The 57,671-nt window shown below is 64.0% G+C and carries 33 protein-coding genes and 1 pseudogene (2 of these 34 only partly in view); 9 read left to right on the plus strand and 25 right to left on the minus strand.

Annotated features, from left to right (window positions below; genetic code table 11):
- Both ACUIAF_RS04350 and ACUIAF_RS04355 read right to left on the minus strand, forming a co-directional pair.
- Positions 1-4,005, minus strand: the 5' portion of a protein-coding gene (locus tag ACUIAF_RS04350; RefSeq protein WP_445337825.1) for a UvrD-helicase domain-containing protein. The gene continues 36 nt to the left of window position 1, outside the view; the window shows 4,005 of its 4,041 coding nt (coding positions 1-4,005); its start codon is at positions 4,003-4,005; its stop codon lies beyond the left edge, outside the window.
- Positions 4,002-8,585, minus strand: coding sequence for a PD-(D/E)XK nuclease family protein (locus tag ACUIAF_RS04355; RefSeq protein WP_445337827.1), 4,584 nt, complete (start codon positions 8,583-8,585; stop codon positions 4,002-4,004). The genes ACUIAF_RS04350 and ACUIAF_RS04355 overlap by 4 nt, the downstream gene beginning before the upstream one ends.
- Positions 8,586-8,739: 154 nt before the next feature.
- On the opposite strand from ACUIAF_RS04355, the gene ACUIAF_RS04360 reads away from it, so the two are divergent.
- The 5 genes from ACUIAF_RS04360 (at position 8,740) to ACUIAF_RS04380 (ending at position 21,104) form a co-directional block, all read left to right on the plus strand.
- A complete protein-coding gene (locus tag ACUIAF_RS04360) occupies positions 8,740-10,296 on the plus strand; it encodes a serine/threonine-protein kinase (RefSeq protein ID WP_445337829.1) in 1,557 nt (518 codons plus the stop codon).
- A 184-nt stretch (positions 10,297-10,480) separates the two neighbouring features.
- Positions 10,481-15,907 carry an Ig-like domain-containing protein gene (locus ACUIAF_RS04365; RefSeq protein WP_445337831.1) on the plus strand — a complete coding sequence of 1,809 codons (5,427 nt, stop codon included), beginning with the start codon at positions 10,481-10,483 and terminating at the stop codon, positions 15,905-15,907.
- 2 nt (positions 15,908-15,909) lie between these two features.
- Entirely contained in the window at positions 15,910-17,442 is a 1,533-nt protein-coding gene (locus ACUIAF_RS04370; RefSeq protein ID WP_445337832.1) for an AAA family ATPase, read from the plus strand.
- 3 nt (positions 17,443-17,445) lie between these two features.
- Positions 17,446-18,693 carry a DUF58 domain-containing protein gene (locus tag ACUIAF_RS04375; protein ID WP_445337834.1) on the plus strand — a complete coding sequence of 416 codons (1,248 nt, stop codon included), beginning with the start codon at positions 17,446-17,448 and terminating at the stop codon, positions 18,691-18,693.
- Positions 18,690-21,104 carry a DUF3488 and transglutaminase-like domain-containing protein gene (locus ACUIAF_RS04380; protein ID WP_445337836.1) on the plus strand — a complete coding sequence of 805 codons (2,415 nt, stop codon included), beginning with the start codon at positions 18,690-18,692 and terminating at the stop codon, positions 21,102-21,104. The genes ACUIAF_RS04375 and ACUIAF_RS04380 overlap by 4 nt, the downstream gene beginning before the upstream one ends.
- Before the next feature lie 365 nt (positions 21,105-21,469).
- On the opposite strand, the gene ACUIAF_RS04385 is transcribed toward ACUIAF_RS04380, so the two are convergent.
- From ACUIAF_RS04385 to ACUIAF_RS04400, 4 genes are all read right to left on the minus strand, one after another.
- Positions 21,470-25,630, minus strand: a complete 4,161-nt coding sequence (locus ACUIAF_RS04385) for a DNA-directed RNA polymerase subunit beta' (RefSeq protein WP_015021441.1) — start codon at positions 25,628-25,630, stop codon at positions 21,470-21,472.
- A gap of 88 nt (positions 25,631-25,718) precedes the next feature.
- Positions 25,719-29,285, minus strand: coding sequence for a DNA-directed RNA polymerase subunit beta (gene rpoB, locus ACUIAF_RS04390; RefSeq protein WP_015021440.1), 3,567 nt, complete (start codon positions 29,283-29,285; stop codon positions 25,719-25,721).
- A gap of 194 nt (positions 29,286-29,479) precedes the next feature.
- A complete protein-coding gene (locus ACUIAF_RS04395) occupies positions 29,480-30,142 on the minus strand; it encodes a hypothetical protein (protein WP_445337838.1) in 663 nt (220 codons plus the stop codon).
- A 30-nt stretch (positions 30,143-30,172) separates the two neighbouring features.
- On the minus strand, positions 30,173-31,198 hold the full coding sequence (locus ACUIAF_RS04400) for an A/G-specific adenine glycosylase (RefSeq protein ID WP_445337840.1): 1,026 nt from the start codon (positions 31,196-31,198) through the stop codon (positions 30,173-30,175).
- Positions 31,199-31,288: 90 nt separating this feature from the next.
- On the opposite strand from ACUIAF_RS04400, the gene ACUIAF_RS04405 reads away from it, so the two are divergent.
- A complete protein-coding gene (locus ACUIAF_RS04405) occupies positions 31,289-31,942 on the plus strand; it encodes a tRNA (cytidine(34)-2'-O)-methyltransferase (protein ID WP_445337841.1) in 654 nt (217 codons plus the stop codon).
- A 15-nt stretch (positions 31,943-31,957) separates the two neighbouring features.
- On the opposite strand, the gene ACUIAF_RS04410 is transcribed toward ACUIAF_RS04405, so the two are convergent.
- The 19 genes from ACUIAF_RS04410 to ACUIAF_RS04500 form a co-directional block, all read right to left on the minus strand.
- The gene (locus ACUIAF_RS04410; RefSeq protein ID WP_445337843.1) at positions 31,958-33,322 is read right to left on the minus strand and encodes a PFL family protein; all 1,365 of its coding nucleotides are present in this window, start codon (positions 33,320-33,322) and stop codon (positions 31,958-31,960) included.
- A gap of 10 nt (positions 33,323-33,332) precedes the next feature.
- On the minus strand, positions 33,333-33,605 hold the full coding sequence (locus ACUIAF_RS04415) for an ACT domain-containing protein (protein ID WP_015021435.1): 273 nt from the start codon (positions 33,603-33,605) through the stop codon (positions 33,333-33,335).
- A gap of 115 nt (positions 33,606-33,720) precedes the next feature.
- Positions 33,721-34,983, minus strand: a complete 1,263-nt coding sequence (gene galK, locus ACUIAF_RS04420) for a galactokinase (RefSeq protein ID WP_445337845.1) — start codon at positions 34,981-34,983, stop codon at positions 33,721-33,723.
- Complete coding sequence (gene galT / locus ACUIAF_RS04425) at positions 34,980-36,263, minus strand: galactose-1-phosphate uridylyltransferase (protein ID WP_015021433.1); 1,284 nt, start codon at positions 36,261-36,263, stop codon at positions 34,980-34,982. Before galT ends, galK begins: the two co-directional genes overlap by 4 nt.
- 82 nt (positions 36,264-36,345) lie before the next feature.
- Positions 36,346-37,227 carry a DeoR/GlpR family DNA-binding transcription regulator gene (locus ACUIAF_RS04430; RefSeq protein WP_332461012.1) on the minus strand — a complete coding sequence of 294 codons (882 nt, stop codon included), beginning with the start codon at positions 37,225-37,227 and terminating at the stop codon, positions 36,346-36,348.
- 220 nt (positions 37,228-37,447) lie between these two features.
- Entirely contained in the window at positions 37,448-38,191 is a 744-nt protein-coding gene (locus tag ACUIAF_RS04435) for a polyprenol monophosphomannose synthase (protein ID WP_445337848.1), read from the minus strand.
- 8 nt (positions 38,192-38,199) lie between these two features.
- Positions 38,200-39,561 (minus strand): NADH:flavin oxidoreductase/NADH oxidase, encoded by a 1,362-nt coding sequence (locus ACUIAF_RS04440; RefSeq protein ID WP_445337850.1) that lies wholly within the window; start codon positions 39,559-39,561, stop codon positions 38,200-38,202.
- A gap of 148 nt (positions 39,562-39,709) precedes the next feature.
- Positions 39,710-41,935: a transglycosylase domain-containing protein gene (locus ACUIAF_RS04445; protein ID WP_110416872.1), complete on the minus strand. Its 2,226-nt coding sequence runs from the start codon at positions 41,933-41,935 to the stop codon at positions 39,710-39,712.
- 41 nt (positions 41,936-41,976) lie between these two features.
- Entirely contained in the window at positions 41,977-42,696 is a 720-nt protein-coding gene (locus tag ACUIAF_RS04450) for a Crp/Fnr family transcriptional regulator (RefSeq protein WP_015021428.1), read from the minus strand.
- A gap of 124 nt (positions 42,697-42,820) precedes the next feature.
- On the minus strand, positions 42,821-44,068 hold the full coding sequence (locus tag ACUIAF_RS04455) for a lipoate--protein ligase family protein (RefSeq protein ID WP_445337852.1): 1,248 nt from the start codon (positions 44,066-44,068) through the stop codon (positions 42,821-42,823).
- Positions 44,050-44,973, minus strand: coding sequence for an NINE protein (locus ACUIAF_RS04460; RefSeq protein WP_445337853.1), 924 nt, complete (start codon positions 44,971-44,973; stop codon positions 44,050-44,052). The genes ACUIAF_RS04455 and ACUIAF_RS04460 overlap by 19 nt, the downstream gene beginning before the upstream one ends.
- Positions 44,974-45,003: 30 nt before the next feature.
- Positions 45,004-46,047: a 3-isopropylmalate dehydrogenase gene (locus ACUIAF_RS04465; RefSeq protein ID WP_110416870.1), complete on the minus strand. Its 1,044-nt coding sequence runs from the start codon at positions 46,045-46,047 to the stop codon at positions 45,004-45,006.
- A gap of 66 nt (positions 46,048-46,113) precedes the next feature.
- Positions 46,114-48,537 (minus strand): S9 family peptidase, encoded by a 2,424-nt coding sequence (locus ACUIAF_RS04470; RefSeq protein WP_445337855.1) that lies wholly within the window; start codon positions 48,535-48,537, stop codon positions 46,114-46,116.
- Positions 48,538-48,544: 7 nt separating this feature from the next.
- Positions 48,545-49,735: an App1 family protein gene (locus ACUIAF_RS04475; protein WP_015021423.1), complete on the minus strand. Its 1,191-nt coding sequence runs from the start codon at positions 49,733-49,735 to the stop codon at positions 48,545-48,547.
- Between the two features lie 10 nt (positions 49,736-49,745).
- Complete coding sequence (gene gcvH, locus ACUIAF_RS04480; protein WP_045935082.1) at positions 49,746-50,159, minus strand: glycine cleavage system protein GcvH; 414 nt, start codon at positions 50,157-50,159, stop codon at positions 49,746-49,748.
- 39 nt (positions 50,160-50,198) lie between these two features.
- Positions 50,199-51,797, minus strand: a complete 1,599-nt coding sequence (locus tag ACUIAF_RS04485; RefSeq protein ID WP_445337857.1) for a L,D-transpeptidase family protein — start codon at positions 51,795-51,797, stop codon at positions 50,199-50,201.
- Between the two features lie 87 nt (positions 51,798-51,884).
- Positions 51,885-52,922: an NAD(+) diphosphatase gene (gene nudC / locus ACUIAF_RS04490; RefSeq protein ID WP_445337858.1), complete on the minus strand. Its 1,038-nt coding sequence runs from the start codon at positions 52,920-52,922 to the stop codon at positions 51,885-51,887.
- Complete coding sequence (locus ACUIAF_RS04495; RefSeq protein ID WP_110417112.1) at positions 52,919-53,776, minus strand: alpha/beta fold hydrolase; 858 nt, start codon at positions 53,774-53,776, stop codon at positions 52,919-52,921. Before ACUIAF_RS04495 ends, nudC begins: the two co-directional genes overlap by 4 nt.
- 23 nt (positions 53,777-53,799) lie before the next feature.
- Positions 53,800-54,429 carry an NUDIX hydrolase family protein gene (locus tag ACUIAF_RS04500; protein WP_033511568.1) on the minus strand — a complete coding sequence of 210 codons (630 nt, stop codon included), beginning with the start codon at positions 54,427-54,429 and terminating at the stop codon, positions 53,800-53,802.
- Between the two features lie 171 nt (positions 54,430-54,600).
- On the opposite strand from ACUIAF_RS04500, the gene trxA reads away from it, so the two are divergent.
- From trxA to ACUIAF_RS04515, 3 genes and pseudogenes are all read left to right on the plus strand, one after another.
- Positions 54,601-54,945, plus strand: a complete 345-nt coding sequence (trxA, locus tag ACUIAF_RS04505) for a thioredoxin (protein ID WP_015021417.1) — start codon at positions 54,601-54,603, stop codon at positions 54,943-54,945.
- Positions 54,946-55,094: 149 nt separating this feature from the next.
- Positions 55,095-56,102 carry a G5 domain-containing protein gene (locus ACUIAF_RS04510; RefSeq protein WP_015021416.1) on the plus strand — a complete coding sequence of 336 codons (1,008 nt, stop codon included), beginning with the start codon at positions 55,095-55,097 and terminating at the stop codon, positions 56,100-56,102.
- 666 nt (positions 56,103-56,768) lie between these two features.
- A pseudogene (locus tag ACUIAF_RS04515) lies at positions 56,769-57,671 on the plus strand (RCC1 domain-containing protein); its annotated part runs 492 nt beyond the window's last position; the annotation flags it as partial.

The following is a 57,671-nucleotide window of genomic DNA, read 5'->3' on the forward strand; positions in this document are numbered from 1 at the left end:
CAGCGATGCGAGAATTTCTTCTTCAGTCCTGGCACGGGCCCTGATGAGTCGATCCTGGGGCCGGTCTTCGCTTACATAATAAAGGCAGGCGTCGATGGTCGACAGGCCGATACCCTCCAAGCGTGACAGGAGCAGTCGGTAGAAGTCCAGCTGGACCAGACGGCGGTTGGTCGAATCCTCTCCACGGGGTCGGGATCCGGTCTTCCAGTCCACGATGGTGTAGTGCAAATCCGGGCGATCCGGGTCAAGCCCGCCTGCGAAGACCGCATCCAGCTTGCCCTTGACTATGCGCCCGGCCAGCACCGCCACGATGGGCCGTTCCACCCAGACGGGGGTGCGCTGGGCCCACTCGGACTCAGCCAGCCGTTGCTCCCAGGTCAGCAGACGGGCCTGCACGGGATCGGCCTGGGAATCCATGGACTCCCGCTCACGGTCAAGCCCGGCCAGCATGCGGGCCCGCTCAGCCATGGCCCCGGGGCCCAGCGGACCATCGAGCAGATTCGGTGCTTCCGCCTGATCGGGCAGATCCACCAGTCCTTGAGGGGCGGAGATTTCAGGCAGGATGAAGCGCCTGGCCCAGTCATGGAAGCGGGTGCCCGCCTCGGCCTGCGGGGAGGCTACCTGTGGTATGGGTCTGACCAGCCCCTGCCAGTAATCCCTCTCCATCTTGGGATCACCCCCTGCCGAACCGGCCTGGATGGCGGTGACGCTGCTGGCCCCGTGCCCCAGGATCCGACGGCCGGTGCGCCGCAACAGATCCAAGTCCGTGAGCAGCTGGTCGTTGGCGACCCCCAGACGGCCCGTGCTGACCTGCAGGACGCGGACCGCATTGGCGTAAAGTCCGTCATCGCCCTCCTCATCAATTACGGGGTCACCTGGTTTCCCGGCACGCACCCAGGAGGCCGAGCGATTCAGGGCTTCACGGGTCCGCGCACTCAGAACCGGGGGCCAGAGCGCCTGGTCACGCTCACCGTCTCGGGCGGCGACCTGATCCACCTCTTCCAGGGCCTGATCGACAACGGCCTGACGGTAGGACTGGGCGTTCTCGCCGACAAAAAGCCCCAAGGGCGGCGTTGGTTCGCCCTCCTGTGCATCCTCTGCCTGCTCCAGCTTGACCGCCTCGGGTTCTTCCTGGAAGAGCTCCACCAGTTCGGTCCAGAAGTTAGAGGCCTTATCCGGATCCGGAGCCGACGTGTTCAGGGCCGCAGACTCCGCCTGGGAATCCTGGCTGAAGGTCAGCAGCAGGTCATGCCGGGCCCTGGTAGCCGCCACATAGATCAGCCGTCGCTCGTCGTCCAGCAGCCGACGACCGTACTGTTCGCGCTGAGAGGGGGCGATGGCATCGGCCCGGACCGGCTGGGCCTGGTCGTCCAGCCCGCTCTCCCGAGACAGGCCCGTGGCCTCCTCCTCCAGGCTTGCCATATCCATCCGACCCAGCAGATCCTCAGGGTCAGCTCCCAGGGGGGCGTCGTGGGGAAAGCGGGGCAGGATCATGGCATCAGCCCGCACGGGCACCGGCACGGACTCCGGATCGACCAGCCAGGTACGGGCCGTGCAGTTGTACTGGTAGACCGGGCCATCCGGGGATTGGACCACCGGCTGGTCCAAGGCGGGCTTGACCGTGAGCCGGTCACCCTGGCTGCTGGGGAAGGCTCCCCGTTTCAGCCCGACCACCGCCACGGCATCCCACTCCAGACCCTTGGCCTGGTGGACGGTCATCAGGGCCACGTCAGCCTGTCGGTCGTCCCCGTCAGTGGGCATTTCGGGACTCTGATCCAGTGAGGACAGCCAGGAGACGAACCCGCGCAGACTGGGCCCAATGCCCTGGGGCAACTCGGACAGGTAGACATCCACCTGGTCCAGCAGGGCCTGAATGCCTGCCTTGGCCTGGCTGGGCTCCAAAGGACGTTCAGGATCGGCCAGGGAACGGGCCAGCACCAGGTCCACATCCAGGTTCAGGGCACGGATGGCGGCGATGACCACCTGGCGCAGGGGGGCAGAGGACTCGGCCTGGACCTGGCAGATGACCCGGGCGGCCTCGGCGGCCAGGACCCGTCCCCTGGCGGATAGGCCGGAGCTCTTCAAGAGGTCTGGTAGGTCGTCGCGCAGAAGCAGGTCCACCAGGAAGACATCGTTGGGAACCTGGTCACGGTAACGGTGCAAATCCTCACGACGGCGGCGCGGATCAGAGTCGGACTCGACCAGGCCCGCCCGGACCAGGGCCCGGTACTGGCTGTCCTCATTGACCTTGGCCGCCAGGGAGGCCAGAGCGCTCAGGTCGGCCGCGTCCATGCCGAACCGGGCCGAGGCCAGCAGACGCATCAGGGAATCGCTGTCGGTGTGGTCGCAGACTAGAGAGAGCAGAGCCCGCAGATCCATGACCTCGGGCCGGTCAAAGAGGGAGGAGTAGCCGACGACCTGGCAGCTCAGCCCTGCAGCCTCCATGGCCTCTCGGTACCTGGGCAGAGCCGCCTTGGAACGGAAGAGAACAGCCACGTGCGGCGCATCGCCTTGATTGCCATAGAGCTCGCGCGCCCTGAGGGCGAATCTGACCACGCCATCGATCTCCTGGCCACCGGTGGCGTAGCCCAAGAGGCCCACGGTACCCGGGTCGGCGTCCTCACGTGGACGGAGTTTGGCCACATCCACCTCGCGCAGTTCTGCTTCGGACCGGCTCTCCTGGCCCCGATGGCGTAGGGGGACGGTCAACTGGTTGGCGGCCTTGAGCACCCAGCCGGAGTTGCGGAAGGTGCGCGACAGGGTCAGCGGATCCTGGTCCTGCGAGCGCCCAAAGGCGGTCACTCCAGACAGAGGACCGCCGCCGAAGTCGGGTCGGTCGGCCAACATGCCGAACTGGGCCTGGAAGGTGCGGAAGGCCCCGGGACTGGCCCCGCGCCAGGCATAGATGGACTGGAAGGGGTCGCCCACGGCGGTCACGGCCGACCTGCCAGGAGCCTGATCCTCGCTCCCCTGATCCTCCTGCCGATTGTGCGGATGGAAGATAGCCGCCAGAAGCAGGGCCTGGGTGGTGGAGGTATCCTGGTATTCGTCCAGAAAAACGTGGCTGTAGCGGCGTCGCAGCTGGGCGCTGATGGAGGGGAAACGCTCGACCAGCTGGAAGGCGGCCAGGGTGAAGTCGCCGAACTCGGCCATGTTGGCCCGGCGCTTGGCACGCTGGTAGTCCTGGACCAGGGTCAGCAGCTTTTCCCGCGTCAGAACCGCCCGTCGCATGGCATCCACCCGGTAGATGCGAATGCTCCGTCGCGTGTCTTGGAAGTCCTTGATTTTGCCCTGATAGTGCTCGTCGGTCTCCTTCTTGCTTCGCTTGGGCGGCGTCTGGCTGACTCGGGGCTCGGTGGCCGGCACAGGCTGGTCACCGATGAGCTGGTCCGCACGATCCACAAAGACGCGGTCCCAAGCGCGAATCCGATCCACAGCCTGGTCGAAATCAGGGCAGTCACTGCTGATCATGGAGGTGGTCACCGCCCCGGTCAGCCCCAGGACGCGGTTGACAGTGGTCGAGAAGGTCGCGGAGCCCAAGTCGCCGGAGTCGCCATCCTGTGCCGAGGCACCAGCAGGAAAGATCAGATCCAGATGGTCGGCGACCACCTGTGAGGCCAACTGGTAGGCCCCTGCCGAACTGAGGGGACGGGTGTCCTGATCCATGCCCACCAGCAGGCCGTACTGGCGCACGATGGACTGGAAGAAGGCGTCATAGGTGGAAACAGTCGGCTTGAGGAAGTTGCGTTCGGGGTCCACGCCCGAGGTACCTCTGCCCTGGTCGCGTCGGATGACCGCCGACCCCACCCTGGACTGGAGCTCGGAGGCGGCCTTGCGGGTGAAAGTCAGCCCCAGAATCTGCTCTGAGGGCACTCCCCGACGGATCAGGGCGATGATCCGGCTGGTCATGGTCATGGTCTTGCCCGAGCCGGCTCCGGCCACCACCAGAAGATCCTCATTGACATCCGCATCGACAATGGCGGACTGTTCGGCAGTCTGCTTCATTCCTGATCCTCCAGTAGATTGGGCGCCACCAGTTGCCATGCCTGACATTCCTGGCCACTGCCTGCCCGATGGCAACGGGCAGGGTCGAAGACCGCGTCATCCCGGCCAGCCGCCAGCTTGACCCCGGCAGCGAAGAAGACCCGGGCTATCATGGTCAGCCCCCATACGGCCTGGGAGGAGACTCTGGCCGCTTGGACCATGCTCCACAGATCCGCATCCACCCCAGGCGGCACCTGATCAGGCAGATCCGCAGGCTCGGCCTTGGACTTGAGCGGAGCGGGCATGCCGGTTCTGGGCTGGGCGATGGTCACCAGTCTGCTGCGCTCGAACAGTGGCGGCTGGTAGGCCATCTCCTCCCGGCGCAGCCCCGTATGAGCATCCTTGGGCGGGGCCTGCAGCTGCAGGAGTAGTGACTGGCTCAGCTTCATCCCCTCTGTCCTCTCCAAATCGGGGGCCTGGGGCAGACTCCATGCCGCCCCCACCTCCGGGCTGCTGCCGGACGTGGGCGGGAAGGCCAGGCCCAGCTGATAGCAGACCAGCTGCAGGTCGTTGAAGAGCTGCCCCTGGGTATAGGGGACTCTGCCGGTCTTGTAGTCCACCAGCCGCAGACGGATGCCCTCGGGCAGGGACCTGACCTCCAGACGGTCGATGCGACCGGTCAGCCTGACCGTCGTCCTGGCATCCAGGGCTGCGGGGAAACCGTCGACCAGGCCGGACATCAGGGCGAAGAGCCCATCAGTATCCAAGGGCCTGTCTGGGAAGGTGGCCCGCCAAAGGGGGACCAGGTCCTCCACGGACAGGCTGACATCGAAGGAGCGCTCGCTCTGCACACCCAGCAGGTCACCGACCGGGACCGGGTTCCTGCCCTCCAGGCCGTATTCGGAATCCGAGGAGCGGACGAAATAAGAGGCCAGGTTGTCCAGGATGGACTCCACCCGGCTGCTGCGGCCGCGCTGATCATAGAGCTCGTCCGGGTCCCGCAGGCGCTGTTCCTGGGGGGCCAGCTCCTTGTAGATATCAAGGAGCGCATCACGAACCTGCTGCTGACGGGCGTCCGGATCGCCCTTGCCTGGACGGTCCAGACCCTGGGCTGTGCCCTCGCTGGCGACCTTGTGAATCAGCGAGCCGAACTCCGTGGGCACCCTGGAGGGAGATGGGCCGGAGAACTGATCTCCCAGAGCCCATTCCAGGGGGCAGTTCCAGATGGCATCAACCGCTGAGGGCGAGAGAAGGACCACCTGGCGGTCGGATCGTTGTCCATGGCGATGATCATGGCGTTGGTCACGATCTTGGGGGCGACCCGCCTGCGTGGCTTGCCTGGCGGAAGTATGTAATGAACGAGGGGCACGGCCTCTTCCGGTGATCGATGCGACACCTCCGGCAGCGGTCACGGCCCTTGACCCGGCGACCTGTTCACGCGAAACCACGTCATCCGGGGCATGCTGGTCCGAGGCCGGCTCAACTGCGGACTGCTCGTCTGGGACATGTTGATCCAATGCCGGCTCATCTGCACCCTCTTGGTCATAGAGGAAGGGCCAATGCCTGGGATCGGCAGAATCCTGGCCCTGGTCGGCCAGCAGCCGCAGGGTTTGCACAGCATCGTCCACTCGGTCACGGTCGACCTGGTCCTGCGGGAGCAAGGCCTGTATACCCAGGATGGACCGGGCGGCCGCCGTCAGGCCCCTGGCAGATACCTCCAGCCCTCCGTAGCGCTCACTACCGCCCGAGCCAGCGCCGACCGTACTGAAGGCGGCCTGGCTCATATCGGCAATGCGTGGATAGCGTTCGGGCAGGTAGCCGTAGAGAAAGTCCGAAGGAACCAGGTCATCGTTCCAGACCGCGCTGATGCGCACCTGGGTCCGGGCCCGGGTCAGCGCCTCCAGAAAACCCTTCTTCTCAGCGTAGAGGATGGAACGCAGTGCTGGATCGTGGCTGAGCGTGTCCGCCAGGGGGTCACCGATGCGGTCGTGCAGGACCAGGTCAGCCAGCTCCTCTGCTCCGAACATGGTGTCTCGGGGAATCAGATTGGGCCAGACCCCGTCCTGGACGGCGGGCAGCCAGACCAGGGGCCAGTCGGTGGCCAGGGCGGCAGCGCCAGCGGGCGTGGTCAGCGTGACGGCATGCTCAATGGGCCCGATCCGTGCCAGGGAGTCGGCCTCGATCTGCATGGTGCGCACCTGGTCCATGAAGGCCTCGACCGTTGGGAAGCGACGAGAACCAGCCGCGTACTGGAAGAGCCGCATGAGCGCGTCCAGACGGTCGTTGACCTCCTCCCCCTCCTGGGTGGCCATCAGAGCCTTCTGCTGCCAGTCGTCGGCCAGGTTCAGACTCCGCCAGGCCTCCCAGAGCACATATTGGGGCTGATGGTCCTCCAGTGCGCTGATGCGGGTGGCGGTCAGGCGCAGAACCTGCAGGGCCTTGTCCAGGACTTGAACGTCAGGATCCTCCCGGCGACCCCCCGCGATGGCGGTCATGGCCTCCAGGACGATCCCCGAGGATCGCCCATCCGGGTCCAGAACCAATAGTGTCTCCAAGGCCTGAACAGACAGAATGGCTGGACGTTGCGCATCCCGGTCCCCCAGATCCACCGGCTGATCGGGGGCCGAGGCAGTGAAGAAGGAATCAGACCCGTCCCCTGGCTTGGAGGAATCGTGCCTGGTCAGCAGGGAGTCGTCGACGCTGATGCCGGATGAACGGTCCCGCTTGGCCCGCCGCTCGGCCAGATCCTCGACCCAGGTCTGCCAGGCCTGTCCCAGGAGCGGCAGGTCGTCCAAGGAGCCGGATGAGTCCGGCTCGCTCCCCTGCTGGCCGGACAGGGGAGCCAATGCGGCCATGGTCTCCATGATGGATTCCAGCCGTTCCATCCTGACGGGACGCTCTGCACGAGCGGCAGTGGCGGGAACCCGGAAGAGGGGGCTGGCCATCAGCGTGCGCAGGCGCGAACGGATCCAGGCGGCCACCTGGACCGAATCATCCGGATCGCTTCCGGCGTTGTCGGAATCCAGTACCGATTGGGCCAGCTCGACCAGGGCGAAAAGACCCTGGATGGCAGGCTCCTGGCTGAGAGGACGGGTCACCGAGGAGAAGCGCACCGGCACGCCCTGAACGCGCAACTTGCGGCCCAATGCGCGCAGTGTCATGTTGTCGTGGGCGATGACGGCCATGTCGTTCCAGTCACGTTCTTCGGCCAGGAACTCATGCTTGATCTGCCAAACCAGGTCGTCGTCCTCCTGGTCGGGGGTGTGGAAGAGCCTGGTCTGCACACTGCCGTCGCGGATCAGGCTGTCGCCGGCGGCCAAGGGGGCCACCGGTCCGGCACCGGGCCAGGCGGGCAGCTTGCCGGGTCTGTCGGGCAGAGGGGTGTCATTCTCCTCAATCCCGGTGATGCCCAGGCTGACCCTGGCAGCCAGCAGATCGGCGTAGGAACCCGGAACCGCCGTATCGGGACCCTGACCGTCCTCAATGTGCTCTGTGGGTGCTTCCGGAACCACCATCCTCCGAGGTTTCAGGGTCACTTCGGCAGCGCCCAGACAGGCGAAGTCCGGGGCAAGAAGGGGGGCCGCAGCGTCTGGCACGGGCTTGGACAGGGCCGTCAGGCGATTGACCAGAAATTCCGGGTAGGAACCGCGGAAGGACTGTACCGACTGGTCCGGATTGCCCACCAGAAGAAGTCGGCAACCGGCCCGGTTCAAACCCTGCAGCAGGTCCATACCGGCCAGGGTGATGTCCTGCCAGTCGTCCAAAACCAGCAGGTCGGGCAGATCCTCATCAGCCAGCCCGTCCAGGCTGCGTGAGGCTTCGACCATGAGCATGGAGGGGTCCAGACGGAATTCGTCCGGGTAGCTCTTGGTGATGCTCTGGCGGTATTCATCCTCCAGGGCGAAGGCCAGCCGCCACTGCAGGCCCAGCCGGTCGCGGCGGTCGGGGTCCATGGGCTGGACGGCCAGGGCATCCAGAAGCCGGTCCCGGTCCCCTTTGTCCAGGCCCAATTCCGTCATGCGGGCGAACATGTCCCGCAGCTGGGCGATGAACCTGTCGGCGACCCCTACGACCCGTCCCTGACCGTCGCCGACCAGGACGGACGACCAGCCCGCCCCGTTTCGGAAGTAACGTTCCAGGAGTCGGCAAACCGTGCAGTCGTCCCCGGCCTGGACATGCTGCAGGTGGACAGTCATGACCTGCCTGAGCAGGGCGTCCTCCTCGGCGCCGTTGAGCAGTCTGGGCAGGAGCGGATCGTGGCCTCCCTGGGCCAGTCGGGACCGCGTCAGCAGACGGAAGGCCAGGGCCTGCAGGGTCCCCACAGGTCGGGTGCGGTCGGACCTGCCCCGCCTTAGAATGACCTGGCGGCTGACCTGGTCGGCTGCGGTACGACCGGATACAGCCATACTGGCGCCGTCACCGAACCGCTCCATGCCTGCCAGCAGGGCCCGGGTGGCCAGCCTGGTCTTGCCGCTGCGGGGAGGACCAGCCACCACCAGGGCCCGGGAGGGCCGACCCTCCGCGTTCTGGAGCCGATCGCCGATAAGGGCGAGGACCGGTTCCATGGCCTCTTGCGAATCCACCGGTGGCTGCTTGCTCATAGTTACAAGAATAGGGTCCGGCATGGTCCATCTGCAGGCCACGGAACTCGCTGGTCGGTGACCGTCCACAAGAGGTTCAATGGATGCCTGATCGGCAACGACGTGCTGTTATCGTGGATAGAAGTTCTCAGGCAGTCCCAGGAGGTGATGTCCCTTGCAGCAGAATGGTCCCCAGGCCCAGCGCCCGGGTACGGTTCCAACCATGGACCAGGCCCCGGCGCTGCCCGGGCTGCGGCTCATGCGCCCCCTGGATCTTGGAGGCACAGCCGCCGTCTACCTGTATGAGCAGGAGGGGCTCAACCGACCTGTGGCAGTCAAGGTGGCACTCCAAGGCAGCATGGACCGACAGACCCATCAGCTCTTTCTGCGGGAGGCCAAGAACCTGGCCAGGCTTTCCACCCACCCCTGCATCCTGAGCATCCACCAGGCCCTTGTCAGCGATGACGGACGGGATTGCCTGGTACTCGAATACGCCCCGGGCGGCAGCTGCAAGACCATCATGCTCAAGGGGGGCATGGACCAGGAAGGCGTGCTGGACCTGGGAGTGCGCATGGCCTCGGCCCTCTGCTGCGCCCATGAACGCGGAATCCTGCACCGGGACGTCAAACCCAGCAACTTTCTCATCACGGACCAGGGCCTGCCCGTCCTGGCCGACTTCGGCATCTCCTCGGGCATCTATGGAAGCGAACGGGCCGGCGGACTTTCCATACCCTGGGCGGCCCCAGAGGTCCTGGCAAACCGCTCGGGAGGATCCGAGGCCAGCGACATCTACTCCCTGGGTGCCTCGCTCTTCGGCATGCTGGCCGGCCGCTCCCCCTACGAGTACACCTATCAGGCCCGGAATGAGGATCACCTGGTCCAGCTGATTCTGACAGCGGAAACCCCGGTTCTGCACATGGGCGAAGCTTCTCCTATGCTGTCCGCCGCCCTGGGGAAAGCCATGGCCCATGACCGGGATGATCGCTACTACTCGGCGCTGGAGTTCGGTCGCGCACTTCAGGAGGTCCAGCAGGAGCTCTACGGCCATGCAACGCCCTTCATCGGCGAGGGAATCGACCCCTATCCGAAGGCATATGCGGGCCCACATGCCCGTATCGCAGTCATCGCAGGCCGGGAAGAATGCAAGGAGTCCGGCCGCCCCTGGACCGGGGCACGGGCCAGCTCCCAACCGCGTCTGCGCCCAGACAGTGAGGCGGTCACTGACCATGAAGGCAGCCAGGCCAGGCATTTCCCCGGCGGCAGCCGCCGTTTGATCCTTCTAGGACTGATCCTCGCCATCGTCCTGGTCCTGGCCCTGGCCTGGGCCCTGGTTGTCGGCCTGCCGAACGGTTCCGAACGAGGCTCACGGCCGACCACGGGTTCCTCCCAGGTCCAATCCCAACAGGTGCAGTCCCCGGACCCGACGGATTCGAGCGACCCCCAGGCTTTGCAGGAGGGTCCGGTTCCCTCGCCCACCCAGGGCCAAGGCCACTACCAGGGCACCGCGGCCGTGTTCACCTGGGTCAATCCCGATCCCAAACCGGCAGACAGCTACGTTTGGCATCCCCTGGACCAGGGCGGCACCGGAGATCGTGGCCGCAGCGTGCAGACCCGACAGCCGACCGCCCGCATCGACAGTCCGCAGGGAGGCCAGACCTGCATCAGCGTCACCCTGGTGCGGGCCGACCGGAGCATGTCCCAGGAGCCCACCATTATCTGCGCTGTTCAGTGAACACTCGGTGGAGGCATTTTCACATTCGACCACCCCGACTTTCACAGACCGCCAAGACCTGGCGAACCAGCTAAAATCGGTCGTCAGAGAGAGCATCGACGGCGGTCCGGACTCATTAAGAGACAAAGGCATAGGTCAGGCATCATGGCCTGTGCTGCAGGACAGGAAAGGAACCCAGGGGATTATGGACTTGCAGGGACTGTTCCTGCGGATGCGCCAGGCCGGGCCGCGTCTCCGGCATACTCTGGCCGTCCGCACCAAGAGCCCTGCCGCCATCCTGGCCGTCACGCTGACGGCGCTGGTCCTGCTCATCCTGGGCGCCCTGTTCATGCATGGGGTGGACCGCCGTGCTGTTCAGGTGGACGACGGCAGCATCTGGATCAGCTCTCAGAACGAGCGCAAAGTGGCCCGGTTCAAGCCCGACATCGGCGAGGCTGACGTGGCCCTGTCGACGGGCACCGACCACTTCGACCTGGCTCAGAGTGGATACGCGGTCATCCTGGGCCGTGAGGGAGGCATGGCGCCCATAGCGGCATCCACCGCCACCCTGGGGGACACCACCCGGTCGGATGCCAGTATCCAGCGAATGGTCAACGGACCCACCCTGGTCCTCTTCCAGGCACGGACCGGCAAGATCTGGGTGGGTCAGGCGACTTCTCCGGCAGATATGGACCCGCAACGCCGAGACCCTGTACTGGCCCTGGGCTCCGGGGCCGCGGTCACTGTGGACGCCTCCGGAGCTGTTTACGCCTACCGGCCCTCGGACGGGGTCGTGCTGAGGATCGACGGACCGGACTCCCGGGCCCACCGTGAGCTGGACTCCCTGACGGGCCACGCTCCCGTCCGAGCCACAGCATTCAGCGTCATTGGCGGAAGACCCGTCCTCCTGGCGGGCGATCGGCTTTACTGGCCCCAAGGATCCACCCGGATACCACACCGGGGAGACCTGCAGCTCCAGTCCACTCCAGTGGATATGGACCGCCAGGGACCCTGGGTGGGCCTGACCGATCAGGAAAGCGTCCACATTGTCAATCTGGATCATCCACAGAATCAGGTTGAGAACATACACACCGGCGGCAGCGGCCAACCCGCCCAGCCGGTCTCCTCGGGCGGGTGCCTTTGGACGGCCTGGGCCTCCTCGGGACGGAATTTTCTGCGGCTATGCGCGACGGGGACGGCCGTGCCCCAGGTCCGGTCACCCCAGCCCCGTCCCACCACTCTGGAGACCATCAGCCCCACCTCGAACCTGGTCTTCCGGGCCAACCACCGGAGGGTAATCCTCAACGACGTGCTGACTGGCGACGTTTGGAACCCCCAATCCTCCACCAAGGTGATCCGGCCGCAGTGGCGGACCATGGAGGTCAAACACACAGATAAAACCGATCAACGCCAGGACTCGGCCGACAATCGCCAGCGGTTCACGGCCACCTGTCGATCAGGATCCCAGCCCATCCAGGCCGAGGACGACAGTCTGGGCATTCGGGCCGGTTCCAGGGCCCTACTGGACCCTCTGCGCAACGATCGCCAGACCGACTGCTCGGTTCTGCGAATCGAGGATGCGCGCAGCTCACAGGGGAATCTGCGCCTGACTCCGGTCATGAACGGCCGCTACCTGCAGGTGGATGCCAGCGACGCACCTGCCGGCCGGGCCCGAATCAACTACTCCATCACCGATGGACGGGGACAGGTCTCCTCGGCTGGCATCGACCTCAACATCGCCCCGGCCAAGATGGACCGAGGCGACCAGGCACCGGTCCAGAGCGATACGCCTCCCGAATATGAGGTGGAGCAGGGCGCTACGACCACCGTCAACGCCTTGGCCGGCTTCGAAGATCCCGACGGGGACCCGCTGACCCTGGTCGGCGCCGAACCGGTCAACTCCGATCGGATATCCTTGTCCACCAGGGCTGACGGGCAGCTGACCATGAGCGCTGGGTCGGCCACCTCCGGTCGGCTGGCTGTCAAAGTCACCGTTTCGGACGGAGTCATGAGCGGTCAGGGACTCATATACTTCACCGTCAGACCCGTCAACACCCTGGCCCCTCTGGTCGATCCGGTCATTCGCCAGGCCACCCCCGGCCGAGAGGTCAGCGTGGACCTGAGCAGGAGTGTACACGCCAATGCCGCTCAACCCCTTCGCCTGGTCCGGGTCGACAAGACTGACGGAATCCAGGTGGAGGTCAACTCCGAGAGTCTTTCCTTCACCGCCACCGCCGCCAACCCGGGCACCTATTATGTGCCCTACCAGGTGGCCCAGGGTGACCAGGAGGCCCAGGGGCTGGTCAGACTGGAGGCACAACGCGATCAGGGTGGATCCGCGCCGCCGGTTCCCGTCAACGACGTGGCCCTGCTGGGGGCCGACCAGACCGCCATCGTCGATCCGCTCGACAACGACCTGGATCCCATGGGCGGAGTGCTGGCCCTGACCGATGTACACGTGGATCCGGAATCAGGCATCAAGGTCGGCATCGTGGACCACCGCAGGGTCTACCTGTCAGCCAGAAAAATCCCCACACACCCGCTGAGCATTGCCTACACGGTCGCCAACGCCGAGGGCAGCGCTCAGGGGACCATCGTCCTGCAGCCCCCCTCCTTGAGGAGGGCAGCCTCGGCGCCCAAGGCCCCGAATCTGACCGTGGGGGTCCGCTCATCGGGCCTGGTCACGGTTGCGGTCATGGACAAGGTCACCAACGCTGACGGAACCAGCGTCGCCTTGGACCAGCAGCTGGCTACGGATCAACGGACTTTTGCGGGCCTGGCCTTCGTATCCGGGGACACAGTCAGGTATCAGGCCAGCGAGCGCACCGGGGACTTCCCGGCCACCTATACGGTCAGGGACGATCTGGGCAACGCAGCCTCAGGCACGATCACCTTCCGGGTGCATGTCTCCGACCCCGCGAGCAAACCAGCACCCACCCCCAAGGACCTGCGGGCCCAGGTGGCTGCCGGGACCAAGGTGCGCATCCCTGTCCCGCTGACCGGCATCGACCCGGACGGAGACTGCGACACCCTGTCCGGCTTGGGCAACCAGGCGCCCAGACTGGGCAGGATTGTCAAAGCCGGGGCCGACTACCTGATCTATGAGGCCTATCCCGACTCGCACGGCACCGACGAGTTCACCTACGCCGTGGAGGACTGGGTGGGGCAGCGTGCCCAGGCGCGCGTCCGCATCGGTGTCTTTCCCGACTCGTCGGTGACCGGGGTCTTCGCCAGGGACGACAAGGTCAGGCTGCGCCCTGGGACCGTGGCCGATGTGCCGGTTTTGCTCAACGACATCGCTGGGGATGACGACCCCCTGAGTCTGGACCCCCACCTGGAGCGCCAGGGCCTGGACCAGGCTAGCGTGGAGGACGGCATGATCCGGCTGACTGCCCCCTCACAGCCAGGAACCTCCTATCTGGTCTATCAGGCGCGCAACCGGGCAGGTCTGAGTGACCAGGCCACCCTGACCGTGGTTTCTGACCCCCAGGCCCCCATCCAGCCACCCATAGCCCAGGATTACCAGGTGGCTCCCGAGGACACGGTGGACAAGCGCAGCGTGGAAGTCAATCTGGCCGACTCCATCAACAATCCATCCGGCACCCTCGATGACCTGCGCCTTGGGATTCACCCCGGGGCAAGGGCCCACGCCAGGACCGTAGGCGAGGCCGGCTCCACCAAGCTGGTCATCGACCTGACCGACCAGGCCAGAGCCGTACCCTACACCGTCACCAACACCCGGTTCAAGATCACTTCAATGGCCTTTGTGAAGGTCCCTGCCTATGGGGTATTTCCCCCTGTCCTGAGACCTCGGGCTCCGGCCCTTAAAGTGCGGGCTGGGCAGAGCATCACCATCGACATCGCCGATCAGGTCAGGGTGGGTGCGGGCAAGACCGCACGGATCGCCTCGCGCCAGTCCGTATCGGCCACCAAGTCCGACGGATCCGACCCCTATGTGGACGAGCACACCCTGAAGTTCACCGCCGCCAAGGACTATGCTGGGCCAGCCTCACTGACCTTTGCCGTCCGTGACGGGGATCCAGGCGGCCAGGCCATCGTCAACGAGTCTGTGCTGACCTTGCCCATCACCGTGGTAGGCGGCAGAGCATCCCCGCCGGTCCTTTCGGCACCGGTCATCGATTTGGTGGCCGGAGAGCCGGCACAGACCATCTCCCTATCCGCTATGACCCGTTGGCCCCAGGGAAGCGACCCGGCCGACAGCACCTTCTCCTCCGGGAACCCTGAAGGGCCAATCCATGCCAAACTGAGTCCTCAGGGCCAGCTGAACGTGGCCGCCGACAAGACCGCGATACCCGGCACCAAGGCCACCCTACCGGTCAACATCACCAGTCCATCCGGCGATGTGCATACGGTCCTGGCCTTCCGCATAGTCGCCACCACCCGACCGCTGGCTTCGGTCCCCTCACGTCAGGTGGGGCTCAAGGCAGGACAGAGTCTGGAGCTGGATCTGTTCGACGGTGCCCTCAACCCCTTCCCCGACACCCCGCTGCGCCTGGTCGGCCTGGTCAGCGACGACACCTCACGATTGACAGCCACCAACCTGGGCGACGGAAAAATCGCCATCAGGGCCGATCGCGACATCGGCGCCTCCACCAACACCATTCTGGCCACGGTCGAAGATGGCAGCCGTGATCCGGGACGCCGGGTCAGTGCCACCATCACCGTGGGCATCATCGACCGCCCACAGGCCCCCAGAATGCTGGCGGGTGCCGCCCAGGCAGGTGACGGAACGGTTCTCCTGGCCTGGGAGCCGGGTGCAGTCAACGGCAGTCCGGTGGACGAGTACCGGGTCTCCTACACATCGTCAGCGGGCTCGGGACAACGCTCCTGCGGCAATGCCGTCACCTGCCGGATCGACGGGCTGGCCAACGGCCATGACTACTCCTTCACCGTCCAAGCCCACAACCAAGTCGGCTGGTCCCCCGCATCCTCGCCGGCGGCAGCCAGACCGGACGTACTCCCCGGAAGCGTGCAGGCTTTGACCGTGGACGGCGGCACCAAGGAAACCCTGACCGTCACCTGGCGCCCACCAGAGAATCATGGCTCACCCATCCAGAGCTATACGGTCCACGGCGAGGGTTCCGGATGCGGTTCGTCACGATGGCGGTCGGCCACCGCCACCAAGGCGGTCTTCGATGTGGGCCATGACGAAGCAGGAGGCGCCTGCACAGTGAGCGTGACCCCAGCCAATATGGCCGGATCAGGACCTGTGGCCTCAGCCTCTGGATCTACCTGGTCGCATCCGGATCCGCCTGTATTCCAGACTCTGGAGTACCTGGGCAAGGACCAGGTCAAGCTGGTTTTGAACCCCGGATCCGAACACGGCCGGCCCTGCGCAGACATCCGGGTGAGCATCGATGGCCTCGACCCCGACGAGGCCTCCTGGACCCTGGCCTGCAACCAGCCGGAGTTGAGTCGGATCATCACCCTGCCCGCCGGATCAGCCAAGCCGGGCGCCACGCTGAACTTCCGGGCTGTCGCCAGCATCCGTGGCGTGGGTTCCGAAGGCGATTCGCCCGCCGCCACCAAGGAGCTGACCCTGCCCAAGGAGGACGACAAGCCAAGCGACAAGAACCCGTCTGGGGATCCCTCAGCAGACAAGGATGAATGACCATGGATGAACGAAACGCACAGGAGCCCATCCAGCAGGACGGCACCATCCCGAATGACGCGACCAGGAGGGGTACCCCCAAGGCCGCGCGCGAGGCGAGCGGCGAAAGCCGACGAATCCCTGCCGACCGATTGGACGTACTGAAGCGACAGCGCCAGGCCCTCATGGCAGGTTTGGGCCAGCAGGAATCCACTCCGGCAGTGAACGACGACCGGACCCGGCCCGGTCGTATCCCCGCGGCTGCCGAACAAGGAAGAACTCAGGAATCGGGGACGGAATCCCTCCCATCGGACCGCACCATGGCGGAAGACGGGACCATCCCCGTCCGCCAACCGGTCCATGACCTGTTCCCACAATCCTCTTCATCTTCTGCCAGACCTGACCTCGTCGATGTCACCGATCAGTCCCGTCACCCCCAGCCGGAACGAACCTCGGCCCCCAGATACGAAGTCCGGACCGGAGAACCTGCAGATGCGAAAAAGACCAGACGGAACCGGCGGTCTTCCACCGAAGCAGAAGAACAGGCAGCAGGGGCCAGGCAGCAGAGACGATCGAGCCAGACCACAGGCAGCAGCCAGGCCGCCATGGATGTGTCGACCTTCGCCAACCTCTTCCGCTCCATCGTCGACAATGTCGGCCAGGCAGTGCTGGGCAAGGAGGAAACCATTGCCCTCTGCGTCACCGCCCTGATTGCAGGGGGCCATGTGCTCCTGGAGGACAATCCGGGCACCGGCAAGACCCAGCTGTCGCGGGCACTGGCAGCCTCCATTGCCGTGGACTGCAAGCGAATCCAGTTCACCCCCGACCTGCTGCCCTCCGATCTGCTGGGCGTGACCTTCTACGACCAGTCTCAAGGACGATTCACCTTCCGACCCGGACCGGTCTTCGCCTCCCTGGTTCTGGCTGACGAGATCAACAGGGCCTCCCCCAAGACCCAATCAGCCCTCTTGGAGGTCATGGAGGAGGGCCGGATAACCGTGGATGGCCGCACCTACCGCCTTCCCCGGCCATTCATGGTCATGGCCACCCAGAATCCCATCGAGCAGCTGGGCACCTATGCCCTGCCCGAGGCTCAGATGGACCGCTTTCTGATCCGCACCTCACTTGGGGCACCGGGACACGATGCCAGCATGCGCATCCTTCGAGAGGCTAATATCCATGACAGGGCCGGCCTGGTCGACCCGGTGGTCGACGCCACCCAGGTGGAGGCCATGGCCACCTGCGCATCCAAAGTCTTCTGCGATTCCTCCATCATGGAATATGTCATCCACATCATCGAAGCCACACGGCACAGCCCTGCCATCCGGGTCGGCTCCTCCATCAGAGGCGGACTGGCTCTAGTGCGCTGCTCCAGGATTCGGGCCTGCGCCCAAGGCCGCGACTACGTGATTCCCGACGATGTCAAGGACCTGGTCGACCCCATCCTGGCCCACCGGCTGATTCTGACCGCCCAGAGCAGGCTGGCGGACATGGATGAACACCAGGCGCTGGCCGAAGCACTGGCCAAGGTCCCCGTCCCCACAGGGGAGCAGTGAGCCATGACCGCCTTCGCCAGACGACCTGCCCAGGAAGCAAGACCGGCCTCTTCGACAGGAGCCAGACAGGACCTGCGAGCCCAGGCCGCTGACCTTTGGCAGTCGGTCACTGCCCTGGGCTGGGCTATGGCCTTGGCGGCGCTCATTTGTGCACTGGCCTTCGTCCCGACTGGATGGCGTGAACTGCTTGCGGGCGTTCTGCTGGGCGCAGGCATGCTGCTGCTGGGGCTCCTGATGAGCCTGGGCAACCTGTCCTGTAGCGCTGAAACTCGTCTGGACCAGGGACATCTGGAGGTAGGCGGTCAGGCTGAACTGGTCCTGGTTCTGACCAATCCGGGCAGCCACCCCACCCGTCACGGCCGAATCGGCCTGGCTCTATGCCAAGGAACCGTCATGGCGCCATTGCCGGCCCTGGCTCCCGGCCAGAGTCACCAGATCCGTTTGAAACTGGAAGCCCGATCTCGTGGCGTGATTGACCTGGGCCCGGTGACCATGGAGGCCGGGGATCCGCTGGGACTCATCCGCCGTCGCCGGATTCTGGCTGATGCCCGAAAACTCTATATCCATCCCCGCACGGTTTCCCTGCCGCACCTTGAAGCCGGACTTGAACGCGACCTGGAGGGGGATCCTGGTCCCGGCATTGTAGACGACGACCTGGAATTCCATGCTCTGCGCCCCTATGCTCCGGGCGATGATATGAAGCGGGTCCACTGGTTGTCCACTGCCCGGGCCGGCACCCTGATGGTCCGCCAGTATGAGCCCACCCTGCGCACCAGGACTGAACTGATCCTGGACGGCCAGGCCGCCTCCTACCGGAACGCAGATGAGTTTGAACTGGCAGTTGAAATCTATGCCTCCTTGGGCTGCCGATGCCTGCTTGATGGCCGTCGGCTGCGAGCGCTGGCCCCGGAACCCGACAATTCCGGTGCCCATGGAACCACCCTGCCCACGGAGGATCCGCGTAGCTTTCTGGACACCTGCAGTGCCATCCACCCACGCCAAGACGACTACGATTTACTTGACCGGACTGATGCTTGCGAACAGATCAGTCTGACCATTCTGGTAACCGGTTCGCTGGGCGACCGCCAACCCTCAGCGCTGATGGGCGAATCGGCTCAGAGCGCCTCCCCGGTCATGCTGCTGGCTGCCGACCTGGATGCTCATCCAAGCCTGCAGACCCAGCCAGGCCTGGTCAACGCCGTTTTGGGTAGTATTCGGGACCTCCCCTTCCTCTTGGAAAACCAGCCATGAGCACATCATCCGCATCATGGATGGAGCAGGTCCAGAGGGAGCCGATTCGTCTGATCGGCAGGGCAGGCCTGCAATCCACTGTCGGCCCGACAAGGCGCCGCTCCCCCGTCATTCTGGTCGCCGAACTGGCCGCACTCAATCTGCTGGCCGGACTGCAGCTGTTGCCGGTCTACGGCAGTCTGCCCTTCTGGCTGACAGTGGGAGCCACAGCCTGCCTGGCCGGACTGCTAATCGCCATGCTCCCCCACCGTGGTATTGCAACAGCTTTCCTGCAGCCTCTGCTGCTGATTGCGGCTCAATTCCTGCTGGGTCCCATCTTTGCTCTGAACGGGACCACCCTGGCACACCTCCTGCCCACCTGGGCAACCCTGACACAAGGGTGGTCCGCTACCTTCGGCGCTTTCAAGACCCTGGCAGCCATCGACCCGCCCCTTGGCCAGGAAGCCGGCGGACTGATGGCCCTGTGGACGCTGATGCTCTGGACCTGCTATCTGGCGGTGCTGCTGGCCCGCCATGGCCTGGGCCGCAATCCGGGACGGCCGGCACACCCAGTGGCCGTCCTGGCAGCCACCCTGCCCATCCTGGCCACCATGGCTGTGTCAGCAGCCCTAGGGACCAGCAGAGGCCTCTATCCGGCATTGACGGGCGGCATCCTCTGGCTGCTCCTGCTTATTTGGAGCGCAAGTGGACTGGGGCTGCTGCGTCTGCAAGGACTCGCATCCACTCTTCTGACCCTGGTCCTGGCGGCCGGAATGATTTTCTCCGCTGTCATCCTGCCCGCCCCGACCCGGCTGGTCATCCGCGACCATTATCAGCCCACAATGGACCCCTACCAGTTCACCAGCCCCTTGAGTGATTACCGTGCCTATATCAAACGGCACCGCGACGATACCCTGGTCACGGTACGCAACCTGCCCGCCGGCACGCCGGTCCGGATGGCAGTCATGGACCGCTATGACGGCAAGGTCTGGAATCTGTCCGACTCCTCAGGCGCCGGAGCCGCCGACTATCGGCGCATCGGCGCCCAGATCCGCACAGAGAGGCAGCAGGAGAAGACCAAAGACGGCAAACAAACCGGACAGCCTTTTACCGCAACCTTTCTGATTCGGGAGGGATTCGACCACGCCTGGCTACCCTCCGCTGGACAGGTCGATGGAATCGATACGAATCCGGGTCTGCAACGGAATGACCTCTACTTCAACAAGGCTACGGACACTGCTTTGACCGATCAGCCCCTACAGGCAGGAGCCAGCTATACGGTGCACGGCGTGGCCGAAGACCGACCCCCAACCCGTCGCATCGCGGACAGCGATCCGGGAGATGCGCAGGTGCCTCCCCTGTCGGATGCCCCCGAGAGCCTGCCCAAGGCGGCTGCCTCCATGACCTCCATGCAGGCGCGCGGCGGCACCAGAGCACTGGCCATCGAGGAACGGCTGCACAAGGAGGGATGGTTCTCCCATGGTCTGGCCGGCGACTATCCCTCGCCCTCCGGCCATGGCGACTATCGAATCAATCAGCTCCTGCAGGGCCAGGCCATGGTGGGCGACAGCGAGCAATACGCCTCGGCCATGGCCCTACTGGCCAGGCAGATGGGTCTGCCATCCCGGGTGGTCCTGGGATTCCTGCCCAAGAACCATGACGGTTCCATCAGTCGGTCACGAACCAGGACCGAGTCGGATGGGAGTACCCGAATCGACTTCACGGGACGTGATGCCCAGGCCTGGGTGGAGGTCAATCTGAAGGGACTCGGATGGATCCCCTTCTACCCCACACCACCGGAGACCAGGACCCCGGACAGGTCCCTTGACTCCACTCCGCCCGATCCACGCACTCTCGTCCGCCAGCCACCGCCTCCGCTGGTCGATCCTCCCCGCGACGACCGGATCACCCAGGGTCGAACCACAGTCGGCGGGCAGGAAGCATCCCGGCGGTCTTCACCCTCATTCTGGAAACAGCACGGACCCCTGATAGCCAAAACAGCACTCTGGACCATGCCGATCTGGCTGCCGGCTCTCCTGATTCTGCTCCTGCTAGCCGTCAAAGCCTGGCTGCGCAGACGGGCACGGTCGACAGGTGACCCGAAGACACGCATCCGCGCCGGCTGGCGACAGATCGGTGACCTGAGCAGGCAGACTGGCCTGTCCCTGGACGGCACCCGTAGCGAACAGGCGAATCTGATCGCCCGGACCCTGCTGACCGACCCTCCAGGGTCCCCGTCGGCCGGACTGCGCGGGGATCTGGAACGACTGCGCAGTATGGCCGATCAGGCCTCTTTCGACCGGCGCCCCTCCGATGAGCAGGAAGCCGAAGACTGCTGGCTGTTGGTGGACAAGCTTCAATCCGCCATCCTGGCATCCCTGCCACGAACCCGCCGCTGGCGCACCCTGCTTTCCCCCAGGCACCTGCACTGACCCGCCCATCACCACGGGATCCGCCATGACGCCTCTTTCCTGCCCAGACAGTGGCATTGCAGCGAAGAGAGCATGTTCTGCAATCGAGCTTCAATAATCAGGACCCCACCAACCCACTGATCCAGGGTTCACACACAAAATTATGGACAACTTGCTGCGCCCATGGACCACGGGCGTGGACACGGTCGGCAGACAGTCGTTGTCTACCGCTGTCTGCCGGTAACCTGAACCGCAGGAAAAACAAGATGAGGGCCAGGGCGATCGTTAAGATCGCGCTGGCCCTCAACCTTTATCACAGCAGCCGAATCCGCTCGGGCCGGATAATCCGGCCCGAGCGGACCTGCAGCTACCGGCCGTGCGGGCACTCACTGGTTGGAGTGCTGATCCTCCGAAGAGGAGAAGGTGGCCGAACCAGGCTGCTGGGACGGCTTCTGATCGGAGCCACTGCCATCGGCTGCATCCGAGGATCCCGCGCCCGTGGCAGCCGTCTGATCGCCGGCCGCAGCTGACGGATCCTGCACGTTGGGGGTGTCCAGATGGCTCTGGCCGCCCTGGTCGTTGAGGAAGTCGTCCGGGTTGAAGTCGTCGCCCAGCTTCAGGTCCCCGAAGTCGATGTTGGAGAAGTCCACATCGTTCAGGTCGGCGTCGCTCAGATCCACGTCGCCGCCGCCCAGACCGAAGTTGGGATAGATGGTGTCGCGGATGGCCTTGTCGGGCTCAACGGTGGCGTTGCGGTACCTGGCCAGGCCGGTGCCGGCCGGGATCAGCTTGCCGATGATCACGTTCTCCTTGAGGCCCTTCAGGTCGTCGACCTTCTGGTTCAGGGCGGCCTCGGTGAGCACGCGGGTCGTCTCCTGGAAGGAGGCGGCCGACAGCCAGGAGTCGGTGGCCAGGGAGGCCTTGGTGATGCCCATGAGCTCAGGACGTCCCGCGGCCGGCTTGCCACCGGCCTTGACGGCCTTCATGTTGGCGGCTTTGAACTTGGCCTGGTCGACCAGCTCGCCGGGCAGCAGGTCGGTGTCGCCCGAATCGATGACCGTGACGCGGCGGAGCATCTGGTGGACGATGACTTCGATGTGCTTGTCGTGGATGTCCACGCCCTGGGAGCGGTAGACCGTGTGCACCTCGTTGACGATGTTCACCTGGGCGGCGCGCGGGCCGAGGATGCGCAGGATCTTCTTGGGATCCACGGAGCCCTCGATCAGCTGGGTGCCGGCCTCGACGTGCTGTCCGTCCTTGACCATCATGGGCGCACGGCGGGTGACCGGGTAGGTCAGCGCCTCCACAGAAGTGTCGTCCGGGGTCAGGGTCACCTGACGACCGCGATCGGTGTCCTCCACCTTGACGGTGCCGGGGAACTCCGCGATGGGAGCCTCGCCCTTGGGGGTACGGGCCTCGAAGAGCTCGGTGACACGGGGAAGACCCTGGGTGATGTCGGAGGCCGAAGCCACGCCGCCGGAGTGGAAGGAACGCAGCGTCAGCTGGGTGCCAGGCTCGCCGATGGACTGGGCGGCCACAATGCCCACGGCCTCACCCACATCCACCAGCTTGTTGGTGGCCAGGGACCAGCCGTAGCACTTGGCGCAAACCCCGCGGGTGGACTCGCAGGTCAGGACCGAGCGGGCCTTGACCTCCTCCACGCCGTGGGCGACCATGTCGCGAAGCACGTCCATGGACAGGGCGTCACCGCGCTTGTAGAGCACGGTCTTGCCGTCCTTGGGGTCGATGACGTCGGCGGCCAGGAGCCTGGAGTAGGGTCCGCCGTCGGCGGCCTTGACCAGGACCAGGTTGCCCTGCTCGTCGCGTTCGGCCACCTTCATTGTCAGACCGCGCATGGTGCCGCAGTCCTCCTCGCGCACGATCACATCCTGGGAGACGTCGACCAGACGACGGGTCAGGTAGCCCGACTCGGCGGTGCGCAGTGCGGTGTCGGCCAGACCCTTGCGGGCGCCGTGCTGGGAGATGAAGTACTCCAGCACCGACAGGCCGTCGTGGTAGTTGGACTTGACCGGTCGAGGGATGATCTCGCCCTTGGGGTTGGCCACCAGGCCTCGCATACCGGCGATCTGGCGAATCTGCATCCAGTTGCCTCGCGCCCCGGACTGAACCATGATGTTCACGTTGTTGTCCGGAGTGAAGTGCTCCTGCATGGCGTCAGCCACCTTGTCGGTGCACTCGGTCCACAGGTTGATCAGCTCCTGACGGCGCTCCTCGTCGGTCAGCAGACCCATGTCGTACTGGGAGTTGACCTTGGCGGCCTGCCCCTGGTACTCGTTGACGATCTCGCTGCGCTCGGGCGGCACCACGATGTCGGAGAAGGCCATGGTCACGCCGGACCACTGGGCCCGGGTGAAGCCCAGATCCTTCAAGGCATCCAGGGTGGCCGCGACCTGGGCGGTCGAGTACCGGGTGGCGATGTCGTCCACGATGCCGGACAGCTTGCCCTTGGGCACCTGCTCGTTGATGAAGGGGTAGTCCACAGGCAGCGTCCGGTTGAACAGGACCCGCCCGTAGTTGGTGGCGAAGAGCCTGGAGCCGTCCTTGAAGACCTCCTCCTTGACCACGTCGGGGCTGCCGGGCTCGGGGTCGACGACCTTGAGGTCGCCTGGCTCCCAGTTCTTGGGCATGACGAAGTCGGCGGGCACCCGAAGCAGGATCTTGGCCTGCATGTCGATCTCACCCAGGTCCAGGGCCATCCGGGCCTCGGCCAGGCTGGAGAAGATCCGGCCCTGGCCCTTGGCGCCGTCAACCACGGTGGTCAGGTAGTACAGACCCAGAATCATGTCCTGGGAGGGCATGGTTACCGTGTGGCCGTCGGCGGGCTTGAGGATGTTGTCGGAGGCCAGCATGAGCGAGCGGGCCTCAGCCTGGGCCTCTGCCGACAGGGGCAGGTGGACCGCCATCTGGTCGCCGTCGAAGTCGGCGTTGAAGGCCGCGCAGGCCAGCGGGGGCAGGTGGATGGCCTTGCCCTCGACCAGGATGGGCTCGAAGGCCTGGATGCCCAGACGGTGCAGCGTAGGCGCACGGTTGAGCAGGACGGGATGCTCGGAGATGACCTCCTCCAGCACGCCCCAGACCTCGGGGTCGCCGCGGTCGACCAGCCTCTTGGCGCTCTTCATGTTCTGCGCGTAGTTGAGGTCCACCAGCCGCTTGATGACGAAGGGCTTGAAGAGCTCCAGGGCCATGGGCTTGGGCAGGCCGCACTGGTGCATGCGCAGGGAGGGCCCGACCACGATCACGGAACGGCCGGAGTAGTCCACACGCTTGCCCAGCAGGTTCTGACGGAAGCGGCCCTGCTTGCCCTTGAGCATATCCGCCAAGGACTTCAGGGGGCGGTTGGAGGCTCCGGTAACGGGGCGACCACGGCGGCCGTTGTCGAAGAGGGAGTCCACGGCCTCCTGGAGCATGCGCTTCTCGTTGTTGAGCATGATCTCGGGGGCGCCCAGCTCGATCAGGCGCTTGAGCCTGTTGTTGCGGTTGATGACGCGCCGATAGAGGTCGTTCAGGTCGGAGGTGGCGAAGCGGCCGCCGTCCAGCTGCACCATGGGGCGCAGGTCGGGCGGGATGACCGGGACGACGTCCAGGACCATGGCCTCGGGCTTGTTGCCGGTGTTCAGGAAGGCGGAGACCACCTTGAGCCGCTTGAGGGCACGGGCCTTGCGCTGGCCGGAGCCGGTGTCGATCTCGTGACGGAGCTCCTTGGCGGCACCCTCCAGGTCGAAGTCCTGCAGGCGCTTCTTGATGGCCTCGGCGCCCATGCAGCCCTCGAAGTAGTCACCGTAGCGGTCCTGCATCTCCCGCCACAGATCCACGTCACCCTCCATGTCGCCGGGCTTCAGGGTCTTGAAGCGGTCGAAGACGGCGGTGATCCTCTGAATCTGGTCATCGTAGCGCTTGCGGATGGCGGTCATGTCCCGCTCGGCCCCGTTGCGCAGACGTGCCTTCATGGAACCCTTGACCTCGTCGGTCTTCTCCAGCTCGGCCAGGTCCTCTTCCAGCTTCTTGGCGCGCTTGTCGATCTCCAGGTCGCGCTTTTTCTCCAGCTGGTTGATCTCGTTGTCGAACTCGTCCTGCAGGTCGGGCAGGTCCTTGTGGCGCTGCTCCTCATCCACCTTGGTGACCATGTAGGCCGCGAAGTAGATGACCTTCTCCAGGTCCTTGGGCGCGATGTCCAGCAGGTATCCCAGCCGGGAGGGCACGCCCTTGAAGAACCAGATGTGGGTAACGGGGGCGGCCAGCTCGATGTGGCCCATACGCTCGCGGCGGACGCGGGAGCGGGTGACCTCCACGCCGCAGCGCTCGCAGACGATCCCCTTGAAGCGCACGCGCTTGTACTTGCCGCAGGCGCATTCCCAGTCACGGGTGGGTCCGAAGATCTGCTCGCCGAACAGGCCGTCCTTCTCGGGCTTCAAGGTACGGTAGTTGATGGTTTCGGGTTTCTTGACCTCGCCATAGCTCCAGCCGCGGATGTCGTCGGCCGTGGCCAGTCCGATTCTCAGTTTGTCAAATGCATTGACGTCCAGCACTCTGTGTCCTGTCTCTGATCTTGTAACTGCTCTGAAGTTTGCCTCTTGGCGGGATGCCCGTCAGGCGGGCATCCCTGTGACTGGTGGTTCAGCGGTACTCCGGCTCGGGAGCGGACTGGTCGGCCTTGGCGGAAGCGTCCGGGCGGGCGCCGATGTTGAAGCCCAGGTCGTCGGAGGCGGCGCTCGGGTCGTCGTCCTCATCCTTCATCTCGATCACGTTGCCTTCCGCGTTGAGCACCTCCACGTTCAAGGAGAGCGACTGCATCTCCTTGAGCAGCACCTTGAAGGATTCGGGGATGCCGGCCGCCGGCAGGTTCTCCCCGCGCACGATGGCTCCGTAGGCCCGGACGCGGCCGTCCACGTCGTCGGACTTGGTTGTCATCATCTCGTGCAGGGTGTAGGCGGCGCCGTAGGCCTCCAGGGCCCAGACCTCCATCTCGCCGAAGCGCTGGCCGCCGAACTGGGCCTTGCCGCCCAGGGGCTGCTGGGTGATCATGGAGTAGGGGCCGGTGGACCGGGCATGGATCTTGTCGTCCACCAGGTGGTGGAGCTTGAGCATGTACATGTAGCCCACGGAGATGGGCTTGGTGAAAGGCTCGCCGGTGCGGCCGTCGTAGAGCACGGCCTTGCCGTCGTCGCCCACCAGGCGCTCGCCGTCACGGTTGGGCAGGGTGGTCTTGAGCAGACCGTTCAAGGCATCCTCACGCACACCGTCGAAGACCGGGGTGGCCACTGCGGTGCCGGGCTCGGCCTTCTCTGCACCTGCCGGGATGTGCTTCTTCCACTCGGCCTCCAGGTCGGGATCCAGGCTGATGTCCCAGCCGGAGTGGGCGATCCACCCCAGGTGGAGCTCCAGGACCTGGCCCAGGTTCATACGGGAGGGCACGCCCAGGGGGTTGAGCATGATGTCGATGGGGGTGCCATCGGCCATGAAAGGCATATCCTCCTCGGGCAGAATCCTCGAGATGACGCCCTTGTTGCCGTGACGGCCGGAGAGCTTGTCGCCCTGGGTGATCTTGCGGTGTTGGGCGATGTAGACCCGAATCATCCGGTTGACGCCGTTGGGCAGCTCGTCGCCGTCCTCCTCGGCATCCTCGCGGGTGACCTCCTTGACCTCGATGACCGTGCCGGTCTCGCCGTGGGGCACCCGCAGGCTGGTGTCGCGCACCTCGCGGCTCTTCTCGCCGAAGATGGCCCGCAGGAGCCGCTCCTCGGGGGTCAGCTCGGTCTCGCCCTTGGGGGTGACCTTGCCGACCAGGATGTCCCCGGCCTCGACCTCGGCGCCGATGCGGATGATGCCGCGCTCGTCCAGGTTGGCCACCGCATCCTCACCCACGTTGGGCAGGTCACGGGTGATCTCCTCGGCGCCCAGCTTGGTCTCCCGGGCGTCGGTCTCGTACTCCTCGATGTGGATGGAGCTCAGGGTGTCGTCCTGGACCAGCCGCTGGGAGATGATGACGGCGTCCTCGTAGTTGTAGCCGTTCCAGGGCATGAAGGCCACCAGGACGTTCTTGCCCAGGGCCATCTCGCCCTTCTGGGTGGCTGGGCCGTCAGCCAGGACAGTACCGGCCTCGACCCGCTCCCCGTCCTTGATCAGGGGAACCTGGTTGTAGCAGGTGGTCTGGTTGGACCGCTGGAACTTGGCCAGCTTGTAGGAGGACTGGGTGCCGTCGTCATTCATGACGCGGATGATGTCGGCGGAGACGTAGGTGACCACGCCCGGCTTCTCGGCCAGGATGACATCGCCCGAGTCGATTGCGGAACGCCACTCGGAGCCCGTGCCCACCAGGGGACGCTCGGACTTGACCAGGGGGACGGCCTGACGCTGCATGTTGGTGCCCATCAGTGCTCGGTGGCCCTCGTCGTGCTCCAGGAACGGAATCAGGGAGGCACCTACCGAAACCATCTGCCGGGGGGAGACATCCATCAGGTCCACCTGGGAGACGGGCACATCCTTGGCCTCGGCCTCGGCGTCACGCACCAGGGCCTCGTCCTCGACGAAGTGTCCGGTCTCGTCGATCTCCTGGTTGGCCTGGGCGATGGTGTGCTCGGACTCCTGGTCGGCGGTCATGTAGACCACGTCGTCGGTCACCTGGCCATCAATGACCTTGCGGTAGGGGGTCTCGATGAAGCCGAAGGGGTTGACCCGGGCGAAGGTGGCCAGGGAGCCGATCAGGCCGATGTTGGGGCCTTCAGGGGACTCGATGGGGCACATGCGTCCGTAGTGGGAGGGGTGCACGTCGCGCACCTCCATGGAGGCACGGTCGCGGGACAGACCGCCGGGGCCCAGGGCCGAGAGACGGCGCTTGTTGGTCACGCCGGCCAGCGGGTTGTTCTGATCCATGAACTGGCTCAGCTGGGAGGTTCCGAAGAACTCCTTGATGGTGGCGTTGACCGGGCGGATGTTGATCAGGGACTGCGGGGTGATGGCCTCGGCATCCTGGGTGGTCATCCTCTCGCGGACCACACGCTCCATACGGCTCAGACCGGTGCGCAGCTGGTTCTGGATCAGCTCGCCCACCTGGCGGATGCGACGGTTGCCGAAGTGGTCTATGTCGTCCACGTCCACCCGTAGCTCGATGTCCTGGCCGTCGCGGCGGCCGGGGAAGGTCTGCCCGCCGGCATGCAGGGTCACCAGGTACTTCAGGGTGGCGATGATGTCCTCGGGGTGCAGGCTGCGGTCGTTGAAGTCGGCCTCAAGACCCAGCTTGCGGTTGATCTTGTAGCGGCCGACCCGGGCAAGGTCGTAGCGCTTCGTGTTGAAATAGAAGGAATCCAGCAGGTTGCGGCCGGCCTCGGGAGAGGCGGTGTCCGCAGGCCGGATCTTGCGGTAGAGGTCGGTCAGGGCCTCGTCCTGGGTCTCGATGGTCTCCTTCTCCAGGGCGTCCAGCACCAGCGGGTAACCCTTGAAGGCCTTGCGGATCTGCGGCTTGGTCATTCCGATGGCCATGAGGAAGACGATGGCGGACTGCTTGCGCTTGCGGTCCACGCGCACGCCCAGCACATCGCGCTTGTCGATCTCGAACTCCAGCCAGGCACCACGGCTGGGGATGATCTTGGCCCCGAAGACCTCCTTGTCGGAGTTGCGGTCCTGGGTGCGGTCGAAGTAGACGCCGGGAGAGCGGACCAGCTGGGAGACGATGACGCGCTCCGAGCCGCCGATGATGAAGGTGCCGTGGGGGGTCTGCAGCGGGAAGTCGCCCATGAAGACGGTCTGGGACTTGATCTCGCCGGTGTCCCCGTTCTCGAACTCGGCGTTCACGTACAGGGGGGCGGAGTAGGTGTAGTCCTTCTCCTTGCACTCCTGAACCGTGTGCCGGGGCTCCTCGAAGTAGGGATCCGAGAAGGTCAGGCTCATGGTCTGGGCGAAGTTCTCAATGGGCGAGATCTCCTGGAAGACCTCATCCAGGCCGGAGACGGGAGCCACGGTATGGGTCCCGTTGACCTGATCCTCTTCGACCCTCTTCTTCCAGCGGTCATTGCCGACCAGCCAGTCGAAGCTATCGGTCTGCACGCCCAGGAGGTAGGGTACCTCGATGGGTTCACGGATGGATCCGAAATTGACACGATCGGTGGCCTTGTGCAGTTTGATGTCGTGTTCGTCAGCGCGTGCCTGCGTGGCGGTGGTACTACTTACAGCTTTATTGGCAGCCAAAATGGACGTTCCTTATCGCTCGCCGTACTCGATCATTCCTGTTACCCCAGGGAGATGCTGAATGGCCGCCATATGCCTATTCGCGGGCACCTCCTCGATGATGCATGCCCGCTATATGACACACCTCATGCAAAGACAAAACTATAGCAGACAAGAACCCTAAACACAATCGGCGTGTCGTCTTGGAAAAGCTGCTATTGAACCATGACGGGCACTTGCTGGGAGACTACGTGCGAATCGGCCTTGAGCACCAGCTTGGCCTGATAGGAGCCGGCCTTGACCCAAGGCAGCTCCTGGTCGGGCTGGCAGCTCTCCTGGTTCCTGTCGGCATGCCAGGTGATGGTCTGCACATCCTTGTCGCCGGTGGCCATGAGCAGGGTGCGCGCCCCCACCGGGCAGGCATCGGAGCGCCAGACGGTATCCTGGCCGCTGGTGATGACCAGCACCCGGCCTCCGTCGGAACCGTCCACCAGGCATGAGCCCGTTCCCTTGTGCCGGATGGTCGCTGTGAAGTCGATGGATCCGCCGACCTCAGTGCTGGGATCGGGCGCAGCCAGCTCCAGCGCCAGGTCCCCTTTGCCACAGTCAGGGGCTCCTGAGGAACGCTTCCTGCCGGCATCCTTCTTCTGATCTTTGCCCTGCCTGTCCTTGTCTTTGGATTTCGTCTTTGCGGACTGCTGGGCGCTGGTAGAGGCACCCTGGCCCCCATCGCCTCCGCGCAGGGCTCTGATGCCGGCCCCCACGCCCCAGACCAGGCCAGCACAGACCAGCAGGAAAAGCACCGCCAGCAGGGCGGCCGCGATCCTCCGGCGACGGTACATCCGCCGTTTCTTCTCGCTCATGCGTCGCTTGGCCATACTTCTCCAGTCTAATCGCCAGGGCGGCCTTCACTGCGGCAGACTCAGGCTGCCGTCCTGGCCGATCTCCAGAAGACCGTCCTCGTCCAGGGAGGCGACGCACCGATCAAGTCGGATTTCGTCGTCGCACAGGGGTTTCAGGTCCTTCCTGGCGACAGGTGCGCCCGAAGCCCGCCGCAGGGCCTGAAGAATTGCACCGCGGACCTGCCGGTCGGTGCCTGCGAAACGCTGCCGGGGCCTGGTCCTGCCCGCGCCTAGACCTGGCAGCCCAGCCTTGAGAAAGCGGCAATGGCCGGCCAGGGGGCAGATGTCGCAGGCCGGCTTGCGAGCTATGCAGACCGTGGCGCCCAGCTCCATGACAGCCTGGTTCCATCGTGCCGAGGGCGGCTCCCGCCAGGCTGCCGACCGAACCTGCGGATCAGCCAGCCCCAAACGGTCACTATCTTCCTGAGCACCGCTGTCCTGGGCGTCGACAGTTTCGGTTCCCTCGTCCTCGGGCAGGACCTGCCAGGCCAGCTGGCGCTCCTCACGGCTGGCAGCGCCCCCGGTGGATTCGCGCCCCAGGAACACCCTGGACAGCACCCTGCGGATGTTGGTGTCGATGACGGCAATCCTCTCGCCGTAGGCAAAGCTCATGACAGCGCTGGCCGTGTAGTCGCCGATGCCGGGCAGGGCCACCAGCTGGTCGTAATCCCGGGGCAGCCGGTCTGCATACTGGCCGGCCACCTGCTGCGCACACTCCTGCAGGCGCAGGGCTCGGCGCGGGTAGCCCAGCCGGCCCCAGGCCGTGATGACCTCGGCCTTGGGTGCGCCAGCCAGGGAGGCCGCATCCGGCCATACCTTCATCCAGGCCGTCCAGTAGGGCACCACCCGGCTCATCTGGGTCTGTTGGCTCATGACCTCGGAGACCAGTACCCCCCAGGGCGTGGTTCGTCCAAAGCGCCAGGGCAGGTCGCGGGCATATCGGCTCCACCAGTCGAACAGCCGCAGGCGGATGGGCTCAATCTCCACCAAGGCCGCTTCCGTGTTCTCCATGGTCACACCGCCCTTCGCCATCCGATTCCGTCTCATTCAACCGCCGTATTTTGCCCGATGGTGCCGACCGACACTGCCTCACCTGTCGTTTGGCGACGGTAGGTTGGCCTCATGAACAGGCAGGAGCAGGAGCAGTCAGGCGACCCGTCGAAGGCTGTCGAAAGCATGTACGAGTACGGATACCGCAAATCGAACTATGGTCCCGATGAGCTGGTCACCGACGCCCACGGCAATCCCATCTCCGTGGTGGACGCCATGATGAAGGCCGATCAGGCCAGTCGGGTGAAGACCTCCACACCCCACCTGTGCTACTACTCGCCACGAATCCCCGGCAACACCGGCTCGGCCATCCGCCTGTGCGCCGTGACCGGCACCATCCTGCACCTGATAGAGCCCCTGGGCTTCAACCTCAAAGACACCAAGCTGCGCCGGGCCGGCCTGGACTACCACGACATGGCCCATGTGGTCCTGCACCCGGACTTCGACGACCTTGTTCGCTCCATGCCCGGCAGCCGGATCATCGCCTTCACCGCCCACGCCGACAAACTCTATACCGAGGTCAGCTACCGGCCCGACGACATCCTCCTGTTCGGACCCGAGCCCGGCGACATCCCCGACCCCATGGAGATCATGGCCGGCCCTCACGTGGCCGAACAGGTCAGGCTGCCCATGCGGCCCAGTCTGCGCAGCCTGAACCTGACCAACTGCGCCTCCATCGCCATCTACGAGGCCTGGCGGCAGCGGGGATTCCAAGGCGGTCGCTGAACACCGCGAGCGCGCTCAATTCTTGAAACTGTGAATGGGCGCCGGGATATGTCCGCCTCGGTTGACGAAGTCGGCACAGGAGCGGGTATTGACAGGCACGACCGGCCCACCACCCATGAGCCCGCCGAACTCGGCCCACTCACCCACCTGCTTGCCAATGACAGGAATGACCCTGACTGCGGTGGTCTTCTGATTGATCATGCCGATGGCCGCCTCGTCGGCGATAAGGCCGGAGATGGATTCCGCGGAAGTGTCCCCGGGGATGGGAATCATATCCAGCCCCACCGAACAGACGCAGGTCATGGCCTCAAGCTTCTCCAGGGTCAGACTCCCCTCTTGTGCAGCCTGGATCATGGCGGCGTCCTCGGACACGGGAATGAAGGCCCCGGACAGCCCGCCCACCGAGCTGGAAGCCATGATGCCGCCCTTCTTGACCTGATCGTTGAGGATGGCCAGGGCCGCTGTGGTCCCGGGTGCGCCCACCTGCTCCAGGCCCATGGTCTGCAGGACTTCGCCCACCGAGTCCCCCACCGCTGGGGTGGGGGCCAGGGACAGGTCGATGATCCCGAAGGGCACGTCCAGGCGACGGCTGGCCTCCTGGGCCACCAGCTGCCCCACCCGGGTGATCTTGAAGGCCGTCCTCTTGATGGTCTCGCAGAGCTGCCCGAAGTCCGCTCCCCTTGCTGATTCCAAGGCGGTCTTGACCACGCCGGGACCGGAGACCCCCACGTTGATGACGGCCGATCCCTGGCTGACCCCATGGAAACCACCGGCCATGAAAGGGTTGTCGTCCGGAGCGTTGCAGAAGACCACCAGCTTGGTGCAGCCGGAGCTGTCCGAGTCGGCGGTGCTCTCGGCAGTGGCCTTGACGACCCGTCCCATCAGAGCTACGGCATCCATGTCGATACCGGTCCTGGTGGAGCCCACGTTGACGCTGGCGCAGACCCGTTCCGTCTGGCTCAGGGCCCTGGGCAGTGACTTGATCAGCAGCCGTTCGGCCGGGGTCATGCCCTTGCCGACCAGGGCCGAATAGCCACCAATCAGGTTGACACCGACCTCCTGGACCGAACGGTCCAGGACCTTGGCCACGGCTACATAGTCTTCCACGGAATGGCAGGCTCCGGCGGCCACCAGTGAGATAGGGGTGACGGTGATGCGCTTGTTGACGATGGGAATGCCGTACTCGCGGGCGATGGAGTCCCCAGTGGACACCAGGTCGCCGGCCAGGGAGACGATCTTGCGATGGATGTTCCGACAGAGCATGTCCACATCCCCGCTCACACAATCCAGCAGGCTGATGCCCATGGTGATGGTGCGCACGTCCAGGCGCTCCCGGTCGATCATGTCGTTGGTCTCCAGGACCTCGTCGCGTGTGATCATGGCCGCCTCCTTAGACCCGGTGCATCCTGGTGAAGATCTCCTCGCGCTGACAGCGGATGGAGACTCCGATATCCTCTCCCAGGGATTCCATCCGCTGGCTCAGTGCATCGAAATCATCCCGGCAGGCGGTGCAGTCAACAATCATCATCATGGTGAAGAAGCCGTCCAGAATGGTCTGCGAAATATCCAGCACATTGACACCCTGCTGGGAGAGGTCTGTGCAGACCTTGCCGATGATGCCTATGGCATCCTTGCCCACCACCGTAATGATCGCCTTGTCCATGGCCGTCCTCCTCATCCACCTCGCCCTTGACCGGAGCCCGCGAAAACCGGGACCCCGCTCCCCCAGCTTAGAGGAGCGCCGGGAGAAGCGGGGTCGCAGGGGCCTGCAGACTGACTCAGGATTCGCGGGTGGCCGCCGAGGAGGGCAGGGCGACCAGGGCCCTGGGGGCCTTGAATCCCTTGGAGGCGAACCGTTCGGCGATGTCACGGGCAAGACCGGAGCCCTTGCCGGCATCAGCCAGGGCGATGATGGATCCGCCGAACCCGCCGCCGGTCATACGAGCTCCGTAGGCCCCACCCTGACGTGCTGTGTCCACGGCCTCGTCCAGCTCCGGGCAGGTGACCTCGTAGTCATCCCTCAGGGAGTCATGGGAGGCGTTGATCAGGCGGCCGGCCAGGACGTAATCGCCCCTGCCGAAAGCCTGGATGAAGCGGTCCACCCGTCCTATCTCGCTGATGACATGGCGGACCCGCCGACGCATGGTCTCATCGGGCAGTTGCTCAAGCAGCGCAGCCAGGGCGGATGGCGGATCAGCGGCGCCATTGACCTGGTCTGCCGCCTGGCGCAGGTTGGCCACCCCCAGCAAATGCACAGCCTGCTCGCAGGTGGCCCGCCGCTGATCGTATTGGCCATCGTTGAGCTGGTGCTGGGCCCTGGTGTCGACGACCAGCAGCTCCAGGCCCGCAGCCCGCAGGTCAAAGGGAACCTGGCGCACGTTGCTCATGGCATCCAGCTCCGGGCGGCAGTCCAGCCGCAGGGCGCAGCCGGATCGACACCGCATGGCGGCGCTCTGATCCATGCCGCCGGTGGATGCGCCGGCCATATCGTTCTCAGCCGTGATGGCGGCCTGAATCAGCCTGACCCGGCCACCCTCGTCGCCGCCCAGACCCAGACCGAACAGGTCATCCAGGGCCAGGGCCACTGCACAGGTCATGGCGGCCGAGGAGCTCAACCCGGACCCCACGGGCACACAGGAGGCCAGGGCCAGGTCGAACCCTCGAACCTGGGGGAAGCCATCCCGCCGCAGAGCCCAAGCCACGCCGACCGGATAGGCCGCCCAGCCGCTCACCCCACGGGCCTGAAGCCCATCCAGGTCAGCCTGGACCGGGTTCTCCGGATCCATGGTGGAGACCAGACGCACCCGACTGTCCGTCCTGGGACTGGCGGCCACATAGGTGCGAGTGGGCAGGGCGATGGGCAGGCAGAGCCCGGCGTTGTAATCCGTATGCTCGCCAATCAGATTGACCCGGCCGGGGGCACTCCAGACGCCCTGGGGGTCCCCGCCATAGACCTTCCGGAAGAGCTCTCGGGCCTTGGTGGCCCCTTGGCCGTCAGCACCCTGGGTCCAGGGCTGTATGAATTCCACTGTCCTCGTCATTGATTCTCTCCATTCTCCAGGTCCAGGGGTCCCAGCTGGCGGAATCGGTCAGCGATGCGCTCAGGGGTGGTGTCAGACACCCATGCAGCCATGCCTGACTCGGACCCTGCAAGATACTTGATTTTGTCCACGGCACGACGGAAGGAGAAGAACTGCAGGTTGAGCCGGTAGTCCTCCCGCCGCGAATCGTGCAGCGGGGCCTGATGCCAGGCGGCGATGTAGGGCAGATCCATTCCCTTGCCGTCGCCCTTGTCGAAGAAGGCGTTGCCCCGCTTGAGCAGGGTGGAATACATGACGGCCAGATCCCAGCGCTCCTGGTCGTTGAGCTGGTCCAGGCTCAGGATCCCGTCGCGCACGGGGGCCATGTGGACCTCCAGGGGCCAGCGGGCGGCGGCGGGCACATAGGCCACCCAGGTGGCGTTGCGGAAGACTATGCGTCGACCGGAGTCCAGCTCAGCCTTGAGGATGTCCGCCAGGAGGTTGCCGCCGGTGCGTTCGCGGTAGGCGGCGCACTGCTTCAGCTCCTGCTCCAGCCGGGGGGCGATGAAGGGGTAGCAGTAGATCTGACCGTGGGGGTGGGCCAGGGAGACGCCGATCTCCTGGCCATGGTTCTCGAAGGGGAAGATCTGTTCGATGCCCTCCATGGTCGAAATCTCAGCAGTGCGGAAGGCCCAGGCCTCAACCACCGTCCGCAGACGGGAGACCGGCAGATCGGCAGGCAATGCGTGCTCATCAGGGTCGAAGCAGACCACCTCGCAGCGTCCGTTGGCCTCGCGCACCGGCCATAGGGGGTTGCCGTCCACCAGTGAAGGCTGGTCGACCGCCTGCGTATCGGGCACCTGCATCATGGAGGGGAAACGGTTCTCGAAGACCGCCACGTTGTAGTCCACATCGGGGATCTCCCCATCCTGGTAGGGGTCTCCGGGCTTTCTGGCGGCCAGGGGGTTGCCCTTGGCGGTGGCCTGCGGACCGGCGGTGATGGGCCGGTTCATCCGAGCCGTGGCCATGGGGATCCAGTCTCCGGTCAGAGGATCACGGCGCATCTGCGGCGGCTGGAAGGGCACCGTCCTGCCCTCCTGATCCTGATGGGGGGCGAACCGGTCGGTCAGCGGACGAGGGTCATCCAGACGCCTGGTCTTGCGGCCGGAGACATACTCAGGATCGTCATCCAAGTAGAAGAACCGGCGCCCGTCGGCCAGCCGGGTGGGGGTGATACGGATATGCTCCCTGGCGTAGTCGCCGGGAACATACCGCTGGGGGATATACTGCTCTGACTTCATGCTGCTCCTTCATCGTCCGTGATGATTGACAATCCATGGCAACCTGCTATGACAACCTGCGCACCCTTGAACAACTGGCTGATCATTGAGCCTGGACCGCTTCCCCGGCACCCGCCTTGGCTTCGGGTCCGTCGGAGTCCCCGTCTTGAGCCTGGCCTTCCTCGGGGTTGACCGGCACCAAAACCAGCCGCTTGACCAGGGACCGGGTGGCCTCCGCCGACTCCTGGTCCAGCTGGTCGTCGGTGATGACGGTGTCCACCTGGTCGAATGAGGCAAACAGGGACAGGGAGGTGCAGCTCCACTTGGTATGGTCGGTCAGGATGATGGTCCGGTCGGCAATGTCCATCAGCGCCATATCCGTGGCCGCCTCCAGGGAGTTGGGCATCAGGAAGCCACGCGGTATGGAGACCGAGTGGGTCCCCAGAAAGACCGTATTGACCCGCAGGGAGGCGATGACCTTATCCGCAATGGGGCCGACCAGGGAGTTGGACCGGGTGATGACGCCGCCGGTGACGATGACCTCCACGTCCTTGCTCTCCATGGCCTGGACCAGCTCGGCCACGGGGATGGAATTGGTCAGCAGGGTCACGCCGGCGCACTGACGGCTCTCCAGAAGGTGCTGGGCGAAGACGTAGGCCGTGGTCCCGCCCCCGATGGCGATGACGTCGCCCGGGGAGACATAGTCGATGGCGCGCCGGGCGATGGTGTCCTTGAGACCCATGTCCATCTGTGACTTGACCGAGAAGAGCGGCTCGGCCAGTAGCGAGCTCGTCGTGACGGCCCCTCCATGGACTCTCTTGAGCAGGCCCTTGTCCGCCAGGTCGGCAATGTCACGGCGGATGGTCATGGCGGAGACGCCCAGCTCCTTGGAAAGGGCGGTAATGCGGACTGCGCCACGAGTACGCAACCGGTTCAATATCAGGTGTTGGCGTTGTGACGATATCATTCGAACATTATCGCACACATTCGCCCAAATTGGCAAGCCGGCCATCGGACAGTGGTCGCTGTTCCAAAGCGGGGGCGAAAAATCGACATCCCTGCCATGCTTGGACCATTCTTCCATACACCTGAAGCCTGCCGGAGCTCCTACGGAAATCCAATCACCAAGGCGTAATTTGTTCTGTAAAATCCCAATAAGGACCTTTGGGGTCGCTCATAAAAACGAACACAAAGGGGATGCAATGTCAGTTTCGACGAATCAACCGTTCAAGTCCCCACAGAGTCACTTGCGCCATGGCCTCCAGAACGATCCCAGCATCCATCTTCGAGCTACCACGAACTCGCTCCACGAAGACTATAGGCACTTCGACTACGCTAACGCCCATGGCCTGGACCCGACGCAGCATATCCACCTGGAAGACGTAGCCGCTGGATCGGACCCTTCCCAGATCGATCCGCCTCAGCACGTCCGCTCGATAGACCCGCAGGCCGGCAGTCATGTCCCTTACTGAGGATCCCAATACGGTGCGGGCATACCAGGATCCCGCACGCGAGATCAGGTTCCGATACCAGGGCCAATGCTTTGTGCGGCCTCCGCGCACCCGGCGCGAACCGATGACCAGACCCGGATGCGCCTCACCTTGGGCCACCGCCAGCATCCTGGCCAGATCCTGGGGCCGATGGGAGCCGTCCATATCCATCTCGCAGATCAGGTCATAGCCATGCTCCAGCGACCAACGGAACCCCTGCACGTAGGCTGGACCCAGCCCACGGCGGGCATGGCGATGGATGACATGCACGCGAGGATTGCTCCTGGCCATATCCTCGGCCTTGGCGCCGGTGCCGTCCGGCGAGTTGTCGTCGACGACCAGGACATCGACTTCCGGGCAGCAGGCCAACAGCTGTGGAAGGGTCACCACGATATTGTCAGCCTCTTGATACGTAGGCGTGACCACAATGGTCCCTGCTCCCCCACCAACAACGTCCATGGCCGCTCTCAGCGTACGATGCCGTAGGCCCCACGCCGGTATGGCTCAGGGTAGGGGGTCTGCTGAGCGGACAGCCCCAGTTTGTAGGCGGCCCTGAGCGGCCAGTAGGGGTCGCGCAGGCTGGCTCGCCCGATCTCCACCGCATCGGCCAGGCCCTTGCGCACAATCCGGTCGGCCTGCCTGGGCTTGGTGATCAGCCCCACCGCCGTAGTGGGAATCAGCGCCTGGCTGCGCACCTGATAGGAGAAGGGCACCTGATAGTTGGGAGCGGCGGGAATCTTCACGCCGGGCACCAGACCCCCGGTGGAGACGTCGATCAGGTCCACCCCGTGCAGCTTGAGCACCTTGGCAGTGTGGATGGTCTCGTCCAGACCCCACCCGCCGGTGGCCCAGTCGGTGGCGGACATGCGCACCAGCAGGGGCATGCCCGAGGGAATGACCTCGCGCACGGCATCGGTCACCTGGATCAGCAGGTGCATCCTGCCGGACAGATCGCCACCGTATTCATCGTCGCGTCGGTTGACCAGGGGATCGAGGAATTCTGAGAGCAGGTAGCCATGGGCAGCATGCAGCTCCACTCCCAGGAAGCCGGCCCGAACGGCTCGCATGGCAGCGGAACGGAAGTCAGCCACAATGGAGGTTATCTGAGCCCGGGAGAGCTGGACCGGCACAGCCATCCTCCCAAAGGCGATGGGGCTGGGGCCCACAGGTTGCCAGCCGCCCTCGGCCACAGGCACGGTGGCATTGATGTAGCCCATGGAGGAGCATCCGGAGGAACCCTTGCGCCCCGAGTGGTTGAGCTGGACGATGGGCACTGCCCCGGCGGCCTTGACATCCCGAACGATGCCCTGCCAGGCCCTGGCCTGCTCGTCGTTCCACAGTCCCACATCACAGGGTGAGATACGTCCCTGGGGATTGACGGCCGTGGCCTCCCCGATGACGACTCCGAAGCCGCCCAAGGCCCGAGACACATAGTGCTGATAGTGGAAGTTGGTAGGAATCCCGTCGTGCCGCAGGGCCGAATAGGTGTCCATGGGGGGCATCCAGATCCTGTTGCGGATATGCTGGTCGCGAAGTTCCATGGGCTGGAAGAGTGCAGGCAGGGCCGTCTCCCGCCTTTTTCCCGATTTTGACAACCTGGACTTTTTGGCTCTTTTGCCCTTCTTGCCCCTCTTGGATGATTTGATCGGCTTGACGGCATTGCCGGTTTTCTTCTTTCCGTCGGCCTGATCGGTCCCAGCGGACCAGATCGGTTTGGACACATCCAACCTGCCAGAACCGCTGACCGGCCCCGGCATTGCCTGATCGTCGTTGACCCGGCCGTCGGCCCGAGGGGCCTTGTCATCCAGCTCTGAATATTCCTGGACCATCAGTTCCTGCCTCTCCCGGCGGGCGGCCGCAACCCTCGTGGTCCGCCCGTTGACGAATCCCTAATGGCCTCCATTGTAGGCACAGGCCCTGGTCCTCCGGCGAATCCACAGTCTGGGATCGGTCCGGACCGGTCTCCTGGTTGCCTTGTTACTCCCTTTGGCTGTGACTATAGGTCTGCTGCTGTCCGCCCGAGGACTGTTGCCGGGACTGCTGAGATGGCTGAGACTGCTGGACCCCACCTGTGAAGCGGGGATCGGGATTGCCGTAGGAGTTGTCCGGCTGGATATTGGCTGCGGCCAGGTAGGTGTTCATGAAGTCCTTCCAGGCCGGGGCGGCGATGGATACGCCGTCCCAGATGTGGAAGGACCGTCCGTTGATGGTCTTGTTGTTGAAGGAGACCTGACCTTCCGCATTGCCCACGGTGACGAAGGCGGCCACCTGGGGGACGAATCCGCCGGTCAGCATGTACTTGTCCTCATGGGTGCCCGTCTTGGCGAAGGTCTTACGGCCCCCGTCCAGCTGGGCCACGGACGCCACGCCTCCGGGCTGGACCACGCCCTGGTTCATGGCATAGGCGGTGGTCTCGGCGATGCCCGGGTCTATGGCCTGATGACAGTTGGCCTTGGGCACCTTGATGGATCGATTGTTCTTGTCGACCACCTTGGTCATGGCGATGGGGCTGCAGGCCACGCCCTTGGCGGCGATGGTGGCGAAGACATTGGCCATGGTCAGGGGGGAAGCCTGGACCGCTCCGATGACCATAGGCGGCTGGAAGGTGTTGTCCGAGTGGATGTCCATCTGGTCCTTGGGTGAATTGTGGTAGCCCATTTCCTTGGCCGTGTCCGCTATGCTGCACAGGCCAATCTGCTGGGCCATGGAGGCCTGGACGGTGTTGTGCGAGCGGATCAGGCCCTGCAGGGGGGTCTCCGGCGAGACGGTGCCGCCGCTTGCATTCTCCACATGCCAGTTGCCAGTGCCGAACCCGTAAGAGGTGCCGTCAGTCTCAGTGCAGGCGAATGTGGCCTGTGGGTAGTTGGTGGATGTGCGCAAGGGCTGGTTGATGGATTTGCCGGCCTTCATCCAGGCCACCAGATTGATAGGCTTCCAGGAGGAGCCCACGGGGAACCCCCAGCCGCCGCCGTCCTGCTGATCCACTGCATAATTGATTGCCGTGCGGGTGCCGCCGCCGGAGTTCTGGGTGGCGTCGTAAATGCGGTTGATGCCGAAGCCCAGGACCTCGCCGGTGCCCGGGCGAATGGCCGCCATCGTGACCTCGAACCCGGTCGGATCATCCACGGGGATGGTGTCCCGGGCCGCCTTCATGGCTGCGGCGTTGGCGTTGACATCCATTGTGGTGTAGATATCCAGACCACCCTCCTTGAGGAGCTTGTTGCGCTCCCCCTGGCTCTTGCCGAACTCCTTGGAGTTGAGGATTTGCTTGGTCACGTAGTCACAAAAGAAAGCCGCGTCCCCAGCCGCCTGGCAGCCGGCGTCCGCGGACTGCACATGCAGCATCTGATCCAGCGGCTTGGCCTTGTACTCGTCATACTGGCGCTGGCTGATGTAGTTTTCCTGCCTCATCAGATCCAGGACGATGTCCCGCTGCTCCTGGGAGGCCTTGAGATTGACTGTGGGGTCGAAGCGGGCGGGATTCTTGGTCACAGCGGCGATGGTGGCGGCCTCGCCCGGGTCAAGGTCCTTGGCCGACTTGCTGAAGTAGCGCCTGGCTGCCGATTCAACCCCGTAGACGTTCGTGCCGAACTGGGCGATATTCAAATATCCTTGAAGAATCTCGGCCTTGGAGTACTTCTTCTCCATCTGCACCGCAATCAGCATCTCCCGCATCTTGCGGGCTATGGTCTCCTCCTGAGCATGATACGCGGCGATGGGGTCGTTGTTCTCCTCGGCCTGGCTCATGAGCACGTTCTTGACATACTGCTGGGTCAGGGAGGAGCCGCCCTGGGTGTCGCCCTGCTTGATGTAGGTCTGGATGAAGGCCCTGAGCACACCCTGGGTGTCCACGCCGGCATGCTCGAAGAAACGACGGTCCTCGCGTGCCACCACGGCTTTCTGCATGTAGTCGGAAACGTCCTTGATGGGCACCACGATCCTGTTTTGCACATAGAAGGTGGCGATGACCGTATGCCCGTCGGAGGCGTAGAGGCGGGACTGCTGGGGCAGATCGTTGACGTTGAAATCGATATTGTCCGTCTTCAGGGCAGGCATCAGATTCCTGGAGGCGGCGTTGATGCCGAAGACAGCGGGAGACAGGAAACCAGAGACGACCACGCCACCTGCGACGCAGAAGATGAGGTAAGCCAGCAGCAGCGTGAAGAAGCGCCTGACCGACATGGATTTCTTTTGTTCGGGCATGGTCTCCATCCTAGGCCGTCGGCTCTACCGGGTAGCGGCGTTCACATGCGCGAGCGTCGAATCAGCGGTCCAGGCTGGAAGATGATGATGGTGCGGCCCTTGCGAGAGATCCATCCCCGGTTTGAGAAGTCCATCAGGGCCTTGTTGACGGTCTCCCGTGAGGCGCCGACCAGCTGGGCCAGCTCCTCCTGAGTCAGATCGTAAGGGACCATCAGCCCCTGCTCGAAGGGTTCGCCGAAGCGTGTGGCCAGATCCAGCAGGGTCTTGGCCAGGCGGGCCGGCACATCCAGGAAGACCAGGTCGGAGATGCGCTCGTTGTCGGTCCGCAGACGGTGGGCCAGCACCTGAAGCATGTCCACGGCAACCTTGGGATGCTGGTTGAGCCAGTCGAAGAGGGTATCGTGGTCCAGAGCCGCCACCTTGGTCTTGTTGACCATGACCACGGCCGAGGCTGTACGCGGCCCACCGGAGGGGTCAAAAACGGGGATCTCGCCCAGGATCTCCCCGCGCCCGTGGATGCTGAGCAGCTGGATGCGGCGGTCGGGCGACTGGCGGACCAGCTTGACCCGTCCCTCCTCCAACAGATACATACGGTGGTCGGTATCCCCCTGTCGAAAGACCGTGGACCCCTTGGCGTATGTGGTCTCGTGCATGGTGTCCAAAAGCTGGTCGGCGTCCTGCCTGGGCACTTGTTTGAATAGGGCGGTCTGCCTGAGGGCGTTCCCGTCATCGGGAATCTCATTGGGCTTGTGAACCGCCATACTCCGCACTCCTTTTCGCCATGTCTGGCGGGTCTGCACCGACTCACGCATGGTTGATGACCTCACGCCGGGTTCGACGCGACTGAGCACGATTATACCCACACACATCAACCCCCTTTCCCGGTCAGGCGATCTGGGCGGTCCACCCCCCGCGGCCGTAGCGCTGCCGGGCCAGGGTTCGGGCCCGCTGCTCGACCTCGGGCGCTGGACTGGATATGCGCAGGTCCTCCACCAGGGAGGGCAGAGTGTCCAGAAGGGCGTCGATCAGGGATTGACGGGACAGACTGGTCTGCCTGTCGATGGGGTCCACCCGGCTTCTGACCGAGGTCACGGCCTTGTCATGGAACTTCTCCGGGTCCACATTGAGCACCTGGGCCATCAGCTCGGCATCCACCGAATAGGAAAGCGTGGTGTGGTGGAGCAGCCCGCCCGGTCCGCGAGCTCCTGAAGGCAGTCTGCGCTGGGCGGCGCCCCCCATCTTGCCCCGTGGGGAGGCGATGTCATTCATGCCCTGCCAACCGGCCTGAATCCCTTGCATACGCAAACCACGGACCAGCCAATAGTCGCAGATCCGATAGGAGTCGATCAGGTCGGCTCCTTTGACGAAGTCCAAGGGCAGATAGAGGGAATAGGTAATGGCCCGGTCCGGCTGAATGACCATGGTGCCACCGCCGGTGCAGCGGCGAACCAGAGTAAAGCCCAGACTGCGTGCCCGCTCGACGTGGACCTCTCGGCTCAGGGACTGGAAACGCCCCAGAATCACAGCCGGTGCAGACCAATTCCAGATGCGCAGGGTAGGCGGCAACCGGCCCTGGGCCACAGCGTCATTGAGAGCCTGGTCCATGGCCATCTGCATGACCGGCTGACGTGGACCGTCCCTGATCAGGTCCAGCTTGAGGCCAGACCAACGTCGGAGGCATTCGACCTCGTCCGGCTGCGACTGCCTGGAAAATGTCCGGTCAGGCGCTGACGACGGTTGATCGGACTCCCCTTGTCTTTGGATGACCATCTCAGCCGGCAGGGCACGTTCCAGCGCGGTCACCAGGGTCCATGGGGACACACCGACTACCCGCTGGCCATCCCCCTCCGCCATGACCCTGTCCAGCCTTTCCAGGGCCAGATCAGGATCCAGGGGCAACGGAAGGTCGCAGATTGCGGATTCCAGTCGGGATACTGCCCCATGCTCTCCCTCTGACTCCTGAGAAGCTGTCGGGGCTGGCTCCGTGAAGAAATCGCCGTCAACCTTGCAGGAGGCTATGGCCGGACGGGAGTCGGACCCCTGGCCCAGGGTCAGGGTTACGGCCGCCAGTTTGCCGCCCATCTGCTTGCCGACACCGCGCAGGCGGGCCGGATTCAATCCGTCAGCTCCCATCCGCGAACATCACGATGCCAGAAGGAACCGGTTGAAGATGTCAGAATCAGGATGCCTTCGATCAGCCCCCAGATCACGGCTATGGTCGGCCCAATGAAGAAGAAAGGGAAGCCGATCAGGGTGAGCATGAGCTGAGCCACGCCACGGCCGGTCCTACCCAGGTAGAAGTTGCCAACGCCGAAGCAGCCCAGGAAGATGCTGAGCAGACCGGCTGCCAGCTTGCTGTGCGGGGTGGGTGATATGGGATAGGGGCCTCTGCCGTTTGGCATGGCTCCGGGGTACCCGCCCTGGGGCATGACCGGGTAGGGCCAGGGCATGGAGGTCTGCGGCGGATACTGCCCTCCGGGATACTGATTGCCGGGATACTGGCCGGATGGGTATTGATTGCCCGGGTACCCGCTCGGTGGGTATTGGCCAGACGGATACTGGCCGGATGGGTATTGGCCGGGATAGCCCGGTCCCGGCTGATAGGGCCTTTGTGGATTCTGACCGCCTGCATATTGTCCGCCGGAATACTGAGCAGGATATTGTTGACCGGCTGGATACCCGGCGGTCGGGTACTGATTAGGCCGATAAGGCCCTGGCTGATAGGCCCCAGGATATTGGCCGCCGTTCTGAGGGACGAACGGGTATCCGGCATTGGCCCTCTGCCCCGTAGGATATCCGCCGTGGGAATACTGACCGGCGGGATACGGATTCTGATTCCCGACGCCGGCATCATGACCAGCAGGACAGCCCGGAGCCTGCCGTTGACCGTCAGCTGCTCCGACAGGAGCATCCCCACCGGCAGGATCCCGATGCGCGGGCGGTACCTGCGGGGATGGGGATGGGCCGAAACCAGGATTCCCTGTCGGCGTATTGCTGGACTGCCGGTCGTCCGGCTGAGGGGCATCATCCATAGTCATAGCCTCCAGTCTAGCCTCCATCCGTTCCGATCACAGACGGGCCAGAATATCCCTGCCGATCTGCGCGGTGCTTCTTTGGGTGGAGCCGGAGCGCTCGATGTCGTCCTCCACGGCCCGTTCGATGCTGGCTGCCTCATCCTCGAAGCCCAGATGATCCAGGAGCATCCCCGCCGAGAGAATGGCCGCCGTGGGGTTTGCGATTCCCTTGCCGGCTATATCAGGAGCGGAGCCGTGGATGGGTTCGAACATGGATGGGTAGGTGCCCGAGGCGTTGATGCAGCCGGAGGCCGAGTATCCCACGCCTCCGACCACAGCCCCCGCTTCATCCGTGAGGATGTCACCGAAAAGGTTGTCGGTCACGATCACATCGAAACGGCTGGGCTCGGTCACAAGGAATATGGTGGAGGCATCGATATGCAGGTACTCGCGCTCCACGTCGGGATACTCCTGGCCCACCTGGTCGACCAGTCGCTGCCACATGTCTCCCGCATTGGTCAGCACGTTCTTCTTATGGACCAGGGTCAGGCGACGGCGACGCTTCATGGCCAGCTGGAAGGCATAGCGGATGACCCGTTCCGCCCCGTAAGCCGTGTTGATGGAGACCTCGGTGGCCACCTCCTGGGGAGTGCCCCGACGAATTGAGCCGCCGGCCCCGGCATAGAGCCCCTCGGTGCCCTCCCGCACGACCACGAAGTCGATGTCGCCCGGATTGGCCAGTGGCGACACCACGCCCTTGTAGAGCTTGGAAGGCCGTAGATTGACATACTGGTCCAGCTCGAAACGCATTTTGAGCAGCAGTCCCCGCTCCAGGATGCCGGCCTTGATGCGTGGATCGCCGATGGCCCCAAGAAGGATGGCATCCTGCTGCTTGAGCCGGTCCAAATCCTCGTCGGGCAGAACGGCTCCATCACGCAGGTAGCGCTCAGCGCCCAGGTCGAAGTCCTCGTATCGTATGTCAGCCTTGCCTCGGGTAACCTTCTCCAGGACGGCCTGAGCCTGGGGAACAATCTCCTTGCCGATGCCGTCACCGGCAATGACCGCAATGTGATATGTTTTCTGCTTGCTATTTGTCATACCACGAGCATAACGAGCCAGCCAAGCCCCCTTCCCGACCCCGACCGAATCCCGGACAGGACCGAATCAGCGGCTTTCGGGGACCATGATGGACAGGCACCAGGCGTTCTCGAAGGCCAGCTCCTCCCACTGCCGGTAACGGCCGCTGATGCCCCCGTGGCCTGCCTGGACCTCGATTCTGATCAGCGCATCGGCCCCCACCTGTGGCTCCTGCAGCCTGGCCACCCACTTGAGCGGCTCAACGTAGAGCACGCGGGTGTCGTTCATGGATGTGGTCACCAGGATGGCAGGGAAATGGTCGCCGCCGAAGAGCCGGCGCCGACGATCAGCATCAGGAACGTTCTCATAGGGCGAGTAGGAGCGCATATACCGGTAGACCTGCTGGTCATGCAGGGGGTCTCCCCACTCGTCCCATTCGGTCACGGTCAGCGGCAGGTCCGGATCCAGGATGCTGGTCAGCGCGTCCACAAAGGGCACATCCGCCTCTATGCCGGCATAGAGCTGGGGAGCCATATTGGCCACGGCACCCATCAACAGCCCGCCGGCCGACCCGCCGTTGGCCACCGTATGACGGGGATCCGCCCAGCCCTGGGCCTGCAGTGCGGCAGTCACGTCGATAAAGTCCAGGAAAGTGTTGACCTTGTGCAGCCGACGGCCCTGCTCGTACCAGGCGCGGCCCATCTCCCCACCGCCGCGCACATGGGGGACCGCATAGAGCACGCCTCGGTCCAACAGGCTGAGCCGGCCGGTGGAGAAGCCGGGGTCCTGGCTGATCTCATAGGCGCCGTACCCGGTGATGAACATGGGCGCAGGCCTGTCCGGATCCTGGTCCGGCCAGGGACGGCGTTCGGGATGATCAGGTGCCTGGATGACCGTGTCATCGGGCCCGGTCCTGCCAGAGGCATCCAGCCCAGGATGCATCCCCCGCCGCCAGACCAGCGAGACCGGTACCAGAGCCCCATCCCTGACGCGAACCAGAATCCGACGCTCGGAGTAACGCTCGGGTTTAAAGTCGCCTAAAACCCGAGCCCGCTTAAGCAGCCGATCCACACCCCGGACCGGATCCAGCTCCCGCAACTCAGCCGGGGTTCCATAGCTGCCCCGGATGTAGCGCAGCCCGGGAGCCTGGTAGGAGGGGTTGTCCGTGGGGCCGATGCTGTAGAGACGATCAATGCCGTTCCTGCCCTGGTCGGGCAGGACCTCACGGAAGCGCCAGGGCCGGCCCGCCCGCAGATCCTCCAACGCCTGGTCCTTGCCGATGACGGCCATGTGGGGCAGACTGTCGGCCCGGTAGGTCAGGACCACGAAGCTGCGGTGGATGCCCAGCCCCTCGATGCCCAGTCCGCGAGCGCCCTGGAGGATGGCCGGATTGCCCGGGTCCTGATAGGGCTTCTCGGGCGGCAGGGAGGACAGGTCTCCGGAGCGCTCGCAGCCATATGGACTGCCCTGGGCCAGCCGCACCCCTTCTCCCAGCTGAAATGGCGGATGGTGGCTACGCAGATCGATCAGGTCCACCTCGAAGTTGGGGTTGTTCACATTGTGGTAGACCACGGCCACCGGCAGGTCCTGTCCCGCCGGACCTGCATTTTCAAACCGGGCCAGGCTGATGTCGTACTCGACCCCCTCCTTGCGGGGGATTAAGGGTACAAACTCCCCCTGCGGATCCTTCAGGTCCAGCATGAGCACCTCGCTGGTGGTCTTGGACCCGGTGGCAATCAGCATGGCGGATTCGTCGTAACTCAGGCCCAGCCCCACCCAGAAGCGCTCATCGGCCTCCTGGTAGACCATGACATCCTGATCGGCCGAAGTGCCCACCTTATGCCTCCAGACCGTGTCCGGACGCCAGGCCTTGTCCAGGCCGGTGTAGAAGACCCAGTGGCCGTCGGGAGTCAGCACTGCCCCGGAGGAGACCTGGTCGATCCGATCAGGCAGGTCTCGGCTCTCGGCCAAATCCCGGATGCGCAGGTCGTAGCGTTCATTGCCCTTGGTGTCCAGTCCATAGAGCATCCACCGGCCGTCGACGCTCAGGTCCAGGCACCCCAGGGAGAAAAAGTCATGCCCCTTGGCCTCGGCGTTGGCATCGAAGATGACCTCCTCACCCGGCATGGATCCAGGCGCCGCATCAGCCTGGACGGCGGGGGGATCCCAATCATCCTGGTCGCGCACCGGCAGGCGGCACTGCACCCCATACTCCTGGCCCTTGAGCGTCCGGGAAAAGTACCAGTAGCCGTGCATCCGGGTGGGCACCGACATGTCGGTCTGCTGTACCCGGTCGGTGAACTCCTTGAGCAGGGTGGCCCGCAAACCCTCCTGACCGGCAAGCCGTTCCTGGCAGTATCGGTTCTGATCACGCACATAGGCCTTGGTGGCCGGATCCTCCCGGTTGCGCATCCACTCGTATGGATCCTCGAAGTGATCCCCATGGAAGCATCGATCAGAGGGACGGCGTTGTGCACGTGGAGGAACGGGATTGACGGCCGAAAAACTCATGGGGCGATTATATTCGGGCACAACGACGCAGGTAAGGCAGCAGGGTTCGCATCAAATTGGCACCTGTGGTCCCGTAAAAGACCGGCACCTCCGTCACTGGCATCGGCTGGGTGGCAGTGCGTTTGACCAAGGTTCCCAGCCCGGTCTCCTGGGGGCTCAGCTGACGGATTCCGATTGCCAGAACCCGGCCCGGATATTGCCGTACCACCTGGGCGAAGGTGGAGGGGTCGCTCTGCCCGTCGTCGCCCATGAGCACGAAGCGCATCTTGGGAAAGTCGGCCATGAGCTGGTGGATGAACTCCATCTTGTGCTGCACGATGGAAGGCACGAAGGTCTTGGGCCGGGGATCCAGATCCCGTAGCAGCAGGGGGCCGGCCGGAAATCCGTGGTCATGGATGAAGCCGCGTATGGATCCCTCCACATTCCAAGGAGAGGCCGACAGGTAGAAGAAAGGCATCCGGGGGTCCAGATCGCGGATGCGGTTGTAAAGCACGGCCATGCCCGGCACCGAAGACCGGCGGTGCGGGTCTGACAGGAGCAGGTTCCAGGCAGCCTTCCAATGATTGGGCACCTGGCTGATCATGATGGTGTCGTCCACGTCGGATATGACGCCGACAGGAGTCTGACCGGGCACGATGTATAAAGGCGCGTCCACTGGCCGGCGGCCCCGAACCTGGTAGGAGACCCGGTGCACGCCTGGGGTCAGCCGATGTTCGGCCACCAGATCAAGGTAGCCTGATCGGTCGGAAAAGACCGCATCCGCACTCAGGCTGCGGCTTGGATCGACGGCATCGTAGACCGAGGAATCGCCTACCTGAACCCTCCCGATGGCCGTGCTGTCGATGGCCAGCCTGACCCTGGTTCTGGGCGCAGGTACAGTCAGCAGGCCGCGGATGCCACGTATTGCCGGATCCTCACGTCTGCGGCCGTCAGTCAGAATGGTACGGCAAATCAAACGGGAGTATGACTCGGTACCGTAGCCCACATAGGGTTGAACGTCGGCCGACCAGCCCAGGCGCCCGGTCATATTGATGGACAGGCCCACCCACAAGTCGAAGGCACCGGTAATCAGACGCCGTAGCAGACGCACCGGAGCCGGTCTGCTCTCGATGCCCTCCCCGGGCGCGGCTGAATCGAAAGTCGTGCTGACCGACCGGACCCGCAGAGATCCTTCATTGCGTCCGGATCGCTTGGTCATAACCGGACCGTCAGTTCAGGCTCTTCAGCAGCTGACCGTACTCCTCGGCGCTCATCAAATCGGGCTCATCGTCCTCCAGGTCGATCTTGGCTATCCAGCCTTCCCCGTAGGGATCGGAGTTGATGACCTCCGGGTCGTCCGAGGCCGCCCTATTGACGTAGGCGATGGTACCCGCCACCGGGCAGACCACCGGCTCGACAGCCTTGGAGGACTCCAGCTCGATGACCTCATCCCCGGCATCGACGTGGGTGCCGGTCTCGGGCAGGTCCAGAAAAACCAGGTCTCCCAGCTGGTCCGCCGCATACTCGGTCACGCCCATGGGCGCCGGGGACTGACTGGGGTCAATCCAGACATGATCCTGGGAATACCGCAGGTGTTCGGGCACATCCAGACGGGAAGTTCCATCACTGTGTTCATCGCTCATGGTTCCAGCCTACTCGGCCGTCTGCCGCGGCAGGCGCTCCTAGCGGGCCGGACCCGACGGAACCTGCCCCTCAACCTTGACCATGGTCCCGACCGGGGCGTTGTCAAAGATCCACTTGGCGTCCTGCTCATACATGTTGATGCAGCCGTGGGATCCGTAGTTGCTGGGGTCTCCCTTGGCGATGCCGACAGAGTTCCAATTGGCCGTGTGGAAGCCCTCATCGCCGTTGTAGTAGGAGACCCATGTGATATTGGGCAAGACGTAGCCATCCCCGCGCATGGTCTGGACCGTGTGGCGAAGATAGATGAAGAAGGTGCCGGTGTCGGACCATCTGTCGTCACGGGGCTTGCCTGAGCATATGGGGAAGGTCTTGACCGGGGTGGTGCCGTGGTAGGCGGTGGCAGTCTGGTCACTGAGGTTGACCCGAATCCAGGTGTCGCCGTCGGGCACGTCGTAGCGGGCCACCCGTGTCTGCTCCTTGTGGGGCGTAATCTCGGCTTTCACCTGGACCGGGCTCGTGTCGCCCTCTTGCAGGGCTTTGATGACCAGATCTGTCGTTGCGGACACATCCGTGACCCGGACACCGTCCACTCCCTTGGTGGTCTCGGCCACCACATCGCCCTTGGTGTTCTTGACGTTGACGGCGGTGACCATATCCCGGTTCAGCTGTCGGGCCAGCTCCTGATCCAGATACTGCTTGATGGCTTGCCGATCGAAGCCTAGCTCCATGGTCCCCTTTTGCAGATCGGTGACTGGCTTGACCCAGGTAGCCACGGTGGCGGCCGGGACCGTCATAAGGTCATCGTCGGCACCCTTGATGACCAAGTCCTTGGCCAGTCGCTGGTTGGCTTGAGAGGCCACTTTATCGGCGGTGTCCAGGCTGATGGGCATGGTCACGTCCTTGTAGACCACCCCTACGGCCAGACGCCTGCCAGGCTTGTCTATCAAGGAGGAGACGGCATCCTGCACGCGATCCAGCTCAGGCGCCTTGCCGCCGCGACCCTCCTGGGCCCGGAAAGCATGTGCGCCTTGGTCGAAGACGATGGTCGAGGGAACGGATCGGTCCTGACTGGGGACGAAACGTTCAGTCAGATACTTGTCCATGGCCTGCTGATCCCGCTCGGCCACCAGCGGCACAGCCTCGCCGTGGAAAGGGTTCAGCCGGGAGATGCCTGCGGAGCCCTTGGCGTCCATGATCCTGGTGACCGTGGCATCCGAATCCACGCTTACACCCAGGTCCTTCAGCCCCGCCCGGGCGGATGTGCCTTCACCCTTGATCTCCACCTGGGAGTCACGTACCTGCCGATCGACGATCTGACTGACCTGATCCTTGGTCCGACCCATCATGACCTGTCCTCCCAGGGTTACACCGGGGGCCACCCGATCGCGGAAGAAGGCACGGGCGCCGAACCAGCAACCCACCAGAATCAGCACAACCAAAAGGAGCAGAGCCAGGATGGTACGTCCCCGATGACCGCTCGAAGGAGCCTTGTGGCTGGCACCTGCGCCGAAAGCCCGCTCTGCTTCTCCGTCAGCGAACAGGTCCACAGGATCGGGCCCGTTGCCCATCGTCGGCGGCAAGGACACTGTTTCAGCCTGGTCGACATCAGAGATACGAGGCTCTTCTTGCTCCTCCATAGCCACAACACACCTTTCGCTGCTGTCAATTCCTTGAAATATCTTACGACGAGACCAGGTCCGGGGTCGCGGCGCCACCCCGATGAATCAGAGCTCGCTGCCGTACCACTGCTCAATCATGTACCTGGCCACACTGGCCGCCTGGGGTATGTGCAACCGGCCAGCAGCCAGAGCGGTCCCGAATTCCTCCCGTGTGAACCAGTTGGCATCATCGGTCTCCTGACCATCCACCCGGATGTCCGTATTCAGGGATCTGGCTCTGAAGGCCACCATCAGAGAGGAGGGGAAAGGCCAGGGCTGTGAGCCCAGGTACCGCATCTCCCCCAGGTTCAGGCCCACCTCTTCCAAGGTCTCCCGCCGGACTGCATGCTCCAGATTCTCGCCAGCCTCCACGAATCCGGCAGTGACCGAACGAAAGCCAGGAGGCCACTTCTGGTTGTGCTGGAGCAGAAGCCGATCGCGGCCGTCCACCACGGCCATGATTACTGCGGGCTCAATGCGGGGAAAGAGCGTGTGTCTGTCCCCCGATGCAACCCCTTGGCAGATCTGGGCCCATCCGGCCTGACAGGGATGGACCGGTGCGCCACAGCGGGGGCAGAAGGCCTGGCGTCCATGCCATCGTGACAGGGCGACCGCGCAAGTCGCCAGGCCTACCTGACGCGGACGACCATGAGGGGCATACTCACGCAGGGCAAGCCAGTCAAAGCGCTGATCAGCGGCCTGAGCCAGGTCACGAAGGGGATCCTGAGCAGCCCGACCGGCGCAGGCAAGATCCAGATCCATGGCCAGCCAGGCCTGTCGGTCGACCGTCCCCATGTAGTAGCAGGGCGGCTCAGACTGGTCTGTCGAGCCTGCCAGAGGACCTCGCAAGTATGCAGCGGGCAAGGTGGCCAGACGGATGCTGGCCCCAGTGCGACCAGCCAAGGCCCCCTTGCCTCTGGGCACGGCCACCTTCTCGCCCCGCACCAGGATGACCCCCGTGCCGTCCTGGTCCAGCAGATGGTCAATCAGCCCGGGCTGCTGCCGAGACACCGTGTCGTAGTCCACATCCCCCTGGGCCAGGGGAAGGAAGGGCAGAGGCCCGGTAAGCGCCAGCGGGGAGAAGACCGTATCGGGATCGCTCATGACTGCCTCCCCACGCGACCGACCAGGTCCAGCAGGGCCGCGGCCACCTGATCCGGATGCTCGACGGCGCTGAAGTGGCCGCAGTCGTCGATGGCGGCAAAAGTAACGTCGGTTCCGGCCTGACGCATGGTCTGGGCCAGCGGCTCCATGGTGCTTGGGGGGCTGGATGGGTCGCAGCGGCCGCTGACCAGGGCCACGGGCACCATGATGCGGCCGGCCAGATCGCTCTGATCCGGACGGCCTGCAGCCATCCGCTCCCGCCAGGCAATGCCCCTGGGATCTTGGGACTGTATCCATTCGGTCATGGTCTGCACGAAAGCGGGTGAACGCTTGACCGTGGAATCACCTTCCTGGGGTCTGGCAAAGTGCATGACCGGATCAAGCCTCCCTTCTTCCTCGCAGGTTCGGGCGATTTGCAAGCGGTTGGCCCGGGATGCCGGTCGGTCAGCCATCATGGTGGTGTCGCACAGGGCCAGCCCGGCCACCATCCGCGGGTAAAGCCTGGCTATGGCCTCGACCAGGTAGCCTCCCATGGAAAGCCCGACCCAAATGGCCTTCTGCGCACCCGTGGCGACGATCATGTCCACAAAGGCTCGAGCCATGGCATCCAGCGCACCAGGCAGGGCGCCGTCAGAATCTGCAGGACCGCAGGAAGCCGGCTCGGGCAGGGGGCAATCGCCGGCTCCGGGCATATCCGGAGCATAGACAGGGAAGGGGGTCATGCCCGCGCGATCAGCCTGGTCAATCAGCGAGGCCGCACACCGATCCCACATGCGGTGATCCACAGGAAAAGCATGGACCAGGACCAGCGGCAGCCCCTCCCCATGACGGTATACGGTATTGGCAATGGTCATGCCCGCCTCCAAGAATTCGCGGCTCACAGTGCACCAGCCCAGGTCAGGGCGCTCATCAGCACCTTGCCGTGCCCGCCGGGCATCTGGCTCATGAAGGACTCCAGCATATCGCCCTTGGGATCGATCCACTCCACGTCCAGGGTCTCGTCCTGGGGTTTGCAGTCCCCGGCCACCGGCACCAGGTAGCACAGAGCGATGGCATGCTGGCGCGGATCGTAGTACTCCGAGACCCCCGGCGTCGGGAAGAACTCGGCCACGGTGAAGGGCTGGGGGCTTGCAGGCAGCATGGGCAGGGCCAGCTGGCCCAGATCCTTGGCGATGTTTCTGGCCAGAGCCTCCCTGATGGTCTCGTGGTAAAGGATCCGTCCGGTGATCAGGGTGCGCTCGATATTGCCCTGGTCATCCACGCGCAGAAGGGTTCCCACCTGGGTGACGGCGCTCATGTCATCCACGCGAACCGGTACCACCTCCACATAGGGCATGGGCAGGCAGCGCCGGGCACGGTCGATGGCATCACGATCCAGCCATCCGGGGGGATTCGAGCCCGAAAAACCCCGGTTGAAGTCCTCTGGGGTGATGTGTGAGAAGGCGCCACGGTCGCGATCGGCATCGAAGTCGTCATCATCGGGAATCTCGTCGTTCAGCACTGGCATGGCTCCATTATCCGTACCAGTCTTGACCGCCCACGTGACCCCGGCGGACATCTCCACCCAGAGCATATTCGGGCGCTTTCTCCAGCCTTGATGGAATGCTGATGATTGAAAGCGGTTGCTAAGCACGGGAGCTTCCCGCGCGACAGTCAAACGACTTCAAGGAGCGTTATCATGGCCACCACGACTATTACTTCGGAAAACTTCGAGCAAACCATCAAGGACAACGACCTGGTGCTGATTGACTTCTGGGCCACCTGGTGCGGACCCTGCAAGGCCTTCGGCCCCATCTTCGAGAAGGCTTCGCAGGCCAACACCGACATCGTCTTCGGCAAGGTGGACATCGACCAGAACCAGGATCTGGCCGCGGCCGCCGACATCCAGGCGGTGCCCACGCTGATGATCACCAAGCAGGGCCAGATTATCTTCAAGCAGGCCGGTGCTCTCAGGTCTTCGGACCTGGACGACCTGATCGATCAGGCCCGCAAGGCTGATTTGTCAACCCCGGCACAGGCCTGAGTAGGTCAAGTTGGCTCCACGGCTGATTTGCACTAAAGTAGTGATGTGTTTGTCCAGTGACCCTTTCGGAGCTACCGGAAGCATGCGGTCGATAGGAAGCGTTACGTCGACTGATCACTGAGGATCTGTCGGTCCAACAGAGGAGAGTAATGGCGAACCACCGTAGAGGACGGATGAGTGCGGTCAAGGCTCTGACCAGGCGTCAGTGGCTGCGGTTGGCTGCCGGTGTCACTGTTCTCGGCATGGTCGTTGGCGCAGGCTTCGTCTCGCGCGACTTCTACACATCCACTGAAAGCTCAGCCAATTCAGGCGTAACGTCCTATTCCGCCACCCAGGATCGGGACACGGTATCCCGTGGCAGCACCAGGCAGGCCATCCGCAACGGAGCGGGCGGCGCTAACGCGAACACCTCCTACGTGAATGTACAGATCAACGGGAAGAACAAGGTGGTCCTGGGCACAGGCTTCACCGATGTCAAATCCGTTCTGGAGGCCGGGGACATCACCCTGCAGCCGGGGGACCAGATCAACCCGTCCCTTACCACTCGCGTCAATGAAAAGACCGTCATCCGCATCGACCGAGCTGACGCCCAGGTCAAGACGGAAGAGTCGCCCATTCCCTTCAACACCATTGAAGAGAAGACCAGCTCCCTTCCGGCAGGAACCACCAAGGTCAAGACGGAGGGCCAGAACGGCGTCATGGAGACCACCAGCCTGGTCACTGCAGCCGGCAACAAGAACCTGACCAGCAATATCTTCGCCTCATTCGTCAAGACGGTTCCCGTCGACAAGGTGGTGCTGGTGGGCACCGGCGGTGGCACACCTGCGCAGGTCGGCTCGACCACCACTACAGTCCCTGTGGGCGAAGCCCAAAGCATCGCCCACGGTCTGGTAACCTCCCGCGGCTGGGGAGAAGACCAGTTCACCTGCCTGGTTCAGCTGTGGAATAAGGAGTCGGGCTGGCGAACCAATGCATCCAACCCATCGGGTGCCTATGGCATTCCTCAGGCATTGCCTGGCAGCAAGATGGCCTCGGCCGGTCCCAACTGGCAGACCGATGCTCATACCCAGATTGTTTGGGGACTGGGCTATATCCAGGGCCGTTACGGGAACCCATGCGGTGCATGGGCCCAATCCCAAGCGACCAATTGGTACTGATTGGTTTCCATACAACTCAATCGGGAACTTCCGGCAGGCCGGTTCGGCTTGCCGGAAGTTCTTTTTTGCCTAAGATGCAATCAGTTGATCACCTGCCTACAATTCGATGGTCAAGGCAGGGGCAAAGCCTGAATGAAACCCCAGTATTTCAGGGCCGTGATAGACTAATTGCGGTTGAACGTCATGCAAGCTGGTCTTGGGGATTGAGTCGGGGATGCAGGTGCCACGTTGCATGCGCTGTTGCTTTCGAAGGAGACCGTATGCAATCGTCACCTAGGAGTCGTGCATGCTGCATAGCTTCTCTTGCAGCTATTGTCGCATCAGTGCTCGTATTGGCAAATCTCTCGGGAATCGACCTGGCACAAGCGGATGCCACTGCATCCCCAACAGCATCGCAAAGCGTAGAAAATCAGGGGGGGGGGGGGTCTGATTCCGGGCATATCTGGCTCAACTCAAACTCCCTCTAATACCCCCACGCCGACAGTGGCCCAAAAGCCAGATTCCCCTATCCAAACAACACCCTCCCCTGCTTTTCCATCCCCCACTGCACTGACCTCAGCAAACTCTGCCCCTTCCACCCGATCGACAAGCTCCTGCCCCAATAATCAATGTTCGGTCACCTTTGACACAACCCAGGCTGACACAGCGACCCCTGCCACTCAGACCATGCCATCGGGAGGTCTGGCGAAACGCCCGGCCGATCCCACCCGGCACGGATACTTCTTCGACGGCTGGTTCATCGGCCAAGTAGCCTACGACTTCAACCAGCCCGTCACCAGCAATCTGAAACTGAGCGCAAAATGGACAGCTGGAGACGGCCATTGGTACCTTTCACCTGCACACGGAACCGCATTGGGAGGCACCACAGTGACTCTGACTCCCCCAGCGACCCGTGGTATCAAATTCTCTCAGATTACTTCAGGAGCAACCCATTCCTTGGCTCTTGGGTCGGATGGAAGTCTTTATGCCTGGGGTGATAACAGTTCAGGGCAAGTGGGCGACAACAGCACCACTTTGCGGCAAACTCCAGTGAAAACAAACAAACCAGCCAATGCATCAGACCAATTCACTTTCACTACCATTGCCGCCGGCGACCATTCATCTCTTGCTATCGGTTCTGACGGCAACCTCTACGCTTGGGGAAACAATACCCGTGGACAACTTGGTGATGGAACTACCGAAAACAAGTTGACTTCCGTCAAGGTTCCGAAACCTGCCGGTGTCTCAAATGAATTCACTTGGACCCAAGTAAGCACCCGATGGGATCACACCCTGGCATTGGGCTCAAATCACAATCTCTACGCCTGGGGATGGAACGGGTACGGCCAGCTCGGTAACACCAGCGTCCCTACAGGCAGCGATAATCCAGCTGCATACAGTAGCAAACCTGTACTTGTCAGCACGCCAGCCGGAGTCACTTTCACTCAGTTAAGTGCTGGACGGTATCATTCTCTGGCCCTAGGCTCAGATAAGCAATTGTACGCCTGGGGTTTAAACACCAGCGGCCGCTTGGGTGACGGGACTGACATTCAGCGATTTACTCCTGTTCCGGTCCGTCAACCCGCCGGC

The organism is Bifidobacterium sp. ESL0822 (assembly GCF_052606675.1).

Bases quoted from the DNA above. Each gene is read 5' to 3' on its own strand.
- ACUIAF_RS04500 (WP_033511568.1), bottom strand. From the start codon at position 54,429: ATGCCAGTGCTGAACGACGAGATTCCCGATGATGACGACTTCGATGCC.
- ACUIAF_RS04435 (WP_445337848.1), bottom strand. From the start codon at position 38,191: ATGGACGTTGTTGGTGGGGGAGCAGGGACCATTGTGGTCACGCCTACG.
- nudC (WP_445337858.1), bottom strand. From the start codon at position 52,922: ATGAGCGATCCCGATACGGTCTTCTCCCCGCTGGCGCTTACCGGGCCT.
- ACUIAF_RS04475 (WP_015021423.1), bottom strand. From the start codon at position 49,735: ATGACCAAGCGATCCGGACGCAATGAAGGATCTCTGCGGGTCCGGTCG.
- ACUIAF_RS04415 (WP_015021435.1), bottom strand. From the start codon at position 33,605: ATGGACAAGGCGATCATTACGGTGGTGGGCAAGGATGCCATAGGCATC.
- ACUIAF_RS04395 (WP_445337838.1), bottom strand. From the start codon at position 30,142: ATGGCCAAGCGACGCATGAGCGAGAAGAAACGGCGGATGTACCGTCGC.
- ACUIAF_RS04485 (WP_445337857.1), bottom strand. From the start codon at position 51,797: ATGGAGGAGCAAGAAGAGCCTCGTATCTCTGATGTCGACCAGGCTGAA.
- ACUIAF_RS04465 (WP_110416870.1), bottom strand. From the start codon at position 46,047: ATGACAAATAGCAAGCAGAAAACATATCACATTGCGGTCATTGCCGGT.
- ACUIAF_RS04375 (WP_445337834.1), top strand. From the start codon at position 17,446: ATGACCGCCTTCGCCAGACGACCTGCCCAGGAAGCAAGACCGGCCTCT.
- ACUIAF_RS04445 (WP_110416872.1), bottom strand. From the start codon at position 41,935: ATGCCCGAACAAAAGAAATCCATGTCGGTCAGGCGCTTCTTCACGCTG.
- ACUIAF_RS04450 (WP_015021428.1), bottom strand. From the start codon at position 42,696: ATGGCGGTTCACAAGCCCAATGAGATTCCCGATGACGGGAACGCCCTC.
- ACUIAF_RS04370 (WP_445337832.1), top strand. From the start codon at position 15,910: ATGGATGAACGAAACGCACAGGAGCCCATCCAGCAGGACGGCACCATC.
- ACUIAF_RS04355 (WP_445337827.1), bottom strand. From the start codon at position 8,585: ATGAGCAAGCAGCCACCGGTGGATTCGCAAGAGGCCATGGAACCGGTC.
- galT (WP_015021433.1), bottom strand. From the start codon at position 36,263: ATGAAGTCAGAGCAGTATATCCCCCAGCGGTATGTTCCCGGCGACTAC.
- ACUIAF_RS04510 (WP_015021416.1), top strand. From the start codon at position 55,095: ATGGCGAACCACCGTAGAGGACGGATGAGTGCGGTCAAGGCTCTGACC.
- gcvH (WP_045935082.1), bottom strand. From the start codon at position 50,159: ATGAGCGATGAACACAGTGATGGAACTTCCCGTCTGGATGTGCCCGAA.
- ACUIAF_RS04410 (WP_445337843.1), bottom strand. From the start codon at position 33,322: ATGATCACACGCGACGAGGTCCTGGAGACCAACGACATGATCGACCGG.
- ACUIAF_RS04460 (WP_445337853.1), bottom strand. From the start codon at position 44,973: ATGACTATGGATGATGCCCCTCAGCCGGACGACCGGCAGTCCAGCAAT.
- ACUIAF_RS04440 (WP_445337850.1), bottom strand. From the start codon at position 39,561: ATGGTCCAGGAATATTCAGAGCTGGATGACAAGGCCCCTCGGGCCGAC.
- galK (WP_445337845.1), bottom strand. From the start codon at position 34,983: ATGACGAGGACAGTGGAATTCATACAGCCCTGGACCCAGGGTGCTGAC.
- ACUIAF_RS04470 (WP_445337855.1), bottom strand. From the start codon at position 48,537: ATGAGTTTTTCGGCCGTCAATCCCGTTCCTCCACGTGCACAACGCCGT.
- ACUIAF_RS04455 (WP_445337852.1), bottom strand. From the start codon at position 44,068: ATGGGAGCTGACGGATTGAATCCGGCCCGCCTGCGCGGTGTCGGCAAG.
- trxA (WP_015021417.1), top strand. From the start codon at position 54,601: ATGGCCACCACGACTATTACTTCGGAAAACTTCGAGCAAACCATCAAG.
- ACUIAF_RS04380 (WP_445337836.1), top strand. From the start codon at position 18,690: ATGAGCACATCATCCGCATCATGGATGGAGCAGGTCCAGAGGGAGCCG.
- ACUIAF_RS04405 (WP_445337841.1), top strand. From the start codon at position 31,289: ATGAACAGGCAGGAGCAGGAGCAGTCAGGCGACCCGTCGAAGGCTGTC.
- ACUIAF_RS04365 (WP_445337831.1), top strand. From the start codon at position 10,481: ATGGACTTGCAGGGACTGTTCCTGCGGATGCGCCAGGCCGGGCCGCGT.
- ACUIAF_RS04400 (WP_445337840.1), bottom strand. From the start codon at position 31,198: ATGGCGAAGGGCGGTGTGACCATGGAGAACACGGAAGCGGCCTTGGTG.
- ACUIAF_RS04495 (WP_110417112.1), bottom strand. From the start codon at position 53,776: ATGACCATTGCCAATACCGTATACCGTCATGGGGAGGGGCTGCCGCTG.